General features: G+C 65.8%; 52 protein-coding genes (1 of these 52 running past the window's edge). 41 read left to right on the forward strand and 11 right to left on the reverse strand.

The genetic code is table 11. From position 1 onward, the window contains the following. Positions 1 to 274: 274 nt before the first annotated feature. The 9 genes from lepA to nagZ all read left to right on the forward strand — a co-directional run bounded on the left by lepA (position 275) and on the right by nagZ (position 8409). A complete protein-coding gene (gene lepA / locus EIP75_RS12365; RefSeq protein ID WP_125243561.1) occupies positions 275 to 2083 on the forward strand; it encodes a translation elongation factor 4 in 1809 nt (602 codons plus the stop codon). Continuing rightward, the gene (lepB, locus tag EIP75_RS12370; protein WP_125243562.1) at positions 2083 to 3054 is read left to right on the forward strand and encodes a signal peptidase I; all 972 of its coding nucleotides are present in this window, start codon (positions 2083 to 2085) and stop codon (positions 3052 to 3054) included. Before lepA ends, lepB begins: the two co-directional genes overlap by 1 nt. Positions 3055 to 3071: 17 nt before the next feature. Then, positions 3072 to 3449: a DUF4845 domain-containing protein gene (locus tag EIP75_RS12375; RefSeq protein ID WP_233584825.1), complete on the forward strand. Its 378-nt coding sequence runs from the start codon at positions 3072 to 3074 to the stop codon at positions 3447 to 3449. Between the two features lie 71 nt (positions 3450 to 3520). Next, complete coding sequence (gene rnc / locus EIP75_RS12380) at positions 3521 to 4186, forward strand: ribonuclease III (RefSeq protein ID WP_233584839.1); 666 nt, start codon at positions 3521 to 3523, stop codon at positions 4184 to 4186. Between the two features lie 71 nt (positions 4187 to 4257). After that, entirely contained in the window at positions 4258 to 5280 is a 1023-nt protein-coding gene (gene era / locus EIP75_RS12385) for a GTPase Era (protein ID WP_125243564.1), read from the forward strand. Next, entirely contained in the window at positions 5277 to 6041 is a 765-nt protein-coding gene (gene recO, locus EIP75_RS12390; RefSeq protein ID WP_125243565.1) for a DNA repair protein RecO, read from the forward strand. The genes era and recO overlap by 4 nt, the downstream gene beginning before the upstream one ends. Next, positions 6038 to 6859: a pyridoxine 5'-phosphate synthase gene (locus EIP75_RS12395; RefSeq protein WP_125243566.1), complete on the forward strand. Its 822-nt coding sequence runs from the start codon at positions 6038 to 6040 to the stop codon at positions 6857 to 6859. Before recO ends, EIP75_RS12395 begins: the two co-directional genes overlap by 4 nt. Further along, complete coding sequence (gene acpS, locus EIP75_RS12400) at positions 6856 to 7254, forward strand: holo-ACP synthase (RefSeq protein WP_125243567.1); 399 nt, start codon at positions 6856 to 6858, stop codon at positions 7252 to 7254. The genes EIP75_RS12395 and acpS overlap by 4 nt, the downstream gene beginning before the upstream one ends. A 33-nt stretch (positions 7255 to 7287) precedes the next feature. Further along, on the forward strand, positions 7288 to 8409 hold the full coding sequence (nagZ, locus tag EIP75_RS12405) for a beta-N-acetylhexosaminidase (protein ID WP_125243568.1): 1122 nt from the start codon (positions 7288 to 7290) through the stop codon (positions 8407 to 8409). On the opposite strand, the gene EIP75_RS12410 is transcribed toward nagZ, so the two are convergent. Continuing rightward, on the reverse strand, positions 8410 to 10290 hold the full coding sequence (locus tag EIP75_RS12410; RefSeq protein ID WP_125243569.1) for an AMP-dependent synthetase/ligase: 1881 nt from the start codon (positions 10288 to 10290) through the stop codon (positions 8410 to 8412). It lies immediately after the preceding gene. Positions 10291 to 10524: 234 nt separating this feature from the next. After that, entirely contained in the window at positions 10525 to 13548 is a 3024-nt protein-coding gene (locus EIP75_RS12415) for an Rne/Rng family ribonuclease (protein WP_125243570.1), read from the reverse strand. Between the two features lie 865 nt (positions 13549 to 14413). Here EIP75_RS12415 and EIP75_RS12420 point away from each other — a divergent pair. From EIP75_RS12420 to EIP75_RS12435, 4 genes are read left to right on the forward strand one after another with little or no spacing between them, the layout of a single operon-like run. Continuing rightward, the gene (locus EIP75_RS12420; protein ID WP_233584841.1) at positions 14414 to 15337 is read left to right on the forward strand and encodes an RluA family pseudouridine synthase; all 924 of its coding nucleotides are present in this window, start codon (positions 14414 to 14416) and stop codon (positions 15335 to 15337) included. Positions 15338 to 15388: 51 nt separating this feature from the next. Then, positions 15389 to 16057: an HAD-IA family hydrolase gene (locus EIP75_RS12425; RefSeq protein ID WP_125243571.1), complete on the forward strand. Its 669-nt coding sequence runs from the start codon at positions 15389 to 15391 to the stop codon at positions 16055 to 16057. After that, on the forward strand, positions 16050 to 16427 hold the full coding sequence (locus EIP75_RS12430; RefSeq protein ID WP_125243572.1) for a Rieske (2Fe-2S) protein: 378 nt from the start codon (positions 16050 to 16052) through the stop codon (positions 16425 to 16427). Before EIP75_RS12425 ends, EIP75_RS12430 begins: the two co-directional genes overlap by 8 nt. Positions 16428 to 16429: 2 nt before the next feature. After that, a complete protein-coding gene (locus EIP75_RS12435) occupies positions 16430 to 17386 on the forward strand; it encodes a S49 family peptidase (RefSeq protein ID WP_125243573.1) in 957 nt (318 codons plus the stop codon). 27 nt (positions 17387 to 17413) lie between these two features. Here EIP75_RS12435 and EIP75_RS12440 read toward each other — a convergent pair whose 3' ends face one another. After that, positions 17414 to 18256 (reverse strand): HDOD domain-containing protein, encoded by an 843-nt coding sequence (locus EIP75_RS12440; RefSeq protein ID WP_125243574.1) that lies wholly within the window; start codon positions 18254 to 18256, stop codon positions 17414 to 17416. Positions 18257 to 18359: 103 nt separating this feature from the next. After that, a complete protein-coding gene (locus EIP75_RS12445) occupies positions 18360 to 18941 on the reverse strand; it encodes a chalcone isomerase family protein (RefSeq protein WP_158622835.1) in 582 nt (193 codons plus the stop codon). A gap of 259 nt (positions 18942 to 19200) precedes the next feature. On the opposite strand from EIP75_RS12445, the gene EIP75_RS12450 reads away from it, so the two are divergent. Next, positions 19201 to 19986 carry a type III pantothenate kinase gene (locus tag EIP75_RS12450; RefSeq protein ID WP_125243576.1) on the forward strand — a complete coding sequence of 262 codons (786 nt, stop codon included), beginning with the start codon at positions 19201 to 19203 and terminating at the stop codon, positions 19984 to 19986. 12 nt (positions 19987 to 19998) lie between these two features. On the opposite strand, the gene hslU is transcribed toward EIP75_RS12450, so the two are convergent. From hslU to EIP75_RS12475, 5 genes are all read right to left on the reverse strand, one after another. After that, complete coding sequence (gene hslU, locus EIP75_RS12455; protein ID WP_125243577.1) at positions 19999 to 21330, reverse strand: ATP-dependent protease ATPase subunit HslU; 1332 nt, start codon at positions 21328 to 21330, stop codon at positions 19999 to 20001. A 136-nt stretch (positions 21331 to 21466) separates the two neighbouring features. Beyond that, a complete protein-coding gene (gene hslV, locus EIP75_RS12460; protein ID WP_125243578.1) occupies positions 21467 to 22018 on the reverse strand; it encodes an ATP-dependent protease subunit HslV in 552 nt (183 codons plus the stop codon). Between the two features lie 10 nt (positions 22019 to 22028). Beyond that, positions 22029 to 23813: an STAS domain-containing protein gene (locus EIP75_RS12465; protein WP_125243579.1), complete on the reverse strand. Its 1785-nt coding sequence runs from the start codon at positions 23811 to 23813 to the stop codon at positions 22029 to 22031. A gap of 32 nt (positions 23814 to 23845) precedes the next feature. Next, a complete protein-coding gene (dksA, locus tag EIP75_RS12470) occupies positions 23846 to 24562 on the reverse strand; it encodes an RNA polymerase-binding protein DksA (protein ID WP_125243580.1) in 717 nt (238 codons plus the stop codon). Positions 24563 to 24683: 121 nt separating this feature from the next. Then, positions 24684 to 25751 carry a CobW family GTP-binding protein gene (locus EIP75_RS12475; protein WP_125243581.1) on the reverse strand — a complete coding sequence of 356 codons (1068 nt, stop codon included), beginning with the start codon at positions 25749 to 25751 and terminating at the stop codon, positions 24684 to 24686. 84 nt (positions 25752 to 25835) lie between these two features. Here EIP75_RS12475 and EIP75_RS12480 point away from each other — a divergent pair, with 84 nt between their 5' ends. The 7 genes from EIP75_RS12480 (at position 25836) to EIP75_RS12510 (ending at position 33960) form a co-directional block, all read left to right on the forward strand. Then, complete coding sequence (locus EIP75_RS12480) at positions 25836 to 26735, forward strand: CorC family transporter (protein ID WP_233584826.1); 900 nt, start codon at positions 25836 to 25838, stop codon at positions 26733 to 26735. After that, on the forward strand, positions 26732 to 28309 hold the full coding sequence (gene lnt, locus EIP75_RS12485) for an apolipoprotein N-acyltransferase (RefSeq protein WP_233584827.1): 1578 nt from the start codon (positions 26732 to 26734) through the stop codon (positions 28307 to 28309). The genes EIP75_RS12480 and lnt overlap by 4 nt, the downstream gene beginning before the upstream one ends. A 119-nt stretch (positions 28310 to 28428) precedes the next feature. Further along, the gene (gene glyQ / locus EIP75_RS12490) at positions 28429 to 29346 is read left to right on the forward strand and encodes a glycine--tRNA ligase subunit alpha (RefSeq protein ID WP_125243583.1); all 918 of its coding nucleotides are present in this window, start codon (positions 28429 to 28431) and stop codon (positions 29344 to 29346) included. 2 nt (positions 29347 to 29348) lie between these two features. Beyond that, on the forward strand, positions 29349 to 31532 hold the full coding sequence (gene glyS, locus EIP75_RS12495; RefSeq protein WP_125243584.1) for a glycine--tRNA ligase subunit beta: 2184 nt from the start codon (positions 29349 to 29351) through the stop codon (positions 31530 to 31532). Between the two features lie 57 nt (positions 31533 to 31589). Then, the gene (gene gmhB, locus EIP75_RS12500) at positions 31590 to 32198 is read left to right on the forward strand and encodes a D-glycero-beta-D-manno-heptose 1,7-bisphosphate 7-phosphatase (RefSeq protein WP_125243585.1); all 609 of its coding nucleotides are present in this window, start codon (positions 31590 to 31592) and stop codon (positions 32196 to 32198) included. After that, positions 32195 to 33007: a lysophospholipid acyltransferase family protein gene (locus tag EIP75_RS12505; RefSeq protein WP_125243586.1), complete on the forward strand. Its 813-nt coding sequence runs from the start codon at positions 32195 to 32197 to the stop codon at positions 33005 to 33007. Before gmhB ends, EIP75_RS12505 begins: the two co-directional genes overlap by 4 nt. Next, positions 33004 to 33960, forward strand: coding sequence for a M48 family metallopeptidase (locus EIP75_RS12510; RefSeq protein WP_125243587.1), 957 nt, complete (start codon positions 33004 to 33006; stop codon positions 33958 to 33960). The genes EIP75_RS12505 and EIP75_RS12510 overlap by 4 nt, the downstream gene beginning before the upstream one ends. Here EIP75_RS12510 and EIP75_RS12515 read toward each other — a convergent pair. After that, positions 33947 to 35029, reverse strand: coding sequence for an MBL fold metallo-hydrolase (locus EIP75_RS12515; protein ID WP_125243588.1), 1083 nt, complete (start codon positions 35027 to 35029; stop codon positions 33947 to 33949). The two genes, EIP75_RS12510 and EIP75_RS12515, sit on opposite strands and share 14 nt — an antisense overlap. A 133-nt stretch (positions 35030 to 35162) precedes the next feature. Here EIP75_RS12515 and can point away from each other — a divergent pair, with 133 nt between their 5' ends. Both can and aceK read left to right on the forward strand, forming a co-directional pair. Beyond that, positions 35163 to 35837 carry a carbonate dehydratase gene (gene can, locus EIP75_RS12520; RefSeq protein ID WP_199758572.1) on the forward strand — a complete coding sequence of 225 codons (675 nt, stop codon included), beginning with the start codon at positions 35163 to 35165 and terminating at the stop codon, positions 35835 to 35837. 47 nt (positions 35838 to 35884) lie between these two features. Further along, on the forward strand, positions 35885 to 37774 hold the full coding sequence (aceK, locus tag EIP75_RS12525; protein WP_125243590.1) for a bifunctional isocitrate dehydrogenase kinase/phosphatase: 1890 nt from the start codon (positions 35885 to 35887) through the stop codon (positions 37772 to 37774). A 77-nt stretch (positions 37775 to 37851) separates the two neighbouring features. On the opposite strand, the gene EIP75_RS12530 is transcribed toward aceK, so the two are convergent. Further along, a complete protein-coding gene (locus tag EIP75_RS12530; protein ID WP_125243639.1) occupies positions 37852 to 38625 on the reverse strand; it encodes an outer membrane protein assembly factor BamD in 774 nt (257 codons plus the stop codon). Between the two features lie 128 nt (positions 38626 to 38753). Here EIP75_RS12530 and EIP75_RS12535 point away from each other — a divergent pair, with 128 nt between their 5' ends. The 18 genes from EIP75_RS12535 to EIP75_RS12620 form a co-directional block, all read left to right on the forward strand. Next, on the forward strand, positions 38754 to 39899 hold the full coding sequence (locus EIP75_RS12535) for an RluA family pseudouridine synthase (RefSeq protein WP_125243591.1): 1146 nt from the start codon (positions 38754 to 38756) through the stop codon (positions 39897 to 39899). A 267-nt stretch (positions 39900 to 40166) separates the two neighbouring features. Beyond that, positions 40167 to 40886, forward strand: coding sequence for an SMC-Scp complex subunit ScpB (gene scpB, locus EIP75_RS12540; protein WP_125243592.1), 720 nt, complete (start codon positions 40167 to 40169; stop codon positions 40884 to 40886). A gap of 38 nt (positions 40887 to 40924) precedes the next feature. Next, on the forward strand, positions 40925 to 43045 hold the full coding sequence (locus tag EIP75_RS12545; protein ID WP_233584828.1) for a pseudouridine synthase: 2121 nt from the start codon (positions 40925 to 40927) through the stop codon (positions 43043 to 43045). Between the two features lie 83 nt (positions 43046 to 43128). After that, positions 43129 to 43554: a nucleoside-diphosphate kinase gene (gene ndk / locus EIP75_RS12550; protein ID WP_125243593.1), complete on the forward strand. Its 426-nt coding sequence runs from the start codon at positions 43129 to 43131 to the stop codon at positions 43552 to 43554. Positions 43555 to 43576: 22 nt separating this feature from the next. Then, a complete protein-coding gene (gene rlmN / locus EIP75_RS12555; protein ID WP_125243594.1) occupies positions 43577 to 44704 on the forward strand; it encodes a dual-specificity RNA methyltransferase RlmN in 1128 nt (375 codons plus the stop codon). Between the two features lie 68 nt (positions 44705 to 44772). Further along, a complete protein-coding gene (pilW, locus tag EIP75_RS12560) occupies positions 44773 to 45645 on the forward strand; it encodes a type IV pilus biogenesis/stability protein PilW (RefSeq protein ID WP_125243595.1) in 873 nt (290 codons plus the stop codon). Next, entirely contained in the window at positions 45638 to 46639 is a 1002-nt protein-coding gene (locus tag EIP75_RS12565; protein WP_158622836.1) for a RodZ domain-containing protein, read from the forward strand. Before pilW ends, EIP75_RS12565 begins: the two co-directional genes overlap by 8 nt. Continuing rightward, positions 46636 to 47934: a flavodoxin-dependent (E)-4-hydroxy-3-methylbut-2-enyl-diphosphate synthase gene (ispG, locus tag EIP75_RS12570; protein ID WP_125243597.1), complete on the forward strand. Its 1299-nt coding sequence runs from the start codon at positions 46636 to 46638 to the stop codon at positions 47932 to 47934. The genes EIP75_RS12565 and ispG overlap by 4 nt, the downstream gene beginning before the upstream one ends. A gap of 111 nt (positions 47935 to 48045) precedes the next feature. After that, positions 48046 to 49341, forward strand: coding sequence for a histidine--tRNA ligase (gene hisS / locus EIP75_RS12575; RefSeq protein ID WP_125243598.1), 1296 nt, complete (start codon positions 48046 to 48048; stop codon positions 49339 to 49341). 74 nt (positions 49342 to 49415) lie between these two features. Further along, on the forward strand, positions 49416 to 50114 hold the full coding sequence (locus EIP75_RS12580; RefSeq protein ID WP_125243599.1) for a YfgM family protein: 699 nt from the start codon (positions 49416 to 49418) through the stop codon (positions 50112 to 50114). Positions 50115 to 50159: 45 nt separating this feature from the next. Beyond that, the gene (bamB, locus tag EIP75_RS12585) at positions 50160 to 51287 is read left to right on the forward strand and encodes an outer membrane protein assembly factor BamB (protein WP_233584830.1); all 1128 of its coding nucleotides are present in this window, start codon (positions 50160 to 50162) and stop codon (positions 51285 to 51287) included. Positions 51288 to 51310: 23 nt separating this feature from the next. Beyond that, positions 51311 to 52654 (forward strand): ribosome biogenesis GTPase Der, encoded by a 1344-nt coding sequence (gene der / locus EIP75_RS12590; protein ID WP_125243600.1) that lies wholly within the window; start codon positions 51311 to 51313, stop codon positions 52652 to 52654. 171 nt (positions 52655 to 52825) lie between these two features. Further along, positions 52826 to 53065 carry an RNA chaperone Hfq gene (gene hfq / locus EIP75_RS12595; protein ID WP_125243601.1) on the forward strand — a complete coding sequence of 80 codons (240 nt, stop codon included), beginning with the start codon at positions 52826 to 52828 and terminating at the stop codon, positions 53063 to 53065. Between the two features lie 63 nt (positions 53066 to 53128). Then, positions 53129 to 54439 (forward strand): GTPase HflX, encoded by a 1311-nt coding sequence (gene hflX / locus EIP75_RS12600; protein WP_476561140.1) that lies wholly within the window; start codon positions 53129 to 53131, stop codon positions 54437 to 54439. Then, complete coding sequence (gene hflK / locus EIP75_RS12605) at positions 54420 to 55817, forward strand: FtsH protease activity modulator HflK (RefSeq protein ID WP_233584832.1); 1398 nt, start codon at positions 54420 to 54422, stop codon at positions 55815 to 55817. The genes hflX and hflK overlap by 20 nt, the downstream gene beginning before the upstream one ends. An 18-nt stretch (positions 55818 to 55835) precedes the next feature. Next, complete coding sequence (gene hflC, locus EIP75_RS12610) at positions 55836 to 56714, forward strand: protease modulator HflC (protein WP_125243602.1); 879 nt, start codon at positions 55836 to 55838, stop codon at positions 56712 to 56714. A gap of 24 nt (positions 56715 to 56738) precedes the next feature. Next, positions 56739 to 56924 carry a DUF2065 domain-containing protein gene (locus EIP75_RS12615; protein ID WP_125243603.1) on the forward strand — a complete coding sequence of 62 codons (186 nt, stop codon included), beginning with the start codon at positions 56739 to 56741 and terminating at the stop codon, positions 56922 to 56924. A 60-nt stretch (positions 56925 to 56984) separates the two neighbouring features. Next, positions 56985 to 57131 carry the beginning of an ATP phosphoribosyltransferase regulatory subunit gene (locus EIP75_RS12620; protein ID WP_125243604.1) on the forward strand. The gene runs 1047 nt beyond the window's last position, so the window shows 147 of its 1194 coding nt (coding positions 1-147); it begins with the start codon at positions 56985 to 56987; the stop codon falls past the right edge of the window.

Genomic DNA, 57131 nt, shown 5'->3' on the forward strand with positions numbered 1-57131 from the left:
TTGATAAGTTGGAGCGGATGGCGAGGTGCCCGCGAAGCCGTTCCCGAGGGATTCGCTACAATCCACCCCCGACGCGAAACTTGGCCTGATTTATTCACAAAGCCCTGTGGATAAGCTGTGCAAAAATGTGCTGTGGGCGGTCGCCAACGACCCCGTGACCCCGGTCTGGAGGGGCTTGCCGGGGATGCTTTTGGCTACAATGAAAGCCCAACAAGCAGTTGCCATACGTTTTTGTTGGAAGGCGCGTCATCCGTTTCGACGTGCCTTTTTTTTTATGAATCACATCCGTAATTTCTCCATCATTGCCCACATCGATCACGGCAAATCCACCCTGGCTGATCGCATCATCCAGCGCTGTGGCGGGCTCAGTGATCGAGAGATGGAGGCCCAGGTTCTCGACTCGATGGACATCGAGCGCGAACGTGGCATCACCATCAAGGCCCAGACTGCCGCGCTGCAGTACAAGGCCAAGGATGGCCAGATCTACAACCTCAACCTGATCGACACCCCGGGGCATGTGGACTTCTCTTATGAAGTGAGCCGTTCGCTGTCCGCCTGCGAGGGCGCGCTGCTGGTGGTCGATGCCAGCCAGGGCGTCGAAGCCCAGACCGTGGCCAACTGCTACACCGCGCTGGAACTCGGCGTGGAGGTGATCCCGGTCCTCAACAAGATGGACCTGCCGCAGGCCGACCCCGAGCAGGCCAAGGCCGAGATCGAAGACGTCATCGGCATCGATGCCACCGACGCCATCCCTTGCTCCGCCAAGACCGGCATGGGCATCGACGACATTCTGGAAGCCGTGGTGGCACGCATGCCTCCGCCCCAGGGCAACCCGGATGGCCCACCCCGCGCCATGATCATCGACGCCTGGTTCGACAACTACGTCGGCGTGGTGATGCTGGTGCGCATGATCGATGGCAAGCTCAACAAGGGTGAGCGCATCCGCATGATGGCAACCAACACGGTCTACCCGATCGAGCACCTTGGCGTGTTCACGCCCAAGAATGAGAACCGCAACAGCCTGAATGCTGGCGAGGTGGGTTTCATCATCGCGGGCATCAAAGAGCTGGCTGCGGCCAAGGTGGGCGACACCGTCACCCTTGAAAAGAAGATGCCCAACAACGCGGGCCCGGCCACCGAGGCGCTGCCCGGGTTCAAGGAGATACAGCCGCAGGTGTTTGCAGGGCTGTATCCCACCGAGGCGAGCGAGTACGACCAGCTGCGCGATGCGCTGGAGAAGCTCAAGCTCAACGACAGCTCGCTACGCTATGAGCCCGAGGTGTCGCAGGCACTGGGCTTCGGCTTTCGCTGCGGCTTCCTGGGCCTGCTGCACATGGAGATCGTGCAGGAGCGCCTGGAGCGCGAGTTCGACCAGGACCTGGTGACCACCGCGCCCAGCGTGGTCTATGAGGTGGAGATGAACGACGGCGAGGTGCTGGAGGTCGAGAACCCTTCCAAGATGCCGGATGTCGGCCGCTTCCGCGAGATCCGCGAGCCCATCGTCACGGTGCACCTGTACATGCCGCAGGATTATGTGGGCGTGGTGATGACGCTGGCCAATCAGAAGCGTGGCGTGCAGCTGAACATGGCCTACCACGGCAAGCAGGTCATGCTGACCTATGAGCTGCCGCTGGCCGAGATCGTGCTCGACTTCTTCGACAAGCTCAAGTCGGTGTCGCGCGGTTATGCGTCGATGGACTACGAGTTCAAGGAGTACCGCGCGTCCGACGTGGTGAAGGTGGACATCCTGATCAACGGCGAGAAGGTCGATCCGTTGTCCATGATCGTGCACCGAGGCCAGAGCCAGTACCGTGGCCGTGCCGTGGCCGCCAAGATGCGCGAGCAGATCCCGCGTCAGATGTACGACGTGGCCATCCAGGCGGCCATCGGCGCCAACATCATCGCGCGGGAGAACATCAAGGCGCTGCGCAAGAACGTGCTGGCAAAATGCTATGGTGGCGACGTCAGCCGCAAGCGCAAGCTGCTCGAAAAACAAAAGGCCGGTAAAAAGCGCATGAAGCAGATCGGCTCGGTCGAGGTGCCTCAAGAAGCGTTCCTGGCCATCCTACAAGTGGACGATTGATGAGTTTGATCACTGGTGTGTTGTACGCGGCGCTGATCGCGTACCTGGGGGGCTGGTACCTGGGGCAATGGCAGGGCAATTTCGCCTTGCTGCTCTTCATCCTCACGATGGTGACGCTGGTGTACTGGCTGGCCGAGCGCTACAAGTTCCGCCCGGCCCGCGAGGCCGCGGCCGCCAGGCTGCTGGAGCAGGACCAGGCCCGCCGTGGCCAACTGGCCTCGCAAGGCATCTCGCAGGTCGATGGCAACGTGGAAGAAGCCCGTGCCAGGCTGCTGATGCAGCCCTGGTGGCTGGACTGGACTGCTGGGCTGTTCCCGGTGATCTGCGCCGTGTTCCTGATGCGCTCCTTCCTGTTCGAGCCTTTCAAGATCCCGTCGGGTTCGATGATCCCGACGCTGCTGGTGGGTGACCTGATTTTGGTCAACAAATTCCACTACGGCATTCGCCTGCCTGTGATCAACAAGAAGGTGGTCGACAACCACAACCCCGAGCGCGGGGATGTGATCGTGTTCCGCTTCCCGGTGAACCCGAGCATCGACTACATCAAGCGTGTGGTGGCGGTACCTGGCGATGAGGTGTCCTACATCAACAAGAAGCTCTACATCAACGGCAAGCTGATCGAGCAGATGCCGCTGGCAGAGTTCTACGATGAAGACAGCATGCGCTACACCTTGCAGTACTCCGAGAAGCTGGGCGCGGCCGAGCATCGGATCCTGGTCGACAAGGACCGTCCGGGCTACATTCCCGAGCGTGCCATCGAGCAGTTTCCTCACCGAGAGATGTGCCGTTACAGCGGGGAAGGCGTGACCTGCAAAGTGCCTCAGGGCTACTTCTACGCCATGGGCGACAACCGCGACAATTCCCAGGATTCGCGCTACTGGGGCTTCGTACCCGAAGAGAACATCGTGGGCAAGGCCTTCGTGGTCTGGATGAACTTCGGCGATTTCAAGCGCATCGGCTTCTTCAATTGAGTTTCATGGAGGCGAGGATGAAACCTGTGATTCGATCGAATGCGATGGCTCGCCGCCAGCGCGGCATCACGCTGTTCGGTCTGCTGTTCTGGGCCGTGATCGTGGGCGCCGTGGCGGTGGTGCTGATGAAGCTGTTCCCAGCCATCAATGAGTACCGGACCATCCAGAGCGTGGTCAACGCGGTGGCCAAGAGCGGTGCCAGCAGCGTGCCGGAGGTGCGTACTGCGTTCGACCAGCGCAGTTCGGTGGAGTACGGTATCGAATCGATCACGAGCCGCGACCTCGAAATCACCAAGGACAACGATCAGATCGTCATTCGTTTTGCCTACGACAAGGAGATCGAGCTGATCGATCCAGTGTTCCTGGTGATCAAGTTCAAGGGCCACTCACGGTGACAAGGCGCGGGGCCGCCGGGTCGCCGCCGTCCCCGTCACACGGTTCCGCGTCTGCCCACCCACTCAATGCACTGCAGGAGCGGCTGGGCCACCAGTTCGCCGACTCGGGCCTGCTCCGTCGTGCGCTGACGCACAAGAGCTTCGGGGCGGAGCAGAACGAGCGCCTGGAGTTTCTGGGTGATTCGGTGCTCAACCTGGCGGTGTCCGACCTGCTGTACCGCCAGTTCGCCCGCAACGACGAGGGCGATCTGACCAGAGTCCGTGCCCACCTGGTGCGCCAGGACACCCTGCACAAGTTGGCCCTGACGCTGCACCTGCCCGAGGTGCTGCGCATGAGCGAAGGCGAGGCCAAAGGCGGTGGTGCGCAGCGCCCCTCCATCCTGGCCGACGCCCTGGAGGCCATCATCGGTGCTGTCTACCTGGACAGCGGCTTCGACGCGGCCCGCGCCCTGGTGCTGCGCCTGTTCGAGCCGCTGGTGGCCGAAACCACCTCCGAGGTCTGGCGCAAGGACGCCAAGACCGCCTTGCAGGAATGGCTTCAAGGGCGCAAACTGCCTTTGCCCAGCTACCGCATCGAGGCCACCAAGGGCAAGGCCCATGCACAGGTGTTCGTGGTGGTGTGCGAGCTGACCACTCAAGGATGGTCCGTGAGCGGCGAGGGCGCCTCGCGCCGTGCGGCCGAGCAGGTGGCCGCCCAGCTCGCCCTGGATCGCCTGCTGGCCGAAGGCGCCGCCTGAGGTTTTCTGCGCATGGCCTGGCGCCAGAGCCGTTTCTGTTTTTCTTGAATTTCGCATTGCCCCCATTGCCCATGTCCACGCCTGAACACGACATCCCCGACGACACTCCTGATCTCGACGCCATGCTCGCTGGGCTGGCCCTGGCCAAGACGGGGCAGGGTGCGGGGCAGGTGCCTGCGTCGGAGCAGCGCTGTGGCCTGGTGGCCATCGTGGGGCGCCCCAATGTGGGCAAGTCCACGCTGATGAACGCGCTGGTGGGCCAGAAGGTGTCCATCACCTCGAAGAAGGCGCAGACCACGCGGCACCGCATCACCGGCATCCGCACCGACGGCGACAGCCAGTTCGTGTTCATCGACACGCCGGGTTTCCAGACGCGTCATACCGTCAAGGGCACGGCCGCACTCAACCGCAACCTCAACAAGACGGTGCAGTCCACGTTGTCGGATGTGGACGTGGTGCTGTTTTTGGTGGAGGCTGGTCGCTTCGGGCCGGACGATGCCAAGGTGCTGGCCCTGATGCCCAAGGACAAGCCCGTTTTCCTGGTGGCCAACAAGCTGGACGCAGTCAAGCAGCGGTCCGACCTGCTGCCCTGGCTGCAGCAGATGCAGACGCACCATGCCTTTGCCGAGTTCGTGCCTTTGTCGGCGCACAAGCTCGATGATGTGCGCCGCCTGGCCGGTATCGTGCGGCCCTACCTGCCGCAGCAGGCATGGTGGTACGACGAAGAGGCCCTGACCGACCGCACCGACCGCTTCCTGGCCAGCGAGATCATCCGCGAGAAGCTGTTCCGACTGACGGGTGATGAACTGCCCTACACCTCGACCGTGGTGATCGACACCTACACCGAAGAGCCGTCCGATCGGCCCGAGGGCCGGGCGCTGCTGCGCATCGCCGCGTCCATCGTCGTCGAACGCGATTCGCACAAGGGCATGGTCATCGGCGACAAGGGTGATCGCCTCAAGCGCATCGGCACCGAGGCCCGCACCGAGCTGGAGCGCCTGCTCGATACCAAGGTGTTCCTCGAGATCTGGGTGAAGGTCCGCTCTGGTTGGGCCGATGACGAGGCGCGCCTGCGCACCTACGGTTACGAGTGAAGGTTCGCGCCGCCACCGCGGCCTTCGTGCTGCACAGCCATGACTGGAGCGAGTCCAGCCTGATCCTGGACCTGTTCACGCGCGCGCATGGGCGTGTGGTGGCGGTGGCCAAGGGGGCCAAGCGGCCTTACTCGCAACTGCGGCCCGTGCTGCTGCCGTTTCAGCGGCTGTCGGTGACTTTCGGTGCCAAGCAGGGGCAGGACGTGGAGGTGTGGCTGCTGCGGCAGGCCGAGTGGGCCGGCGGGCCTGCCTGGCCTGGCGGTGCGGCCATGCTGCCGGGCTTCTACGCCAATGAGCTGCTGATGCGCCTGCTACCGCGCCATGACCACCTGCCGCGCCTGTTCGATGCTTATGCGGAGCTGTTGCCTGCGCTGACCTTACCGGGCACCCTGCACGCTGCCTTGCGTGCGTTCGAGCTGATGGTGTTGCGCCAGCTGGGCCATCTGCCGGACCTGTCTCTGCACAGCGCCAGCGGCGGGCCGGTGCATGACGACGTGCTCTACACCCTGCACCCAGAACTGGGCGTGGCCGAGGCGCAGGGCGAGGATGCTGCCTTGCCGGGCTGGCTGATGCGCCAACTTGAGTCGGTGCTGGGTCCGGCCTTCGATCCTGATTCCGACGGGCTGCCCGAGCCGCTGCTTCAGGCCTGTAGCCTGGGATCGTCCGACCTGCGCACGGTGTTGCGCGGCGTCCTTCACTATCATGTAGGGCCGCAGCCGCTGCGCACGCGGCAATTGATGATGGATCTGCAGCAGACATGAGCCTTTCACCCTTGCAATGGACCGACACCCACGCCGCGCTGCTGGGGGTCAACATCGACCATGTGGCCACGGTGCGCAATGCGCGCGGTGGGGTCTACCCCGATCCGGTGGCGCTGGCCCAGGTGGCGGTGGAGGCGGGCGCCGACATCATCACCTTCCACCTGCGTGAAGACCGCCGCCACATCCGTGACGACGATGTCGTGCGCCTGAAAGAGCACATCAAGGCGCCGCTGAACTTCGAGGCGGCCGTGACGGACGAAATGGTGGCGCTGATCGAGCGCACCCGCCCTGAGCACGTGTGCCTGGTACCAGAGCGCCGCCAGGAGATCACCACCGAAGGCGGGCTGGACGTGCGCGGCCAGCTGGCTCGGGTGAAGGACGCCTGTGGCCGCCTGGCCGCCGCGGGTAGCCGCGTGTCCCTCTTCATCGGTGCAGACCGGGATCAGATCGATGCCGCCGCGGAGGCGGGCGCGCCTTGCGTGGAACTGCACACCGGCGCCCTGGCCAATGCCTGGTGGGCCCAGGATGACGCGGCCGTGCAGGCCGAGCTGGACCGCCTGGTGCGGGGCCTGCGCCACGCCGGCTCGCTGGGGCTGCGCACGCACGCAGGCCATGGCCTGGCCTTGAGCGACACGGGCCCCGCCTTGCCGTGGCTGCCGCCTGCCGCGCGCACCAGCAGCGCCGCCCTGGTGGCGGCCCTGCCCGAGGTGCTGGAGCTGCACATCGGCCACGCCCTGATCGGTCATGCCCTGATGGTGGGCCTGCGCCAGGCCATTGGTGACTTCAAGGCCGAGATCGTGCGGAGCCGCCGGCCATGATCGTGGGCATAGGCACCGACCTGTGCGACATCCGCCGCATCCAGGCGACGCTCACCCGCAAGGGCGAGCGCTTTGCCGAGAAGGTGCTGGGCCCTGAAGAGTTGCTGGTGTACCGCCAGCGCACGGCACGGGTGCCAGCCCGCGGCCTGCGCTACCTGGCCACGCGCTTCGCCGCCAAGGAGGCGTTCTCCAAGGCCATCGGCCTGGGCATGCGCTGGCCCATGACCTGGCGCCATGTGCAGGTGCTCAACGCCGCCAGTGGCCGCCCTGAAATCTCACTGCGAGGGGACTTGCTGCCCTGGTTCGACGCCCGGGGCTGGAAGGCCCATGTCACCGTCACCGACGAGGTGGACCATGCACTGGCCTTTGTCGTCGTTGAAACGCTCGCGCCCTGAACCTCCTCCAAGAACAACACCGAACGATCACCCATGGCCAAGAAGACCCCTGCTGCTCACCTTGCTTCGACCGCGCAAGAATCCGTTTTCCACGCGCCTGTGGTGCTCGACATCGAAGGCCTCAGCCTCAATGACGACGACCGCCGTCGCTTGCGCCACCCGCTCACGGGCGGGTTGATCCTGTTCGGGCGCAACTGGCAGAGCCGGGCCCAGGTCACGGCCCTGTGCGCTGAGATCAAGTCCATCCGCCCGGATGTGCTGATCTGCGTGGACCATGAAGGCGGTCGCGTGCAGCGTTTCCGTACCGATGGTTTCACGCACCTGCCGCCCATGCGCGCCTTGGGCGAGATCTGGATGAACGATGGCAAGCAGCCCCCGGGCCATGGCGCGATGGCGGCCATGGACGCGGCCAGTGCCTGCGGCTATGTGCTGGCGGCCGAGCTGCGCGCCTGTGGCGTGGACCTGAGCTTCACGCCCGTGCTCGACCTGGACTGGGGCGGCAGCACCGTCATTGGCGACCGCGCCTTCCACGGGGATGCCCGCGTGGCCACCACCCTGGCCCGCGCCGTGATGCAGGGCCTGCTGCACGCCGGCATGGCCAATTGCGGCAAGCATTTCCCTGGCCACGGTTTCGTCCAGGCCGATTCGCACGTGGAGATCCCGGTCGACAAGCGCAGCCTCAAGGCCATCCTGGCCGATGACGCCAAGCCCTACGAATGGCTGAGCACGGTGCTGACCAGCGTGATGCCCGCCCATGTGATCTACCCCAAGGTGGACAGCCAGCCTGCGGGCTTCTCCAGCCGCTGGCTGCAGGAGATCCTGCGTGCACGCCTGGGCTTCACCGGCGCCATTTTCAGCGATGACCTGAGCATGGAAGGCGCCAGCGTGGCCGGCAGCCACACACAAGGTGCTGTTGCGGCGCTCAATGCCGGATGCGATCTGGTGCTGCTGTGCAACCAGTCGCTCAAGGGCGGTGTGGCGGTGGATGCGCTGCTGGATGGCCTGCAGGCTGCACAGGCCCAGGGCGAGTGGGCGCCCAGCCCCGACAGCGAGGCACGCCGCCTGGACCTGCTGCCCCAGACCGCCCCCATGCCCTGGGACGACCTGATGCTGCACGCGCCTTACCAGCAGGCGCTGGCCAAGCTGCCGGCCTGATCAGGCTGGCCGGTCTGCGGCGGCGCTGGCGTACAGGCCGTCGATCACGCTGGCATGGCGGTCGATCACCACCTTGCGCTTGACCTTCATGGTGGCCGTGAGTTCGCCGCCTTCGATGGTGAAGGCCTGGCGCAGCACCGCGAACTTGCGGATGTGCGCCACACGGGCCTGCTGCTCGTTGACATGGTCCACGGCCTGCTGCAGCGCCTTCAGCACCGCGGGGTGTTCGTGCAGGTCGACATTGCCAGGCAGGCCTTGCGCCTGGGCAAAGGCGCTGAGCGCGGCGTTGTCCAGCGTGATCAGAGCGGTCAGGAAGTGCCGACCATCGCCACAGGCCACGGCATGCTCCACCAGCGGCGTGTCCATCAGCGCGGCCTCGATGTTGCCGGGCGAAACGTTCTTGCCGCCCGAGGTGATGATCAGGTCCTTCTTGCGTCCGGTGATGAAGAGGTAGCCCTGGGCATCGATGTGGCCCAGGTCGCCGCTGCGCAGCCATTCGCCCTCCAGTGCCTCGCGGGTGGCCTCGGGCTGACCGCCATAGCCCTGGAAGATGTGCGGGCCGCGGATCAGCACCTCACCATCGTCGGCGATGCGGATCTGCGTGCCGGGCAGGGCCTTGCCGACCGAGCCCAGGCGGGTCTGGCCTTCCAGGCTGAGGGTGGACGGGCCGCAGGCTTCGGATTGCCCGTACAGCTCGCGCACGACCAGGTCCAGCCCGGTGAAGAAACGCAGCTTGTCGGGTGCGATGGGGGCGGCGCCTGAGATGAGCAGGCGTGCCTGATCAAAGCCCAGCGCGGTCTTGACCTTGTCGTGCACCAGGCGGCTGGCCAGGCGCTTCTGCAGCCTCAATGAGAAGCCCGGTGTATGGCCCTCCAGCACCTGCGCATGCCACTCGCGACCCACGCCCAGGGCCCAGCGTGCCATCACGGCCTTGAAGCCTGTGGCCTGCTTGAGCTTGTCCTCAATGGCGGCCTGCATCTTCTCCCACACGCGCGGCACGCCGAAGAAGATGGTCGGGTGGACCTCCTTGAGGTGGTCGCCCAGCTCTTCCATGGTGCGCGCGAAATACACCGTGAAACCGCTGCAGGCCTGGTTGTGCAGGCAGCCCAGCTGTTCGGCGATGTGGGCAAAGGGCAGGTAGGACAGCACCCTGTCATGCTCGGTGGCGGCGACGGTGTGGCGCAAGGTGGCGGCTGTCCACGACAGGTTGCCGTGCGTGAGCACCACGGCCTTCGAGGGGCCGGTGGTGCCTGAGGTGTAGATCAGCGAGCCGGTGTCTTCGGCCCGGATCGCCGCCAGACGGAGGTCGAGTTCGGCATCCAGGCTGCTGCCCTGGCCGCGGGCCATGAAGGCCTCCCAGCCAAGGGTGCCGGCGGGCGCAGGCCCTTGCAGCTTCATCAGCGCGACATGCTGCAGGCTGGGCACGCGTTCACGGCAGGCCAGGGCCTTGGTCAGCCGTTCCTCGTTGTCGACCAACAGCACGGGCGCGCCGGAGTGGCTCAGCACGTGTTCGATGTCCTTGGTGGAGCTGGTCCAGTAGATGCCGGCGGGCAGGGCGCCGATGGCCATGGCCGCAAAGGCCATCACGGCCCACTCCGGGCGGTTGAAGCCCAGGATGGCCACCGCCTGACCGGGCTGAACGCCCAGGCTCAGCAGGGCGCGGGCGGCTTGGCGCACCTCCTGGGCGTAATCCTGCCAACTGGTGGCTTGCCAGCCTTGTGCCTCGCGCACGAAGTAGGCGGGGTGCTTGCCGAGCCTTTCGGCAGTTTGCAGCAGCCGGAGCGGCGCCGGAACGAAGCCATCCGGGACCGACCGCAGTGTGCGGGCGGGAGGGGGCGATCCGGGTTCTGTTTGCGTTGTCGCGAGAGAGGGCAGCGCCATGCGGTTTCTCCTGTGCCTGTGGGCTGGGCGAAGGCACGCCGCACCAGCCTGTCATCGGGGTGGCTTCATTAGACGCATGGCTGACGTTAACGTCAACATGCTATCGCATAGGTAAAACCCTCTGGTGGAACACCGTCTGATGGGACACGGCGCATGGGCGCGGCCATGAAAAAAGCCCGGCGGTGCCGGGCTTTGCTGGGGCGGTGGCAGGGTGGTGTCACCCTGCATCGCACATCAGGCCGCGCTTTCGAACGGCAGGCGGATCTGGTTAAGATCCTTGCGGGTTTCGACCAGCACCAGCGGGCCTTCGTCCAGCATCACCGCAGGCTTGCGCTCGCGGGGCACATGCACGGGGCGTGGCTCGGCGGCGATGGCCTCGGCCACGGTGCGTATCTTGTCCGCGTCGGAGTTGACCCACTCCAGGCCGACCTGCGCCGCCAGGGCGTTCAGGTCATCGAGCGGCAGTTCATAGGCCGGCACCGCAGGGGCCGCGGGCGCCAGGGCAACAGTGGCAGGTGCTGCCACGGGGGCCAGGGCTTCAACAGGCGCCGGCGCTGCCACAGGGGCGGAGACGGTTGCCGGGGCCGCAGGCGCTTCGGCCACAGGCGTTGCGGGCGTGTCGACCGCGAGGCTGAACGGACCGGTGCCCTGGCTGCCGGCAGGCAGGGCCAGGGTCAGGGCCTCGTCGGCACGCGTGGCCTCGTCATCACGCTGTTCGCGGCGATCACGGCGGTAGCGGTCACGGCTGCGGCGCTGGCGGGTGCCTTCTTCGCCTTCGGCTTCGACACCGTTATCGCCCTGAGGCTCGCTGCTGTCCTGCACCGTCTCGGCAGGCTGGGCATCGGTCAGTGTGGCTTGCGTGCCGCGGTTGTCTTCGCCCAGGCCGGTGTCGGCACTGCCGGCGTCCTGATCGGCACCGCGGCCACGGCCACCACGGCGGCGGCGGCGGCCACCTTCGCGGCCCTCACGTGCGTCTGCGCTGGCGTCTTCAACACCGGCGGCTTCGTTGGCGGGGTTCACGGCCATGTCGGTGGTGTCGACCACCAGGCCTTCGGCGCCTTCGCGCGGCGTGCGTTCACCGCCACGGCGGCGGCGGCTGTCGCTGCGCTGGCCTTCGCCACGAGGCGCGTCACCACGATCGCCACGTTGTCCATCGCGCTGGCTGTCGCGCTCGCCCGGTGTGCCACTGATTGCCAATTCTTGAGTGGCGCGCTCTTCGCGCTGGCCGCCACGACGGTTGCCGCCACGGCCTTGACGCTCTTCGCGGGCTTCGCCCTCGCCGGCCGGCCGCTCATTGCGCTCGGCACGGTCGCCACGGCCGCGGCCGCCACGCTGGCCTTCGCCACGGTCACCGCGGTCTGCGCGTTCGCCACGTTCACCGCGTTCACCACGGCGCTGCTGGCTTCCGTCGCGGCGGTTGTTGTTGCGGCCCTGGCCCTTGCCTTCGGAGCCGGGTTCGGCCGGCGCCACAGGGGCGGTGACCGGTGCTGCGGGGGCAGGGGCAGAGAAGGGCTCGGGCGCTGCGAACAGGCGCTTGAGCCAGCCGAAGAAGCCGCCAGCAGCGGCCGGGGCGGGGGCCTGCACCGGTGCAGGGGCCGCCACCACGGCAGCGGGTGCGGGGGCCGGCTCAGGCTTGGGCGGGGCCACGGGCGCCGGCTGGTCGGGCAGCACGCCCTTGATGATGGGTTCCTGCTTGGGCTTGGTGGACTTTTCGCGGCGGGTGATGCCGACGTCTTCTTCCACCTCTTCGACCATGGCGTAGCTGGCCTGGATGTTTTCCAGGCGCGGGTCGTCATGGCGCAGGCGCTCGAGCTTGTAGTTGGGGGTCTCGAGGTGGCGGTTGGGCACCAGCAGCACGGTCACGCGCTGCTTGAGCTCGATCTTGGTGATCTCGGTGCGCTTCTCGTTCAGCAGGAAGGAGGTGACCTCCACCGGCACCTGCACGTGCACGGCGGCGGTGTTGTCCTTCATCGATTCTTCTTGAATGATGCGCAGGATCTGCAGCGCCGACGATTCGGTGTCGCGGATGTGGCCGGTGCCGTTGCAGCGCGGGCAGGTGATGTGGCTGCCTTCGGACAGGGCCGGGCGCAGGCGCTGGCGAGACATCTCCAGCAGGCCGAACTTGCTGATCGAACTGAACTGCACGCGGGCACGGTCGAAGCGCAGGGCGTCGCGCAGGCGTTGTTCCACCTCGCGGCGGTTCTTGCCTTCTTCCATGTCGATGAAGTCGACGACGATCAGCCCGCCCAGGTCCCGAAGACGCATCTGGCGAGCGATTTCATCCGCTGCTTCCAGGTTGGTGCGAAAGGCGGTTTCCTCGATGTCGCTGCCGCGGGTGGCGCGGGCCGAGTTGACGTCGACCGAGACCAGGGCCTCGGTGTGGTCGATCACGATGGCGCCGCCGGATGGCAGGTTCACGGTGCGGCTGAAGGCCGTCTCGATCTGGTGCTCGATCTGGAAGCGCGAGAACAAGGCGGCATCGTCACGGTAGCGCTTGACGCGGTTGGCCGTGTCGGGCATGACGTGCAGCATGAACTGCTTGGCCTGCTCGTAGATGTCGTCCGTGTCGATCAGGATCTCGCCGATGTCGGCGGTGAAGTAATCGCGGATGGCGCGGATGACGAGCGAGGATTCCTGGTAGATCAGGAAAGCGCCCTTGCCGCCCTGGGACGCATCGTCGATGGCCGTCCAGAGCTTGAGCATGTAGTTCAGGTCCCACTGCAGCTCGGCGGCACTGCGGCCGATGCCGGCGGTGCGCGCGATCAGGCTCATACCCTTGGGGTATTCGAGCTGGTCCATCGCCTCCTTGAGCTCTTCACGGTCGTCGCCCTCGATGCGGCGGCTCACGCCACCGCCGCGCGGGTTGTTGGGCATCAGCACCAGGTAGCGGCCGGCCAGCGAGACGAAGGTGGTCAGGGCGGCGCCCTTGTTGCCGCGCTCTTCCTTTTCGACCTGGACGAGCAGTTCCTGCCCTTCCTTGATCACGTCATGGATCTTGGCCGAGCGGACGTCGGCGCCTTCCTTGAAATACTGGCGGGAGATTTCCTTGAAGGGCAGGAAACCGTGGCGGTCTTCGCCGTAATCGACGAAACAGGCTTCGAGCGAGGGCTCGACGCGGGTGACGACGGCCTTGTAGATATTGCCCTTGCGCTGTTCGCGCCCTTCGATTTCAGTTTCGAAGTCGAGCAGTTTCTGTCCGTCGACAATGGCCAGGCGCCGCTCTTCGGGCTGCGTGGCGTTGATCAGCATGCGTTTCATGTGCACTCCAGTGACAGCGAGGCCGTTCGGGATGGTGCCGAACGAATCCCCGATGCACCCCTGGCCAGGATGGCCCGGGGCACCGCTTCATGCACGAATCAACGGGAAAGAACCGGGTAAGGAATTGCCTGGGCTGCAACCGACGCGCGTTGGTGGTGGCGCATGTGTCGGGGCAGCAAGGGCGCGTGCGTCAACGGCGCGGACACGAGGTACGTCGCCACACGAGCAGGCGGGCGCCAACATGCCGCGGCCGAAGCCGGCGCCATGGTGTGCTGTTGCTGCAAGGGGCGGGGGGTGCCATAGATGGGGAGGGCCGTCCGGGTGCGGCGCGACCGCGCCCGCTCACAGGCATTCACTTCCGTCGTGCGGACAGTGGCCAGGCGGGGGGTATCGGCGACACAAGCCTTGGTGGGCCCCATCATGTGTTTTGCTTGTTGAAGCGAGCCAGAGCGTTTTCGCCGGATATCCGTTGAAACCGCTCAAGCCCATAAACCTTGTTCGTGGGTTCGATCGTCGCTGGTTCTGACAAAGAGTGCCGACCGCAAAACCGCGCCTTGGGCGGTTCTCTCGAAGCCGGGCAGCCTTTGCTGCATCACCATCGCTTTTGGCCTTGTTCAAATCCGGGCAGAGGAGCCGAACCAATCGTCCGGGCGCTACACTCTCGCCGGGCCTTGCCTGTACTGCAATATCCAACAATCACAACACTGATTCAAACGTGGCCAAGCCCATTATAGGTGCGAAAACACCATCCCATCGGGCGAAAAATCCGCAAAAAGCGACGCAGCGGACGGCTTCTCTCGCTGGGCAGAAACTCGACACGACAGAACCGTCACCCCCACCGGCTGCCGCCGTCCAGCGGCTCACGATCGATGAGGGCAGCGAAGGCCAGCGGCTGGACAACTACCTGATCAAGATACTCAAGGGCGCGCCAAAGACGCTGGTCTACCGCATCATCCGCAGCGGCGAAGTGCGGGTGAACAAGGCGCGCGCCGCCGCGGACACGCGCCTGGCCCTGGGCGACGAGATCCGGGTACCGCCGGTGCGCCTGTCCGAATCGGCCCATGCGGACGTGGTGACGCCAGCGCGTGAGTTCCCCATCCTGTTCGAAGACGACTACCTCATCGCCCTGAACAAGCCTGCCGGCGTGGCCGTGCATGGCGGCAGCGGCGTGAGCTTCGGCGTGATCGAGCAGCTGCGCCAGGCGCGGCCCCAGGCGCGCTTTCTGGAGCTGGTGCACCGCCTGGACAAGGAAACCTCGGGCGTGCTTCTGATCGCCAAGAAGCGCAGTGCCCTGGTCACGCTGCAGGATTGTTTCCGCCATCGCACCGCGCACAAGACCTACGCCGCCCTGGTGATTGGACATTGGCCGGCCTCGCGCAAGGTGGTCGACGTGGCGCTGCACAAGTTCCTCACGGCCGAGGGTGAGCGCCGGGTCAAGGCCGTGGCCGAGGATGCGGACGAAGGGCGCCGTTCCATCACCCTCGTCCATGTGGCGAAGGTGTTCGAGCGCTTTTCCCTGCTCGATGTCACCATCAAGACGGGCCGCACCCACCAGATACGCGTGCATCTGGCGCACGAAGGCCACCCCATCGTGGGTGATGAGAAATACGGTGATTTCGCGCTCAACAAGGCCCTGGCCCGTGGATCCCTGCTGGAAGGACACAAGTTCGACCGCATGTTCCTGCATGCGCGCGACCTGCGCCTGCCGCACCCTGTCACCGGCGAGGAGATCAGCCTGAAGGCCCCCCTGCCGCCAGAGTGTCAGGACTTGGTGGATCATCTCGGCTGAGTGCCCAGGCACTTGCCCCCTTTTCAATCAGATCACCCTGCAGTCACCACCGTGGACACCAACCGACCCCGCCAGTTCGACCTCGTCGTGTTCGACTGGGATGGCACCTTGTTCGACTCGACCGCCCTGATCGCCGGCTGCATCCAGTCTGCCTGCGCGGATCTGAGCCTGCCCGTGCCCACCCGCGAGGCCGCCGCCTACGTGATCGGCCTGGGGCTGCACGATGCACTGGCCCATGTGGCCCCCACGCTGGACCCGGCCCGGGTGCCGGAGCTGGGCCTGCGCTACCGCCACCATTACTTCGCCAGCCAGCACGAGCTCAGCCTGTTCGAGGGCACGCTGGAGATGCTGTCCATGCTCAAGGCGAGGCACCACTGGCTGGCCGTGGCCACCGGCAAGAGCCGCCAGGGCCTGGACGAGGCGCTGCAGCATGTGGAGCTTCGCGATGTGTTCGACGGCACCCGCACCGCTGACGAAACCCGTTCCAAGCCGCATCCGCAGATGCTGATGGAGCTGATGCGCGAGTTCGGCGTCGAGCCCGAGCGTACGCTCATGATCGGCGACACAACGCACGATCTGCAGCTGGCCGCCAACGCTGGCGCCGCGTCGATCGCGGTGTCGTATGGGGCGCATGAGCCCGCCGCCTTCGCCAGTTTCCCGACCCGCCTGGTGGCCCATTCGACCGCCGAGCTGCACGCATGGCTGGCGGCCAATGCCTGAACTGAACCTCGAGCCGCAGCACCTGTGCGCATCGGCCGATCTGAAGGAATGCGAAGGCTCGGTCACCTTCGACGTGCTGGAGTTCGGCCGGGTGGCCTCTGCTTTCGCGGTGCGGTTCGACAACCAGGCGCTGGGCTACCTGAACCGCTGTGCCCATGTGCCGGCCGAAATGGACTGGCAACCGGGCGAGTTCTGGGACCAGGACCGCCGGTTCATCATCTGCGCCGTGCATGGCGCCCTGTACGATCCGCCCAACGGGCTGTGCGTGATGGGGCCCTGCCGTGGCAAGAAGCTCATCCCTGTTCGCCTTGAAGAAAAGGGCGGACAGGTCTATTGGTATCCTGACGATCAATTCCAACCGGTGTTCTGACCATGAGCATTGACTCCACCTCGTCGCCCCAGGGAGGGGCGCTTCAGCAACAGCTGCTGAACGACTTTGCGAGAGCCTACCTGGCCGAGCAGCGCAGCCAGCGCCGCTGGCGGTGGTTCTGGCGCATCCTGCTGACCGTGCTGCTGGTGGTGCTGATCTGGGGCTCGCTGGAAAGCATGCCTTCCAGCAAGGCGCCGACCACGCCGCACACCGCCCTGGTGGAGATCCGCGGCGAGATCGGCGTCGATGCCGATGCGAACGCCGACAACCTCAACACGGCCCTGCGCAGCGCTTTTGAAGATGAGGGCGCGCAAGCCGTGGTGTTGAGGCTGAACTCGCCAGGCGGCAGCCCCGTGCAGGCCGGCCTCATCAACGATGAGATCCGGCGCCTGAAGACCCTGCACAAGAAGAAGGTCTACGCCGTTTGCGAAGAGATGTGCGCCTCGGCCGCCTTCTACATCGCCGTGGCTGCTGACCAGATCTACGTGGACAAGGCTTCGCTGGTCGGCTCCATCGGCGTGCTGATGGACGGCTTCGGCTTCACTGGCGCGATGGAGAAGTTCGGCGTGGAGCGCCGCCTGCTCACGGCCGGCGCCAACAAGGGCATGCTCGATCCCTTCTCGCCGCGCAACCCGAACCAGGAGGTGATGGTGCAGAGCATGCTCGACCAGATCCATCAGCAGTTCATCAAGGTGGTGCGCGATGGCCGCGGCAAGCGCCTGAAGGAAACGCCCGAAACCTTCTCCGGGCTGTTCTGGAACGGTGAGGAGGCCGTCAAGCTGGGGCTGGCCGATCACCTGGGCAGCCTGGATTCGGTGGCACGCGATGTGGTCAAGACCGACAACATCATCGACTACACCGTCAAGGAGAACCTGGCCGAGCGCCTGGCCAAGCGCTTTGGCGCCTCCATCGGTGCGGGGGCGGTGCAGTCCATGCGCTCTGCGGTGTCAGTGCGCTGAGGGCCTGGGCGGCCTTGGCCGCCTGGCCTACTCGTCCAGGTCGTGCACCTTGCGGTAGGCCGCCTCTGGTGACAGCGTCAGCAGATCGGCGATGTCGGCGATATCGTCGGGCAGCGCCGCTTCGGCGTGCGGGTTGTCCCAGCCGTACTGGGTGTGCCTGGCCACGCGCACAGCCAACGTCACCGTGCGCACCTGCGGGTGGCGCGCATGGCGTTCATCAGTGCACCTGATCAACAGGTCCGGCAACTGCCACGCCCGCATCAGCGCGGGCGCCAGATCCACCAGTTGCACGCCCAGCACCTCTTTCTGGGCATCGGCCGAGCGCAAGGCCGGATCCTGCTCCAGGCGTTCGGCCAGGGTCTGGGCCAGGCGTGGCGCATGGCACCACAGCATCATGTCGGCAAAGCCATGGAGCATGGCCGCCTCGTGGATGATCACAGCGTCTTCATCCTGACGATGCAGTGCGAAGCTGTAGGCCAGGTGGGCGGCCCGCCGGCTGCGGTGAACGACCTTGTTGAGGCCCTCCAGGGCCTGCGCCCGCCCGGTGAACCAGGTCTCTGTGGTGGTCTGGGTACTGAAGGCTTTGAAGAAGGGCTCGATGCCCAGCATCAAGATGGCGCCTGTCAGTGACTCCGGCGGCTCGATGTTCAGCCGGGTGCAGTAGCGCGAGACATGCACCAGCACCTTCAACGTCATCAAGGGATCGCTGCTGATCTCCTGTGCCAGCAGGTGGGCGTCGACATTGCCCTTGGCTTCTTCCTGCTCATGCAGGGCGGCGATGTCCAGGGCAGTGCCGGGCAGCACGGGGATGTCCGCGTCTGACAGGGCGTTGATCCATGCGGACAGGTTGGGCAGCGCTTGGTCGATCATGGCGTCGGCGAAGAGAGCGACGATGCCCTGTTATCGGCAGAATTGAAAAAAGGTGCAAGGGGGCGCACCCTCGAATGCGCTTGAATTGAGGGTGCCCCGGGCATTATTGGCGCCCCAGCAGGGCGGCCTTCAGGCTGGCATCCACCGGCTTGGGGCCCAGCCAGATGCGCAGCAGGCCCTGGAAGAACTCTTCGCCAGGGATGTCGGCACCCTGCTGTTTGCCATCCAGGTAGATGCGCGTCCCGGATTGGGGCAGGTAATCGATCTTCACCACCGTGCCCTTGCGGGCCGAGCCCACCTGCTCCATCAGGCGGCTCAGCTCCTGCAGGCGGGGCAGGTAGCGATCGTACTGCTCGGCCGAATTGTTGGCCTTGAAGCCTTTGATGAGCGCCCCGACGAAGTCCTGCGCAGTGACATCGCGCAGCAACACGGTGTGCACGCTCTTGGCGCCGGGCTGGTTGAGGGCTTCTTCGGTGGTGCTGCCCTTGTGCGGCAGGTACAGGCTGGCAACGTAGACGTCGATCACCACCTTTTCACGTACCCCTGCGCCATTGAGTTGCAGCTTCTGGTTGGCCACCTCGATGGTGTCCTCGAAACGCACGCCGTCCACCTCGATGGCGGCCCAGGCCGGTGCGGACAGCCCGGCCAGGGTGGCAAGGGAGAGGGCGGTGACTAGTTTCTTCATGGTGTGGCTCCATTCCATCTAATGTGATCAGTTTAGGTGTTTACCCTTTTATTTGCTGGGCGGTGCGGCTGGGGCTTTCCGGATTTCAAAGGACTGAGCCTTCAAAAAGCCACACCATTGCGTGCCCATCGGCAAGCGACGTGCCGGTTGCAGGCAGAATCGCCCCTGACCTCGCAGCCACAAGCCGAGGCCATGGCCCCACCCGGGTGCATTCCGCCTGGTATTTGCAGGGGAGTGTGCCGGTCTACAGCACTACCCCATGACGTTTCTGGTCATCGACATTGGCAACACCCGCCTGAAATGGGGGCTGTACGAACAGGCCCATCCCGAGTCGCCTCTGCTGCACCAGGGTGCCGTGGTGCTGGAAGACATCGATGGCCTGTGGGAGTCGGCCTGGCAGCACCTGCCGCGCCCTGAGGGCATGCTGGGCTGTGTGGTGGCAGGCGAAGCCATCAAGCGGCGCGTTGAAGAACACCTGAACCGGTGGGGACTGCAGCCTCGCTGGCTGGTCGCCACGCCCCGTGCGGGCGGTGTCAACAACGGGTATGACCATCCCCACCGGCTGGGCGCAGACCGCTGGGCGGCCCTGGTCGGTGCGCGGCATGAAGCCTTGACCCAGGGTGTTGCCCGCGCCGCCGCGCTGGTGATCATGGTGGGCACGGCCGTGACCATCGATGCGCTGGACACACAAGGCAACTTCCTGGGCGGGGCGATCATGCCCGGCTTCGGCCTGATGCTGCGCGCGCTCGAAACAGGCACAGCCGGCTTGAAGGTGCCGATGGGCACGGCCACTGATTTTCCCACCAACACCAGCGATGCGCTCACCAGCGGCGGCACCGATGCGATCGCGGGCGCGGTCGATCGTGCCTACCGCCGGCTGGCCCGGCGCGAAGGCTGCGATCCCTTGCTGCTGATGTCAGGCGGTGCGGCGCCGAAGCTGCTGTCGCTGGCAGACGAGCTGCCTGTGCGCTTCGTGGACCACCTCATTTTCCTGGGCCTGCTGGTGCTGGCCGCCGAGCAGGGGCTGGGCCGCCAGACCTCGTGACCCGCCGGCCTGTCAGAGGATGAAGCGCGACAGGTCTTCGTTGCGTGCCAGCTCGCCCAGGCTGGTGTCCACCTGGGTGCCATCGATGCTGCGTGTCTGACCTGACAGGTTGGGCGCGCTGAAGCTCAGGTCTTCCAGCAGGCGCTCCATCACGGTCGACAAACGCCGTGCGCCGATGTTCTCGGTGCGCTCGTTCACTTCGAAGGCGATCTGCGCGATGCGGCGGATGGCTTCAGGGGTGAACTCCAGCGTCACACCTTCGGCCAGCAGCAGGGCCTGGTACTGCTTGATCAGGCTGGCGCTCGGCTGGGTCAGGATGGCCTCAAAATCATCCACCGACAGCGATTGCAACTCCACCCGGATGGGAAAGCGCCCTTGCAGCTCGGGGATCAGGTCGCTGGGCCGGCTGAGGTGGAAGGCGCCAGACGCGATGAACAGGATGTGGTCGGTGCGGACCATGCCGTACTTGGTGTTCACCGTGGTGCCTTCGACCAGAGGCAGCAGATCGCGCTGCACGCCCTGGCGCGACACCTCGGCGCCCTGGCCCTCGGCGCGGCTGGCCACCTTGTCGATCTCGTCGATGAAGACGATGCCGTTCTGCTCGGCTTTCTCCAGCGCACGGGCCTTGATCTCTTCTTCGTTGACCAGCTTGGCGGCTTCTTCGTCGATCAGCTGGGCGCGGGCCTCGGCCAGCTTGAGCTTGCGCAGCTTCTTGCGCTCAGGCCCCAGCTGCGAGAACATGCCGCGCAATTGCTCGGCCATGTCTTCCATGCCGGCCGGCCCCATGATCTCGACCGTGGGCTTGGCATCGGCCAGCTCCAGCTCGATCTCCTTGTCGTCCAGCGCGCCCTCGCGCAGGCGCTTGCGCATCACCTGCCGGGCGGTGCTGTCGCTGCCTTGCGTAGCGGTGAAGCCCACATCGTGGCGTGGCGGTGGCACCAGCACGTCCAGCAGGCGCTCTTCGGCGGCGTCCTCGGCGCGCATGCGCTGCAGCTTGATCTGGTGCGCGCGCTCCTGCTTGATGGCCACTTCGACCAGGTCGCGCACGATGGTGTCCACATCTTTGCCCACGTAGCCCACCTCGGTGAACTTGGTGGCCTCGACCTTCACGAACGGTGCGTCGGCCAGCTTGGCCAGGCGGCGAGCGATCTCGGTCTTGCCCACGCCGGTGGGGCCGATCATCAGGATGTTCTTGGGCGTGATCTCGCCGCGCATGGGCTGCTCGACCTGCTGGCGGCGCCAGCGGTTGCGCAGGGCGATGGCGACGGCACGCTTGGCGTTCTTCTGGCCAATGATGTGGCTGTCGAGTTCACTGACGATTTCTTGCGGGGTCATGGCGCTCATATCAGTCGTCCGTGGCATGCGCCATCAAGGCCCGCCGAAGTCGGCCGAGCCGAGCAGCATCCGGCGGCCCGGCTCTGCCGGTCGAAAGGATGCGCCCCCTTGAGGGGGCCGGCGAAGCCGGTAGGGGGTGGGCCCTTCATTCCAATGTCTCTAGGGTGTGGTGCTGGTTGGTGTAGATGCACAGGTCACCAGCGATCTCCAGTGATTTCTTGACCACCTCGGCGGCACCGAGTTCCGTGTGCTGCAGCAGTGCCCGAGCCGCGGCCTGGGCGTAGGCTCCGCCGGAGCCGATGGCGACGATGCCCATCTCGGGTTCGAGCACATCGCCATTGCCGGTGATGATGAGCGAGGTCTCGCGGTCTGCCACCGCCAGCATGGCCTCCAGGCGGCGCAGCACACGGTCGGTGCGCCAGTCGCGGGTCAGCTCGACAGCAGCGCGCGCCAGATGGCCCTGGTGCTTCTCGAGCTTGGCCTCGAAGCGTTCGAACAGGGTGAAGGCATCGGCCGTGGCGCCGGCAAAGCCTGCCAGCACCTGGTCACGGTAGAGCTTGCGCACCTTGCGGGCGCTGGCCTTGACGACGATGTGGCCCAGGGTGACCTGGCCATCGCCACCGATGGCCACCTCCCAGTTGCCGGCGGCGTTGCGGCGGCGCACGCTCACGATGGTCGTGCCGTGGTAGTTTTCCATGTCAAGCCAGTCAAACGAGTTGGAGCTTGACCTTCGCGTGCTCGGTGATGCCCATGGCGCCGAAGAACAGCGCGACCAGGCGGTGCGGGTTCACGAAGGTCACGGTGCGGTGTTCGGCGCTGCGCGCGAGCACCCAGTTCAGCAGATCGCCGGCGGCGATGAAATCCACGCGGATCAGGTGGGCGCAGTCGAGCTGCACGGCCACACTGGCACCCAGTTGCCCATCGAGCTCGGCCAGGGTGCTGCCGATGTCGCCGCTGAGCTGGCCGGACAGCTCCAGCGAGGCCATCTGGATGAACTCGATGTCGTCGTGCAGGATGGATTCGACGAAGCTGGTCGAGACCTCGCCGATGTGGCTGAGCGAGACCGTCTGCGTGCAGGTGGCGTCGCGGATGAGCTTGACCGTGCACTCGGGCGCCTCCCACGAAGGCGGCGACAGCTCATACGTGACGCAGTAGTCGATGGCGGCTTCGTCGAACTGGTCCGGGCGGTGCGCCAGGCGCAGCAGCTCCAGGCGCAGCATCCAGAGGTCGGGGTCGGCATCGCGGTTGCCCGTGGCCGACATGTCCGCCAGCACCTCGAGCAGGCGGTCCACGCCGATCCAGGTCATCTGCAGGGGCTCGCGCGCCCATTCCTTGAGCTGCTTGTGCAGCAGGCCGGAAGCCTCAGGCGTGATGGCTTCGACGCCTGCCCAGTCCATCACCCAGGGGCGGGGCAGCTGCAGCACCTCGCAGCGCAGGCGTCCCAGGGCGTCCGTGTCCATCAGGGGCGGGGCGATCCAGCCTTCCAGGGGGGCGCCGGCGGCATCCATCGCCGCGCGGGACTGGACAGGGGCGGGCTCCGCGGATGCGCTCGCCGGCGCCACCGTCTGGGTGCGGGCCGTCAGGTGGCGCGACACGCGCTCCGGCAGTGAATACCACTGCGGCGCCGACAGCCCGAACTGGTGCACGAAGGCATTGGCCAGGGTGTCGAACTTGGGCTGTTGATCGAGGGCGCGGTACAGGTCGAACAGCACCATCCAGGTGTCGGATTGCCCATGCCGGGGCCCTCCGGGCTGGATCAGCGTCATCAGGTTGCGCTCGCACTGCTCGAAATCGGCATTGGCGAAGGCGATCACGGCCTCGTCGAGTTCGGGATCGTGCGTGATCTCGTTGACGTCCACCGCGAAGGCGTTGGTGAACCCAGTGGGCGCCATGGGCGACAGCACGGGGTTGCGGGCAATGGGTGGCTCGCCAGGCATGCGCGGCAGGTCGGCGCGGGCGGCCATCAGCACGCTGTCGGGCACCGTGGTGGGGGCGTCCGGTGCCTGCATGGGCTGCGTCGGGATGTCGGTCGGGCTGAACGGACGGGTGGCCGCATAGCCATCGGCCGGCATGGCTGCGGGCTGGGTGGGCGGGGAGGTGTCGCCGTGGTGCATCGGCGCCCCGCGCCGTGGCTCGCCCGCACCCACCATCTGCTGTTCGATGGCGTCGATCTTGGCCTTGACGGTGACGTCCGACTTGGCGCTGCCGCTGTTGATCTTGGAGGATTCGGAATCCAGGTTGGACGGGCTGGTCAGGGCCAGCGCGCTGTCGTGGCTCAACCCCTCGCGCCGGATCTTGCGCAGCATGTCGAGCTCGCGTTTGCGCACGAAGTCGTTGCGCCGCTTGCGCTCGATCATGGCTTTGATCTCGGCCTTGGCGTATTCGCTCTCGCGGCTTTCAGCAGCGCTGGAGTCGAGCTCCGCCCAGTCCGTGGCCGGGTGGGACACGAACTTGACGACCTTTCGAAGAAAGTTGCTCGAGTCCTTGCTCATGGGTGAGGCCGTGACAGCGCCGGGGCTAACGCTCAGTCTCCGAACATCTTCTGCTTGAGTTCGCGGCGCTGCTGCGCCTCGAGCGACAGCGTGGCGGTGGGGCGGGCCAGCAGGCGGCCCAGGCCGATGGGCTCGCCCGTTTCATCGCAGTAGCCGTAGTCGCCTGATTCGAGGCGGGTCAGGGCCTGCGAGATCTTCTTGAGCAGCTTGCGCTCGCGGTCGCGGGTGCGCAGCTCCAGGGCATGTTCTTCCTCGATGGTGGCACGGTCGGCCGGGTCGGGGACGATGGAGGTGTCTTCGCGCAGGTGCTCGGTGGTTTCACCGGCGTTGGACAGCAGGTCGTCCTTCAGGGCTTCCAGGCGGGTGCGGAAGGCTTCCTGCTGCTTGTCGCTCATGTACTCGCTGTCCGGCATGGCCAGCAGTTCGGCGTCGGTCAGTTCGCGGCCCGATTTGGTTTTCCAGGCGTTGGCGAGTTTGGAGTCGACCTTGGTCGCTGTAGTGGGCATGTTCTGGGAAACCTTGGAAGCTGATACTGCGGATTCGGCACTTGGGGCCGAAGCTTGAGCCGCCGTGGCGGCCGGCCGGCTAGCCGGCTTGCCCGCCTTGGCGGCTGGTGCGGTGGAGGACGGATCGGTTTTTGGAGCAGCCTTGGCCGTTGCCGGTGTCTTGGCTGGGGCCTTGGTAGCGGTCTTGGCAGGCGCCTTGGGCGTGGCTGTCTTGTCGGCCGCCTTGGCTGTGGTCTTGGTCACAGGATCCTCCTTCCCGAAAAACACGTTCCATCAGCTGGTGTGCTGGTCGGTGGCGAAGGGCCTCCGACCGCTCCATCATCTCACCCCGGCACAGCCGGAGCGCGCGGCATTGTAGCCACGATCAGACCAGGCAGCCCTCCAGACCTGCCCTGAGCAGATCCTGAGGCAGGTCCAGGCCGATGAAAACCATCTTGCTGATCTTGGTCTCGCCAGGGGCCCACTTGGGCCCGACGTCGCTGCCCATCATCTGGTGCACGCCCTGGAACACGACCTTGCGGTCCATGCCCATCACGTTGAGCACGCCCTTGTAGCGCAGCATGCGCGGGCCGTAGATCTGCACCACCGAGCCCAGGAAATCCTCGAGCTTGGTCGGGTTGAAGGGGCGGTTGGATTTGAAGACGAAAGACTTGACGTCGTCGTCATGGCGGTGGTGGTGCGGGTGGTCGCAGTGCTCGCCGTGTTCGTGGTCGCCATGGTCATGGCCGCAATCGGGGCCGTGCTCATGGTGATGGTGGTCATGGCCGTGGCTGTCGTCCTTGAGGAAATCGGGGTCGATCTCCAGCTTGGCGTTCAGGTTGAAGCCACGCAGGTCGAACACCTCGTTGATCGACACCTCGCCGAAATGCGCGCGCTTTTGCGGGGCGCGCGGGTTCATGTGCTTGATGCGATGGGCGAGGGCGTCGACTTCGGCGGCGGGCACCAGGTCGGTCTTGCTGATGAAGACCTGGTCGGCGAAACCGATCTGGCGGCGCACTTCCTGGCGGGTGTCCAACTGGCTTTCGGCGTGCTTGGCATCGACCAGGGTGACGATGGCGTCCAGCAGGTACTGGTCGGCGATCTCGTCGTCCATGAAGAAGGTCTGCGCCACGGGGCCGGGGTCGGCCAGGCCGGTGGTTTCGATCACGACACGCTCGAAAGACAGCTCGCCGGCGCGCTTCTTGGCGGCCAGGTCGGTCAGCGTGGTGCGCAGGTCTTCGCGGATGGTGCAACAGACACAGCCGTTGTTCATCTGGATGATCTGCTCCTGCGTGTCGGACACGAGGATGTCGTTGTCGATGTTTTCTTCGCCGAACTCGTTTTCGATGACGGCGATCTTCTGGCCATGCGCTTCAGTGAGGATGCGCTTGAGCAACGTGGTCTTGCCACTGCCCAGGAAGCCGGTAAGGATGGTGACGGGAATCAGGCTCATAACACAAGTGTAGCCGTGCTGGTGAGCCCGTGTGGCCACAGGGTTGCGCTATTCTTGCTGTGTCTCAACCACGACACCCCCTCTGTGTCCGAACCTTCCCCCAGTCGACCGCCCCGCGCCGACAAGCCTGGCCGCCCCGGCAGCCACAAAGACCGCCGCACGCTTTTCGAGCGCGTGGTCGAATTCATCTCGCCTGGCCCGGATTCCACCGATGAGCTGATCGAATCTTTGGCCGAGGCCGAGCAGCGTGAGCTGATCGAGCCGCAATCGCGCGTGATGCTGGAGGGCGTGATCCGGATGGCGGACATGACGGCCGGCGATGTGATGGTGGCCGTGCGGCGCATGGACATGCTGGACATCCAGTCGTCCTACGACGATCTGTTGCATTTCATCATCGACACGGCCCACTCGCGTTTCCCCGTGTACGAGGACGGGCGTGACAACATCATTGGCATCCTGCTGGCCAAGGACCTGCTCAAGCTGCAGCGCGCACCTGAGCTGAACCTGCGCACCCTGCTGCGCACCCCCATGTTCGTGCCCGAATCCAAGGGGCTCAACGAACTGCTGCGCGATTTCCGCACCAACCGCAGCCACCTGGCCATCGTGATCGACGAGTTCGGCCGCACGGCCGGCCTGATCACCATCGAGGACGTGCTTGAAGAGATCGTCGGCGAGATCGAGGACGAGTTCGACGAAGAAGAAAGCGACACCAGCATCTTCACCCTGGCCGATGGCAGCCAGCGCGTGGCCGGCGACACCCTGATTTCTTCGGTCAACGAGGTGTTCGAGGCCGAGCTGCCGGAGGGCGATTTCGACACCATCGGCGGCTTGGTGGCGCACGAACTGGGCCATGTGCCGCGGCGCGGCGAAGTGATCCGCATCGGGGGGCTCAAGCTCACGGTGATGCTGGCGCGCGGCGGCGCTGTTCGCTGGTTCAAGGTGATCCGGCAGCACGCCGACCCTGAAACGGCGGACGAAGCGTGAGCCGCCCGACCAAGACGACGCGGCGCGGCGTGAAAGGCCTGCGCTGGCTGGGTGCGGGTGCCGCCGCCGGCGTGCTGCAAGCCCTGGCGTTCTCGCCCGAGATGACCCGGCTGACGCCTTCCGCCCCTTTCGTGGCCACATTGCTGGCCCTGGGGGCGCTGGTCCTGCTGCTGCACAGCGTCGAGCGGCCTTCGCAGGGCGCCTGGGCCGGCTGGGGCTTCGGCACGGTCTGGCTGGTGGGCGGCACGGGCTGGATGTATGTCAGCCTGCACCGCTTTGGCGGCTTACCCTCATGGCTGGCGGGGGGCTCGGTGTTGTTGCTTTGCGCAGCCCTGTCCTTGTACCTGGCGCTGGCCTGTGCCGCCTGGGTGCGCTGGCGCCGGCGCCGCTGGCTGCCCGACGCGGTGTTGCTGGGCGCCTTGTGGCTGCTGGCCGAGGCGGCCCGCGCCCTGATCTTCACCGGCTTTCCTTGGGCGGCCAGCGGCTATGCACTGGTTGATTCACCCCTGGTGGCGCTGGCGCCCTGGCTGGGTGTCTACGGCATGGGGCAGGTGCTGATCACGGTGGTGGCCGCCGTGGTGCTGGTGTTCTCGTACCAGGTCAGCGTGCGGACCCGTGCGGGGCTGCTCGCCGGCACGGTGGCGTTGCTGTGGGCGGCACAGGCCTGGTTGGCACCCGTGAGCTTCGTGCGGGCTCACGGCCGGCCGCTGGACGTGACCCTGCTGCAGGGCAATGTGCCGCAAAGTGAAAAATTCGAACCGCAGCACCAGGGCGAAGCCCTGTTGTGGCATGCGAAACAGCTGGTGGCGGCCAAGGGCGACCTGGTCGTGGCACCGGAAACCGCCATCCCCTTGCTGCCGTCCGACCTGCCGCCCGACTTCTGGGCAGCCTTGCTCAAGCCCTTCCACCAGGGCGGCCGCTCAGCCTTGATCGGCGTGCCGCTGGGCAGCTTCGAGCACGGCTATACCAACTCGGTGATCGGCGTGTCCAAAGACACCCGCGGGCTGGAAGGTGGGTACTACCGCTACAACAAGCACCACCTGGTGCCTTTCGGCGAGTTCATTCCTTGGGGCTTTCGCTGGTTCGTGGACATGATGAACATGCCGCTGGGCGATTTCACCCGGGGGCCGCGCAATGCGCCGTCGTTCGAGGTGGCGGGGCAGTGGGTGGCGCCCAACATCTGCTACGAAGACTTGTTCGGCGAGGAACTGGCGGCCCGTTTTGTGGGGGTGCTGTCGCCGGCGCCAACCATCCTGGCCAATGTGAGCAACCTGGCCTGGTTCGGCGAAGAGGTGGCCATCCACCAGCACCTGCAGATCGCCCGCCTGCGCTCGCTGGAGTTCCAGCGGCCGACGATCCGCTCCACCAACACCGGTGCCACGGTGGTGATCGACCACCTCGGCGTGGTGACCGATGCCCTCACGACCAACACCGAGGGGGTGCTGCGGGCACAGGTGCAGGGCACGAGCGGCCTGACACCATTTGCCCGCTGGGCTGGCCCCTGGGGTCTGTGGCCGCTGATCGGCCTGGCGGTGGCGTTGGTGCTCGCGGTCATCCGGCGTCCGGCTTCCTGAGCGGGGTTGCAGGGCGGGCGGCCATTCCCGGCCGTGGCGCCTCTGCCAGCCCCTTAAAATGACGTGTTCGGCCCGCGGCAACCGCCGCCGGCCCTTTGAATCTTTCCAAGGCCATCGACATGCTGAGCTTCCAGCAACTGATCCTGCGTCTGCAAAGCTACTGGGACGCCCAGGGCTGCGCCCTGCTGCAACCCTACGACATGGAAGTGGGGGCAGGCACCAGCCACACGGCCACCTTCCTGCGCGCCCTGGGCCCCGAGCCCTGGAAGGCCGCCTACGTGCAGCCCAGCCGCCGCCCCAAGGACGGCCGCTACGGCGAGAACCCCAACCGCCTGCAGCACTACTACCAGTACCAGGTGGTGCTCAAGCCCGCCCCCAGCAACATCCTCGAGCTTTATCTCGGCTCGCTCGAGGCCCTGGGCTTCGACCTCAAGAAGAACGACATCCGCTTCGTCGAGGACGACTGGGAGAACCCCACCCTGGGCGCCTGGGGCCTGGGCTGGGAGGTGTGGCTCAATGGCATGGAGGTGACGCAGTTCACCTACTTCCAGCAGGTGGGCGGCATCGACTGCAAGCCCATCACCGGCGAGATCACCTACGGCCTGGAGCGCCTGGCCATGTACCTGCAGGGTGTCGAGAGCGTGTACGACCTGGTCTACGCGCCGGGCGTGAAGTACGGCGATGTGTTCCACCAGAACGAGGTCGAGCAGTCCACCTACAACTTCGAGCACAGCAACGTCGAGTTCCTGCTCGGGGCCTTCACCAACTACGAAACCCAGGCCAAGTACCTGATGGAGCAGCAACTGGCACTGCCCGCCTACGAGCAGGTGCTCAAGGCCGCGCACACCTTCAACCTGCTGGATGCCCGTGGCGCCATCTCGGTGACCGAGCGCGCGGCCTACATCGGCCGCATCCGCAACCTGGCCCGCGCCGTGGCGGCCAGCTACCTCGACAGCCGGGCCCGCCTGGGCTTCCCGATGGCCCCCAAGGCCTGGGCCGACGAGGTGATCGAACAACTGAACAAGAAGGCGGCCTGAGCATGACGTCCGTGGATCAAAAGGCCAACCTGCTGGTTGAACTGTTCGTCGAAGAACTGCCGCCCAAGGCGCTCAAGAAGCTGGGCGAGTCCTTCGCCCAGGTGCTGGCCGACAGCCTCAAGGCCCAGGGGCTGGCCGCTGCCGACGCGGCGGTGACCTCGTTCGCCTCGCCGCGCCGCCTGGCCGTGCACGTGGCTGCCGTGGCCGACAAGGCCGCCGACCAGGCCGTGCAACAGAAGCTGATGCCGGTGAGCGTGGCCCTGGATGCCTCGGGTAACGCGACCCCGGCCCTGCTCAAGAAGCTGGCCGCGCTGGGCGCAGGCCCGGATGCGGTGGCCGGACTCAAGCGCGCGCCCGACGGCAAGGCCGAAGCGCTGTTCTACGACAGCGTAAAGGCCGGCGCCACGCTGGCCGATGGCCTGCAGAAGGCCCTGGACGAAAGCCTGGCCAAGCTGCCCATCCCCAAGGTGATGACCTACCAGCTGCAGGAAGGCGAGGGCGCCAATTTCCAGCCCGGCTGGACCAGCGTCAACTTCGTGCGCCCGGCCCATGGCCTGGTCGCCCTGCATGGCAGCACGGTGGTGCCCATCTCCACGCTGGGCCTGAAGGCTGGCAACAGCACGCAGGGCCACCGATTCGAAGCCAAGGTCAGCCCCGTGGTGCTTCGCGATGCCGACAGCTACGCCTCGCAACTGCGTGACGAGGGCGCCGTGATCGCCAGCTTTGCCGAGCGCCGCGCCGAGATCGTGCGCCAGCTGCAGGCCGCTGCCGCCAAGGCCGGCACGGATCTCAAGCCCATCGACGACGATGCCCTGCTGGACGAGGTCACCGCGCTGGTCGAGCGCCCGAACGTGCTCACTGGCCGCTTCGAGCAGGCCTTCCTGGAAGTGCCCCAGGAATGCCTGATCCTGACCATGAAGGCCAACCAGAAGTACTTCCCGCTGCTGGATGCGCACGACAAGCTGACCCACCAGTTCCTGATCGTCAGCAACATCAGCCCTGAAGATGCCAGCTTCGTGATCGGTGGCAATGAGCGCGTGGTGCGCCCGCGCCTGGCCGATGCCAAGTTCTTCTTCGATCAAGACCGCAAGAAGACGCTGGAATCCCGCGTGGCCGGCCTGGCCAAGGTGGTCTACCACGGCAAGCTGGGCACCCAGGGTGAGCGTGCCGAGCGCGTGCGTGCCATCGCCCATGAGATCGTGAAGCAATGGAGCCTGGGCACCGTGCCGATCACGGTGGACGACCAGGATCACTTCGCCGTGCTCGACAGCAAGGCGCAAGAGGCCGCCCGCCTGGCCAAGACCGACCTGCTGACCGACATGGTCGGCGAGTTCCCCGAGCTGCAGGGCATCATGGGCGGCTACTACGCCCGCCATGAAGGCCTGCGCGACGGCGTGGCCATCGCCATCGAGGACCACTACAAGCCCCGTTTCGCCGGTGACAGCCTGCCGCGCAACCACACGGGCACCGTGGTCGCCCTGGCCGACAAGCTGGAAACCCTGATCGGCTTGTTCGGCATTGGCCAGTTGCCCACGGGCGACAAGGATCCGTTCGCGCTGCGCCGTCATGCGCTGGGCGTGATCCGCATCCTGGTCGAAAAGAACCTGCCGCTGGAGCTGCCTGCCGTGATCGCCGCCGGCGTTTCAGCGTTCGGTGAGTTGATCCAGAACCCGTCCGAGGCGCTGCTCGGCTTCTTCGCGGACCGCCTTGCCGTGTCCCTGCGCGAGCAGGGCTACACCGCGCAAGAGGTCGATGCCGTGCTGGCGTTGAAGCCGGCCCGCCTGGGCGACGTGCCCCGTCGCCTGGAGGCCGTGCGCGCCTTTGCCGCACTGCCCGAGGCCCAGGCCCTGGCCGCTGCCAACAAGCGCGTCGGCAACATCCTCAAGAAGGCCGAAGGCCAGACCGAGGCCCGTGTGGACGCCGCCTTGCTGAAGGAGCCGGCCGAAGCCGCGCTGTACGAGTCGCTGCAGTCCGTGGCGCCTCAGGCCGAACAAGCGTTCGAGGCGGGCGACTATACCGGCGCGCTCAAGGCTCTGGCGGTGCTCAAGGCCCCGGTCGATGCCTTCTTCGACAGCGTCATGGTCAATGCGGACGATGCCGCGCTCAAGGCCAACCGCCTGGGGCTGCTGGCCACCTTGCACGGCGCCATGAACCGCGTGGCAGACCTGTCCCGCTTGGCGGCCTGAACCTGGTGAACGGGGCCCTGTGTACGACCGGGCCCCTCTGCGTCATACTTTGCAGCCATGAAGCTGGTCATCCTGGATCGCGACGGCACGATCAACCACGAGCGTGACGACTACATCAAGTCGCCCGAGGAGTGGGTGCCGTTGCCTGGCGCCATCGAGGCGATTGCGCGGCTCAACCACGCGGGCTGGCACGTGGTGGTGGCCACCAACCAGTCCGGCATCGGGCGAGGGCTGTTCGACATGGCGGCCATGAACGCCATGCACGCCAAGATGCACCAGATGCTGGCGCGCCATGGCGGCCGGGTCGATGCCGTGTTCTTTTGCCCGCACACCCCTGAAGACCTGTGCACCTGCCGCAAGCCGCAGCCCGGGCTGTTCAAGATGATCGGTGAGCGGTTCGGCGTCTCGCTGGACGAGGTGCCCATGGTGGGCGATCTGCCGCGTGATGTGCTGGCGGCCCAGTCCGTGGGCTGCGAGCCCCACCTGGTGCGCACCGGCCAGGCTGCGGCCATGACCGATGTCGAGCTGGTGGACCTGCGTCGCCAGGTGCCTGACCTGACCATCCATCCGGATCTGTCCGCCTTTGCCGACTTCCTGATCCTGCGTGACCGCAAGGCCCACGGAGAAGACGGTCCGGTGTCGACCCACATGGGTGAATTTTCATGAACCGGCCAGCGGCCACAGTGGTGTTGCGCTCCTGGGCCTTTGCAGTTTGGCTGGCCGTCACCGTGATCCCGTATGCCCTCTTGCTGGTGCTGGCCTCCGTGTTCGTGCGGGGTGCCAGGCTGTACTGGTTCGCCACGGGCTGGAACCGCCTGGTCATCTGGGGTGCGCGGGCCATCTGCGGCATCGAGCATCGTGTCCAGGGCTGGCACCATGTGGAGGCGGCGCACGCGGCCGGACAACCGCTGGTGATCTGCCCAAAGCACCAGTCGGCCTGGGAAACGTTTTTCGTCAGCGTCACGATGCCCCGGCCGCTGTCCTACGTCTTCAAGCGCGAGTTGCTGATGATCCCGTTCTTCGGCTGGTCCCTGGCCCGTCTGGACATGATCCACATCGACCGCTTGCGCCGCACCGAGGCCGCCCGCAAGATCGCGCAGCAAGGGCGCAAGCTGCTGGACCGCGGCAACTGGATCATCCTGTTCCCCGAAGGGACGCGGGCGCCGCGCGGCCAGCATCTGCCCTACAAGCTGGGTGCTGCCCGGCTGGCGGTAGACACCGGTGCCGCCGTGCTGCCGATCGCGGTCACGTCCGGGCGTTGCTGGGCCCCCTCGGGCTGGCTGCTCAAACCCGGCGTCATCGAGGTGTCGGTCGGTGCACCCATCCCGGTGGCCGGCCGCACGCCGCAGCAGGTCATGGCAGAGGTCGAAGCCTGGATCGAGGCGGAGATGTGTCGGCTGGATCCGCAGGCTTATGCGCCTCAGTCACATGCGTCCGGGGCTTATGAGGTCGAAGCAGGGGAATCGCACGCATGAGCGAGCAGCAGCTCACGCTGCCCTGGTGGGCTGATGAGGTGCCGGATGCGGTGCCATCTGCCGAGTCCGTGCCTTCGCCTGCGTCCAGTCCTCGTCGGGGCGGTCGTGCGCCGACGCCCCTGACGCCGGACGCTGGTCGATTCATGGCGGTGCCAGCGTCATCGGTGCCTCTGGTGGAGGCCGAGTCGGTGGACAGCCTGCCGGTGTTCCGGCACCCGCGTGCCCATCATGAGATCCGCCTGGGCCATGCCCTGGTGGCTTTCGAACTCAAGCGTGTCCGGCGCCGCAGCATCGGCATGGTCGTGGGGGTCGAGGGCCTGAGCGTGCGCGCTCCGCGCTGGGTTGGCTGGACCGAGATCGAGACGGCGCTCACGGAAAAATCCCGCTGGATCTGCACCAAACTGGCGGAGCAGCGGACACGGGAGCGCCAGCAGGCCGAAGCGCGCATCGAGTGGCGTGAAGGGGCAGCGGTGCCTGTGCTGGGTGAATCCGTGATCCTGGTGCTGGACGCCCGCCATCCAGGCGCCCGCCTGCACGACGATGCCCAGGCCCTGCCGGGCGTGCCCCGCAAGACCTTGCACCTCGGTTTGCCGCAGAGTGCCACGGCCGAGCAGATCCGTGATGCCGTCAATGCCTGGCTGCAACGCCATGCCCTGGCGCATTTCGAGCAGCGTGTTCGGCACTTCGCGGCCCAACTGGGCGTGACGGTCTCCAAGCTGCGCCTGTCATCGGCGCGAACACGCTGGGGCAGCGCCAGTGTGGATGGCTCCATCCGCCTGCATTGGCGCCTGGTGCACTTCGGGCCGGCGATCGTGGACTACGTGGTGGCGCACGAACTGGCGCACCTCAAGGAAATGAACCACAGCCCCCGCTTCTGGGGCGTGGTGCGCTCGGTGCTGCCCGAGTACGACCAGGCCCGCGAGCAGTTGCGGCACGCCGTCATCCCGGACTGAAGCGCCACACGCCCTGGGCATCGGCCTGGCGGCGCAGCTCGCCGCGGTGCCACAGGTAGTTCAGGTGGGCGACAGATTCGCCCATCGCGAAGGTGGTCTGGTGCATGTCCAGTGTGCGCTTGAACAGCACGGGCAGCAGGTCGGCCGCGGTGGCGGGGCGCTGCGCGCAGAACTGCCGGATGTCCTCGAGCCGCTCTTCATGGTGTGCACGCAAGGCGTCCACCCGCGCGTGGATGCCAATGAAAGGGTGGCCGTGCGAGGGCAGCACCAGCGTGTCGGCGGGCAGTTCTTCGTAACGGCTGAGCGAGTCCAGGAACAGGCCCAGCGAGTCCGCCTCGGGCTCGGTGTCCGTCACGCTGACGTTGGTCGAAATCTTGGGCAGCAGCATGTCGCCCGAGATCAGCACGCCCTGTGCCGCGCTGTACAGGGCGACGTGTTCAGGCGAATGCCCGAACCCCGAGATGCAGCGCCAGTCCTGGCCCCCGATGCGCACCACCATGCCTTCACGCAGGCGGCGGTAGCTCTCGGGCATCTTCGGCACCATCGACGAGAAATACCCGCCACGCTGGCGGATCATCACCAGGCCCTCGCCATCGTCCAGGCCGTGCGAGGCGAAGTAATCGGCCGCGCGGTCACCGCCATAGCCCGTGGTGGCCTTGCAGGCGATGGTGGCGGCCAGGTAGTCGGTGGCGCTCATCCACAGGCGGGCAGGGCGCCCGGGCGCGCTGAACTGCTCGATCAGCCAGTGCGCATTGCCTATGTGGTCCGGGTGCATGTGGGTCACCAGCATGCGGCCCAGCGGCTGCGAGGCCATGGGGCCAGCCCACAGGGTACGCCAGGCCTCATGGATGGCGTCGATGGACACGCCTGCGTCGACCACGGTCCAGCAGGGCTGCCCGTCCAGTTCATCGTCCAGCACCCACAGGTTGATGTGGTTCAGGGCGAAGGGCAGGGGCATGCGCACCCAGTGCAGGCCTGGGCGCACGGTGATCCACTCGCCGACGGTCGGCTGCAGGCTGTCCCAGGGGTACTGCAGGGCGGGAGGCTGCGGGACGGAAGGCGACGTCATGTGGCAGGCACGAATGCTGAATGGCAACCGGACGATTGTGCCTGCCGCGGCGCTGTCGATGTGCATGCCGGGCTTTGCCGGCCGTTCGGACACGGGGTCTGCGCGGAACTTGTCTACACTTGGATGCATGAAAATGGACCACCTTTTCGAAAGCAACCGCGCCTGGGCCCGAGACATCGAGCAGCGCACGCCCGGGTTTTTCACGCGCCTGCAGCAGCAGCAATCGCCGCAGTACCTCTGGATCGGGTGCAGCGACAGCCGCGTGCCGGCCAACGAGATCGTCGGCCTGCTGCCGGGCGAGCTGTTCGTGCACCGCAATGTGGCCAACGTGGTGGTGCACTCTGACCTGAACTGCCTGTCCGTCATGGAGTTCGCCATCGATTCGCTCAAGGTCAAGCACGTGATCGTGGTGGGGCATTACGGCTGCAGCGGCGTCAACGCGGCCATGAAAAACCTGCGTGTGGGCCTGGCCGACAACTGGCTGCGCCATGTGCAGGACGTGCGCAACGACCACCAGGCCTGGCTGAACGCCTTGCCTGACGGCCCGGTGCGCCTGGATGCCCTGTGCGAGCTCAACGTGCTGGAGCAGGCGCTCAACGTCTGCCACACCACCGTGGTGCAGAGCGCCTGGGACAAGGGCCAGGAAGTGGCCGTCCATGGGTGGGTCTACGGCTTGCATAACGGTTTGATCAAGGACCTGCGCATGACCACCTCGAAGGCCGAGGATGTGCCTGAGGCCTATGCCAAGGCCCTTGAAGCGCTGCGAGCGCGTTACGCCGGCCACCTGCCGGCCGCGGACCAGGGCTGATCGACCTGACGCAGTCAGGCTTCACTTCACATTCACACAGGCGCAGCATGTTTCCCCAGCAACTCACCGACACCCGTGTCTTCGAGATCGCCCAGGCCTTGCTCGATGGCTTCGACAAGCACTACAAGATCTTCCGCGCCACCAGCGCCAAGGCCAAGCAGCGCTTCGAGCAGGCCGACTGGCACGCCCAGCAGGATGCGCAGCGCGCGCGCATCGAGTTCTACGACCTGCGGGTGGACGAGACCGTGGCCAGCCTGGAGGCTGACTACGCCGCCAGCCAGCTGCCCATGGAGGTGTGGCAGCAGATCAAGCTGTTCTACATCGGCCTGCTGACGGGCCACCGCCAGCCCGAACTGGCCGAGACCTTTTTCAACTCGGCCACCATCCAGATCCTGCACCGCAAGTACTACCGCAACGACTTCATCTTCGTGCGCCCGGCTGTGTCCACCGAGTACATCGATGATGACGATGCGGACGGCATGCCGAGTTTCCGCGCCTATTACCCCACGCGCGACAACCTGCGGGAAACGCTCAAGAGGGTGGTGCAGAGCTACGGCCTGGACGTGCCCTTCGAAGACCTGGACCGTGACATCGGCTTCGTCTTCGAGGCCCTGCAGGAGCAGGTGGGCAATGTGCGCCTGCGCACCAATTTCCAGATCCAGGTGCTCTCATCCCTGTTCTACCGGAACAAGGGCGCCTACGTGGTCGGCAAGGTGATCAACGGCTTCCGCAGCCTGCCCTTTGCCATCCCCATCCTGCACAACTCCAAGAAGCGTCTGTACATCGACGCGGCCCTGTTCGGCGAGGATGACCTGCTGGCGCTGTTCAGCTTCGCACGGGCCTACTTCATGGTCGACATGCTGGTGCCCTCGGCCTACGTGCAGTTCCTGCGGACCTTGATGCCTCGCAAGCCGCGCGCCGAGCTCTACAGCGCCCTGGGCCTGCAGAAGCACGGCAAGAACCTGTTCTACCGGGACTTCCTGTTCCACCTGCGCCATTCCACCGACAAGTTCCGCATCGCGCCCGGCATCAAGGGCATGGTCATGCTGGTGTTCGACCTGCCGTCCTACCCCTTCGTGTTCAAGGTGATCAAGGACTACTACCCGCCGCAGAAGGAAACCACGCGCGAGCTCATCATGAGCAAGTACCTGCTGGTCAAGCAGCACGACCGCGTGGGCCGCATGGCCGACTCGCTCGAGTTCACCAACGTGGCCTTCCCGCGCCACCGCTTCGACGACGAGCTGATCGAAGAGCTGAAGAAGTTCTCGCCCAGCCTGATGGAAGAAGAGGGCGATGTGCTGGTGCTCAAGCACCTGTACATCGAGCGCCGCATGGTGCCGCTCAACATCTACATCCAGGAGGCCGAGGGCGAGAGCCTGGAGCACGCCGTCATCGAGTACGGCAACGCCATCAAGGACCTGGTGGCCGCCAACATCTTCCCGGGCGACATGCTCTGGAAAAACTTCGGCGTCACGCGCAACGGCAAGGTCGTGTTCTACGACTACGACGAGATCGAATACATCACCGACTGCAACTTCCGCAAGGTGCCTGAGCCGCGCAACGAGGAAGAAGAGATGTCCGGCGAGATCTGGTACAGCGTGGGCAAGCACGATGTCTTCCCGGAGACCTTCGGCCCCTTCCTGCTGGGCGATCCGCGCGTGCGCAAGATCTTCATGCAACACCACGGTGACCTGCTGGAAGCGGACTACTGGCAGACCCACAAGGAGCGCATCCAGGCCGGCTACGTCCACGACGTGTTCCCGTACGACCGCTCCAAGCGCTTCAAGAACCTCAAGGGGCTGGACACAGGGCATGACCGCGAGGGCGATGAGCTCGCGCCCGTGGACGAGCCTGTGGATGTGCAGCCCATGGGCGCCGAGGTGCATGACCAGGGGCGCCTTACGGGCTTCACCACCGGCGGCACTGAAGGCGATTGACCTCAGGGCATTGCTGCGAGCCCATGAAAAACGGCCCCTAGGGGCCGTTTTGCTGGCAAGTGGTCAATGCCGAGGCATCACCACAGCTTCCACCACTTCTTGTCGATGGTGGCGTCGCCCTGCGTCAGGTAGGCGCTCTGAGGGAAGCTGGTCTTGAGCACACGGACCGCGTCATCGCGCAGTTGCGGCAGCTCCAGCCGGTCATAGCTGCGCGCCATGATGAACAGCGCTTCTTCCACGGCTGGCGAGCTGCGGTATTCGCTCACGGCGGTCTGGGCGCGGTTCGCAGCGGCCAGGTAGGCGCCGCGGCGGTAGTAGAAGCGCGCCACGTGCACCTCGCCGGCGGCCAGCGAGTTCACGACGTGGTTCATGCGCAGCCGCGCATCGGGCGCATAGCGGGAGTTCGGAAAGCGCTCGACCAACTGCTTGAACGACTCGTAGGCGTCTCGCGAAGCCTGCTGGTCACGCTCGCTCAGGTCCTGCTTGGACAGCCAGCCGAACAGCCCCAGATCATCATTGAAGTTGATCAGGCCTTGCAGGTAATAGGCGTAGTCCAGCGCCGGGCTGGTGGGGTGCAGCCGCACGAAACGCTCGATCTTGGCCAGGGCCTGGGCGCGCTCGCCGGTCTTGTAGTAGGCGTACGCCAGCTCGAGCTGGGCCTGCTGCGCCATCAGTGTGCCGGAGGCCCGGGCCTCGACCTTTTCGTAGCGTTTGATGGCGCTCTCGTAGTTGCCTTCGGAGGCCTCTTCCCGGGCGTCCGCATACAATTGATCGACGCTGGTGCCGGAGAACTCGTCCTCGGGCGTGGAGCCGCAGCCAGACAGGCCGGCCACCAGCACAGCGGTCGCCATGCCGGCCCACAGGCTCTTGCTCAGCACCTGGGTCAGGCTGCTCAGGGGATGCTTGAAAACTTTCACTTGAATCGTATGCGGGGGCCCGCCAGAAGTGCGAAACACCCCGCAGTATAGAAGCCCTGCACATGCCCAAGCGGTCCGACCGTCAGAACCGTTCACGAATCGAGTCGCCAGATGTCCCCGACACCCCCGCCGAGTGGGGTGAAGACGAGGATCTGATCGATCTGCCCGATGTCCCCGCCGCCTCTCCGGCGTCGGTGTCCTCCGGGGCGTCGGCTGCCGGCTGGGTGCCGCCGCGCACCGAGATCCTGAACGGCACCGTCTCCAGCGACAGCCACGGAAGGCGCCTCGACCAGTGGCTGGCCGCACAGGCCTCCACGTTTTCCCGCAACCACCTGCAGCAACTGGTGGAGCAGGGCTGTGTCACGGTGGATGGCAAGCTGGTGACGACGCCTTCCCGCAAGCTTCAGGTCGGGCAGGTCGTGGTGGCGGAGCTGCGCCCCACGGCACAGAGCCAGGCCTTCGTGGCCGAGTCCATGGACTTGGCCCTGGTGTTCGAGGACGAGCACCTGCTGGTGGTCGACAAGCCCGTGGGCCTGGTAGTGCACCCCGCAGCTGGGCACTGGCAAGGCACCTTGATGAACGGCCTGCTGGCCCATCACCCCGGGGCGGTGCTGCTGCCACGCGCGGGCATCGTTCATCGCCTGGACAAGGACACGAGCGGCCTGATGGTGGTGGGCAAGACCCTGCAGGCCTGCACGGCCCTGACGCGCGCCATCGCCGCCCGCGAGGTGCACCGCCAGTACCGCGCCCTGGTATGGGGCGAGCCTCCCGAATCGCTGCGCATCGACGCGCCCATCGGGCGCGACCCGGTCTCGCGTGTGCGCATGGGCGTTCAAGCCTCCGGCAAGCCGGCGACGACGGATCTGCGGCGCCTGGGCAGCCTCGAACTGGTCTCTTTTCCTGGCGCGGACGGTGCCGGCGCCCACGCCGCGAACAGCGGCACCGTCAGTGCCGTCGAATGCACCCTGCACACTGGACGCACACACCAGATCCGGGTGCACCTGGCCTCACGCGGCTGGCCATTGCTGGCCGACACTCTCTACGGGGGGGCGCCTGCGCTGGGCATGGCTCGCCAGGCCTTGCATGCGGCCCGCCTGCGTCTGGCGCACCCTGTGCTGGGGCATGCGCTGGAATTCGAGGCTTCTTTGCCTTCGGATATGGACACCGCCTGGTCACAAGTCGTGCATAATGGGGCTTCAAGCGTGTGACACGCTTTTGGCGGCAGCCGATCCAGCCCGTTGTTCATCGAGGGAGATGGCCGGGACGGAACGCTCAACCGCCGGGTATCGAAGCATCTGCCCGTACGCTTTCGCGCGGCCAGCGGCTTCGACAGGGACGGGGGCCCTCACCAATGCCTCCAAATGATCCGACAGATGCTGCCTTTTTGCCGGGCCCGGCGCACGCCAGGCTGATTCGCCAGACCGGACGACAGTTCGGCTGAGGCGCAAGGGTTCCGGCTCGAAGTGACTGGAGAGATGGACATTCTCGATCGCCAGGATGCGCAGTGCATCCTTGAAGCGGCGCTGTTGTGCGCCCACCAACCCATGACCATCCGCGAGTTGCGGGTGTTGTTCGACGATGCCTTGCCGGCCGATGAGGTCAAGGCCTTGTTGCACGAGCTCACCGACCGGTGGCAAGGCCGGGGGGCAGAGCTGCGCGAAACCGCTTCGGGCTGGCGCTTTCAGACGCGCGCCGAAGTCCAGGAGTTCCTTGACCGCCTTCACCCTGAAAAACCGCCCAAGTACTCCCGCGCCACGATGGAAACACTGGCCATCATCGCCTACCGCCAACCCGTGACGCGCGGCGACATTGAGGACATCCGAGGTGTCACCGTGAGCACCCAGATCGTCAAGCAACTTGAAGACCGGGGCTGGATCGAAGTGATCGGCCACCGCGATGCGCCCGGTCGCCCGGGGCTCTATGCCACCACGAGGCAGTTCCTGGACGACATGGGACTGAGTTCCCTGGAGCAACTGCCCGAGCTGGACCACATGGGCGCCGCCCAGGCCTTGTTGCCGCTCGAGTCGGACCAGGCCGAGCAGGATCAGGCCCAACCCGATCTGCCGGATTTCGAGGCATCTGCTGCCCAGCCTGCCGAAGAGGGGCCGCCAGCCTCGCCAGACTCTTCCACGCAAGCCGAAGACGGCTTCGACCCAGACACCCGCCAGAACGCCTCTGAGGCGCCGGCCCCCTGAACATATTCATTTCCTGTCCGACGATGACCGACACGCCCATGCAAGAGCCCAATGACCTGATCCCTCCGCCGGATGGCGGCGCCGAGGCAGGAGATGTCAAGCCCAAGCGCACCCGCCGAGCCAAGGCTCCGGAAGCCGAGGCTGCCGCAGCGCCTGCTGACGTGGCCGCAGAGGCCTCTGGTGATGCCCCCGTGGCTCGCAAGACGCCTCGTCGCCGGGCGACCAAGGCGGTCGATGAGGCCAACACGGGTGCGCAGGCTGAAGCCGTCGCCGCAGATGCCGTGCCTGAGTCGGCCGCTGCTGGGACTGTCGATGAGCTGGCGCCCGCCAAGCCCAAGCGCGCGCCGCGCCGCAAGGCAGTGGCGCCGGAGCAGGGTGATCTGCTGGCCGACAGCGGCGAGGTGTCTGTGCCCGTGCTCGCCACCCCGGTCGAGGATGCTGCTGTAGTCCGCGAGGCGGCTGGCGACGGTTTCCTGCAACTCGGTCCGGTAGAGAACTCGTCGGAAGGCAGCGAGGCGGCTGGTGCCGCTGAAGGCGCTGCCGGTGAGCCTCGCGAAGGCCAGGACCGTCCCCGCCGGGATCGTCACGACCGCCAGGAGCGGCGTGAGCGCCGCGAGACGCGCCAGGCTGAAGCCGGTGCAGAAGATGGCGAAGCACCTGCCGAAGAAGAGGCGCGGCCTTCCCGCCGCGCCCACATGGCGGCCGAGCAGGCCACTGCCGTGTTCGCTGGTGTGCTGACCGGGGATTTCGACAAGCTGCACGAAGAAGAAGTCGAAGCCGAAGAGTCGGGCGATGAGTCGGCCCAGGCCAAGCGCGTGCTGCGCCCGGAGCCCGATGCACCCAAGCTGCAGAAAGTGCTGGCTCAGTCCGGCGTCGGTTCGCGCCGTGACATCGAGCAGATGATCGAAGACGGTCGCATCTCCGTGAACGGCGAAGTGGCCCACATCGGCCAGCGCGTGTCCTTCGGCGACAAGATCGCCGTGGGCGGCAAGCCCATCCGCGTGCGCATCTCGCCACCGCCGGCCCGCATCCTGGCCTACCACAAGCCCGTGGGCGAGGTCGTCACCCATGACGACCCGCAAGACCGTCCGACCGTGTTCCGCCGCCTGCCGCGCCTGCAGCATGGCAAGTGGCAGTCGGTGGGCCGCCTCGACCTCAACACCGAAGGCCTGCTGCTGTTCACCAACTCGGGCGATCTGGCCAACCAGCTGATGCATCCGCGCTTCGGTGTGGAGCGCGAGTACGCGGTGCGTGTGCTTGGCACCCTCACGGCTCCTCAAAAGGCCAAGCTGCTGGAAGGCGTGGAGATCGAAGGTCAGGCGGCCTCGTTCAAGTCCATCGAAGAAGGCGGTGGCGAAGGCCTCAACCGCTGGTACCGCGTGGTGATCACCGAAGGCCGCAACCGCGAAGTGCGCAAGCTCTTTGACGCCGTGGGCCTGACCGTCAGTCGCCTGATCCGCGTGCGCTATGGCTCCATCGTGCTGCCGCACGGCCTCAAGCGCGGCGTGTGGGCTGAGCTGGGTGAATCCGACGTGCGCGCCGTCAAGTACCTGGCCGGTGGCGATCGCCAGGATCAGGGTCAAGGGCAGGGCGGCCAGCAAGGCCAGGGCCGGCGCAATGACCGCAACGACCGGGATGACCGCCAGAACCGCAACGGGCAAGGCAACAACGGCAACAACAACCAGCGCGGTGGCCAGCAAGGCAAGTTCGGCAAGGACAAGTTCGGCCAGAACAATGGCCAAAATGGCCAGAACCAGCCGCGCGGCCAAGGCCCCCGTGGCAACAACAACGGCAACAACCAGGGCGGCCGTGGCCCGGATCGCCCGCAGCAGGCGCGCCCACCGCGGGATGACCGTCCGCCGATGGACCGCCGCCCGGAGGGTGATGACGACCACGACCACGTCGGGCCGATCCCCAACCCGCTGGAGCAGACCTTCGACCGTCGCTTCGCCAAGGGTTCCAAGCGGATCACGTCCGGCTTCGGGCGGCCTGACCAGCACGACCAGGGCCAGCGTGGTGGCAAAAAGACCGGCGGCGGGCCCCGTGAGCCGGATCCCTTGCAGACCTCGGTCGGCTACATCGGTGCTGACGCCTTCTTTGGCAACAAGGGCGGCGGCGGTGGTGGCGGTAACCGGGGCGGTGGTGGCCGTCGCCGCTGATTTCCTGCTTTCACCAACCTGATACTTACCCGCAGTACAATGCTGGGTTCTGTCCAAATAACCGAATTTCGGAGCAAATTTCCATGGCTATCGAACGCACTCTCTCGATCATCAAGCCCGACGCCGTCGCCAAGAACGTGATCGGTCAGATCGTCGCCCGTTTTGAAGGCGCCGGCCTGAAGATCGCCGCTGCCAAGCTGGTGCAACTGTCTCGCCAGGAAGCCGAGACCTTCTACGGCGTGCACAAGGAGCGTGGCTTCTTCAAGGACCTGGTCGACTTCATGGTCTCCGGCCCCGTGTTCGTGCAAGTGCTCGAAGGCGAAGGCGCCATCGCCAAGAACCGCGACCTGATGGGCGCCACCGACCCGAAGAAGGCCGAAAAGGGCACCATCCGTGCCGATTTCGCCGACAGCATCGACGCCAACGCCGTGCACGGCTCTGACGCCGCCGAGACCGCTGCTCAGGAAATCGCCTTCTTCTTCCCCGGCCTGAACGTCTACAGCCGCTGATCGCGGTCTGGAGCCATGTGCCATGAGTGCCGTCAACCTGCTCGACTTCGATCTTGAAGGGTTGGCGGCCTTTTGCGAACAACTGGGCGAAAAGCGCTTCCGCGCCGTCCAGCTGTTCCGCTGGATTCATCAAAAAGGCGCCACCGACTTCGACCAGATGTCGGATCTGGCCAAATCCCTGCGCGGCAAGCTGCAGGGCGTGGCCACGCTGGAGCGCCTGAAAGTCATCAGCGAACATGTGTCCGCCGATGGCACCATCAAATGGCTGTTTGACGTGGGCGGCGGCAATGCCGTCGAGAGCGTCTACATCCCAGAGGATGACCGCGCCACGCTGTGCATCTCCTCGCAGGCCGGCTGTGCCGTCGGCTGCCGGTTCTGCTCAACAGGGCATCAGGGCTTTTCTCGCAACCTGAGCACCGGCGAAATCATCGCCCAGCTCTGGCATGCCGAGCACACACTGCGCCAGCGTTTCAAGCGCGACGACCGCATCGTCAGCAACGTGGTGATGATGGGCATGGGTGAGCCGCTCCAGAACTACAACGCGCTGGTGCCCGCATTGCGCACCATGCTCGATGACCACGGTTATGGCCTGTCGCGCCGCCGTGTCACGGTGTCCACCTCAGGGGTGGTGCCGATGATCGAACGCCTCATGAAGGATTGCCCGGTGGCCCTGGCCGTGTCGCTGCACGCGCCGAACGATCCGCTGCGCGATGAACTCGTGCCGCTCAACCGCAAGTACCCCATCGCCGAACTGATGGCCACGTGCGTCGATTACCTCAGTGCCGCGCCACGTGATTTCATCACCTTCGAATACTGCATGCTCGACGGCGTCAACGACACCGACGAGCACGCGCGGGAACTCATTGCCCTGGTGCGCCACAAAGTGCCATGCAAGTTCAATCTGATCCCGTTCAACCCGTTTCCCCAGTCCGGGCTCAAGCGCTCGAACAACCCGCGCGTGCAGGCCTTCGCCCGCATCCTGGCTGACGCTGGTATCGTGACCACTGTTCGCAAGACGCGTGGCGATGACATCGATGCCGCATGTGGCCAGTTGGCCGGTGAGGTCCAGGACCGCACCCGCGCCAGCGAGCGCATGCTGCGCCAGCCCATCATGATCCAGGCCGCCGCCGTGGCGGACCGCAAGGCCTGATGCCGGGTGCCTCGTGCGCCTGTGCCGCGCGCTTCATCTTCAACGTCGAGTTCTAAGGAGTGCTTGGGATGCGGTATACCCCGTGGATGCAGGGGGGCTGGGCCCGGTTGGCGTGGGCCATCGCCGGGTTGATGACCCTGCTCGTGGTGGCGGGTTGCGCCGGTACGGGGGCGGGTGTTGGGCAAGCGCAGAGCCCGAGCACGCGTCAGGACATGACCAGCAGTGCTGCGGGACGTGACATCGTCACCTCGTCCGATGAAACCGAAGTGCGGCGTCGTGCACGCATTCGTCTTGAACTGGCTGGGGCCTATTTCGGCCGAGGCCAGCTCACCACTGCGCTGGATGAGGTCAAGCAGGCCATTGCACTGGATTCAAGCATGGGTGATGCCTACGAACTTCGCGGGCTGATTTACGATGCCATGAACGAACCCGGGCTCGCCGAGGAAAGCTATCGTCGGGCCATCCAGTTGGATGCGCGCAACGGCAGCGTGCTTCACAACTACGCATGGTTTCTCTGTCAGCGCCAGCAGTATGCCGACGCCGATGCCTACTTCGCTCGTGCGGCAGCGCTGCCCATGAGCGTGGCCCTGCCCAGGACGCTGATGGCCCGAGGGGTTTGCCAGATGCAGGCGGGCTTGCTGCCTCAGGCCCAGGAATCGCTCAAGCGCTCGTATGAACTCGAGCCTGGCAACCCTGTCACGGCGTTCAACCTGGCCTTGCTGTTGTACCGGACAGGTGATTATGACCGGGCGCGCTTTTACATCCGCCGCGTCAACAACCTGGCTGAGAGGGCCAACGCCGAGTCGCTGTGGCTGGGCATCCGCATCGAGCACAAGCTGGGCAATCTGTCTGCCCAGGACGATCTGGCAACCCAGTTGCGCAGCCGCTTCCCGAATGCCCGCGAAACCACGGCCTTGGATCTGGGACGTTTCGATGACTGACAACACACCGGCTTCTGGTGGCTCCGCGCCGGACAGCCCTACTACCCCTCCGTTTTCCTCCTTGAGGCAGGCGCGTCTTGACCGCGGGCTGACCCTGGAGGGCATGGCCTCGATGATCAAGGTCACGCCGGCCAAGCTGGAGGCCCTCGAGTCAGGGCGCTATCAGGATCTGCCTGATGCGGCTTTCACGCGTGCGTTGGCCATGGCGGTGTGCCGTGTATTGCGGATTGATCCCGCGCCGGTGCTGGCTGGCCTACCAGCCGCTCACCCCATCAGTTTGGCGGCCAGTGCCGCCAAACCCGTGCCCTTCGATGCGTCGCGCGCCAGCCTCAAGCTCAACCTGGACATGGCCCATCCCGGCATCCGCTGGTCGGCGATCCTGGCCCCTCGTTTCCTGGTCCCTCTGGGGGTGTTGCTGGCGGCGGCACTGCTGTACGTGTTTCCGTCTGATGTCGACTGGTCGGCCCTGTGGCCCAAGCATGAGGCCACGCCCGTGAGCGCAGAGCAGGGCGGGCACGCTGAAGCCGTGGCGCTGGGGGCTTCCCAGATCGTGGCTGAAGAGGTGGTGCCCAGTGTGGCGATCGTTGCTTCGGGCGCTTCTGCCGCCGAGGCCGTCGCGTCTCAGCCCTTGGGTACGCCGCTGGTCGCCACGGTCGATCCGGCTGCTTCAACCCCCATCGCAGCTGCAGAAGCCGCTTCCATGCCCGTGCTCACTGTTGAGCGCCGGCAGCCGGGCTCCATGCGTTCGGGCAGTGCGCTGGTCATGGTGTCCTTTGCCGACTCCTGGGTCGAGGTGCGCAACGGCAAGGGCGAGCGCCTCCTGTCACGCACCGTGGCCTCGGGCGAAACGGTCGGCATCGATGGCGACCCTCCTCTGTACGTCAAGATCGGCAATGCCTCGGGCATCCAGGTCAGCTACCTGGGTCATGCCATCGGCCTGGATCCCTACACCCGCAACAATGTGGCCCGGCTGGAGTTGAAGTCAACGCCATGAGCGACACATCCACCTCCATCTTTCCGTGTGCCGGGCAGCCCATTGAGGTCGCCCGCCCCGCGCCACGCCGCAGCCGCCAGGCCCGTGTGGTGTGGGGCTCTCGCATCGTCACCGTCGGTGGCGATGCGCCAGTGCGCCTGCAGTCCATGACCAACACGGACACGGTCGATGTCATCGGCACCGCCATCCAGGTCAAGGAGCTGGCCCTGGCCGGCTCCGAGATGGTGCGCATCACCGTCAACACGCCCGACGCGGCTCAGGCCGTTCCGCACATCCGCGAGCAGCTCGATCGCATGGGCATCGACGTGCCGCTGGTGGGTGATTTCCACTACAACGGCCACCGTCTGCTCACCGACTATCCGGAGTGCGCCAGGACCCTGTCCAAGTACCGCATCAATCCCGGCAACGTGGGCAAGGGCGACAAGAAGGACAAGCAGTTCGGCCAGATGATCGAAGCCGCGCTCAAGTACGACAAGGTCGTGCGCATCGGCGTCAACTGGGGCAGCCTCGACCAGGAACTGATGGCCCAGTTGATGGACGAGAACAGCCGTCGCGCCCAGCCCTGGGAGGCCCGTCAGGTCATGTACGAAGCCCTGGTCAGCTCGGCCCTGCAGTCGGCCAGCCTGGCGCAGCAGATGGGCATGGCGCCCGAGCAGATCATCCTGTCGTGCAAGGTCAGTGGCGTGCAGGATCTGATCAGCGTCTACCGAGCCCTGGCGCAGCGCTGCGACTACCCGCTGCACCTGGGCCTGACCGAGGCCGGCATGGGCACCAAGGGCACGGTGGCATCAAGCGCGGCCCTGGCCATCCTGCTGCAGGAAGGCATCGGCGACACCATCCGCGTCTCGCTCACGCCGCAGCCCGGCGAAGCCCGCACGCAAGAAGTTGTCGTGGCGGCCGAGATCGTGCAGGCCCTGGGCCTGCGCGTGTTCGTGCCCAGCGTCACTGCCTGTCCTGGCTGTGGCCGCACCACCAGCACCACCTTCCAGGAGCTGGCCAAGCAGATCGACGATTTCCTGCGTGCGCAGATGCCTGTCTGGCGTGCCAAATACCCTGGTGTCGAGGGCATGAAGGTGGCCGTGATGGGCTGCATCGTCAATGGTCCGGGCGAAAGCAAGCATGCCGACATCGGCATCAGCCTGCCGGGCAACGGCGAAGCGCCCTCCGCGCCGGTGTTCATCGATGGCGAGAAGGCCATGACGCTGCGCGGTGAGGGCATCGCGCAGGAGTTCCAGCAGATCGTCGAAAGCTACATCGCCAGGCGCTTCGGCACCGAAACCGTGAGCCAGCCGTGAATGACGCAGGCTGACGCGCCGAGAGCTGCCAAGCCTGAGACAATCACGGACCAACACAGAACCCGATCGAGCCGGCGCCGCCCTGAGGTGCCGGCCATTTTCTTTGACTCCATGGCCGAACAGCTCAAAGCCATCAAAGGCATGAACGACATCCTCCCGCCCCATTCGGCGCGGTGGGAGTGGCTGGAAGACACCGTGCGTGCGCTGATGCGCCGCTACGGCTACCAGAACGTGCGCGTCCCCATCGTCGAGCCCACCGCCCTGTTCGTGCGCGGCCTGGGCGAGGTGACCGACATCGTCGAGAAGGAGATGTACTCCTTCGAAGACAGCCTCAACGGCGACAAGCTCACGCTGCGGCCCGAGGGCACCGCTGGCGTGGTGCGCGCCATCAACGAACACAGCTTCCTGTACGAAGGCGGCAAGCGCCTGTACTACATCGGGCCGATGTTTCGGCACGAGCGCCCGCAAAAGGGCCGCTACCGCCAGTTCCACCAGGTTGGTGCCGAGGTGTTGGGCTTTGCCGGCCCCGATGTCGATGCCGAGACCATCCTGATGAGCGCTGCGCTGTGGCGTGACCTGGGCCTGGCTGTGGGCGATGACGTGCGCCTGGAGATCAACAGCCTGGGCCAGCCCGAAGAGCGCCGCGCCCACCGCGAAGCCCTGATCACCTACCTTCAGTCGCATGAAGCCCTGCTGGACGACGAGGCCCGTCGCCGCCTGCACACCAACCCGCTGCGCATCCTGGACACCAAGAACCCGGCCTTGCAAGCGGTGGTGGAGGGTGCCCCCCGCCTGATCGACTTCCTGGGCGAGGCTTCGTTGGCCCACTTCGATGCTGTCAAGCAGGCCCTGGATGCCGCAGGCATCGCCTACCGCGTCAACCCGCGTCTGGTGCGCGGCATGGATTACTACAACCTCACCGTGTTCGAGTGGGTCACCGAGCGGCTGGGTTCGCAAGGCACGGTCTGTGGCGGTGGCCGTTACGATGGCCTGATCGAGCAGCTCGGCGGCAAACCCGCCCCGGCCGTGGGTTGGGGCCTGGGCATGGAACGCCTGCTGCTGCTGCTCGAAGAGGTCGGCAAGGTGCCCGCACCCGTGGTGCCCGATGCCTTCGCCGTGGTGCTGGCAGGCACGCCGCTGCCTCAGGTGCTGGCCACGCTGGAAGCCTTGCGCGCGCAAGGCGTGTCGGTGTTGCTGAATCCGGCTGGCAAGGATGGCCCCGCGAGCCCGAAATCGCAGTTCAAGAAGGCCGATGCCAGTGGTGCCCGCTTCGCGCTGGTCTTCGGACCGGACGAGTTCTCTCGCGGCGAGGTGGCGATCAAGCCCTTGCGCGACGGGGGTGAACAGCGCCTGGCACCGCTGGCCGATGTGGCCGGCTGGGGCCCGGGCCTGCGCGCAGCAGGCTGAGCCGCCAGCGCAGCGATAATCCCTCCATTCATCACGCACTTCCAACCAATCTCGCACCGGAGACAGAGGATTCGATGGCCACCTACAACCTCGAACAACAAGAGCAGCTCGATCAGGCCAAGCACCTGTGGAAGAAGTACGGCAACCTCGTCACCTGGGTGCTGGTGATCGCGCTGGGCAGCTATGCCGCCTGGACGGGCTATCTCTACTGGCAGAACGACAAGGCTGCTAAGGCCGGTGGCCTGTACGAAGAGCTGGACCGGGCCGTGCTCGCAGGTGATGCCGACAAGGTCACCCGGGTCTTCAACGACCTGAAGGACAAGCACGCTGGCGCCACGTTCACGGAGCAGGGCGCCTTGCTGGCGGCCCGCGCCCAGACCGACGCAGGCAAGGCCGAACAGGCCCAGGCCAGCCTGCAATGGCTGGTGGACCATGGCAAGAACGACGATCTGGTGGCCGTGGCGCGCCTGCGCCTGGCCGGCCTGTTGCTCGACGCCAAGAAGTACGATGAGGCCCTCAAGCTGGTCGATGCCAAGCTGCCCGAAGAGTTCAAGCCCCTGGCCGACGACCGCCGCGGCGACATCTTGTCAGCCCAAGGCAAGAAGGCCGAGGCGCTGCAAGCCTACAAGGCCGCCTGGAAAGCCATGGACCCCAAGGTCGAATACCGCCGCTTCACCGAAGGCAAGCTCACCGCCCTGGGTGAGCCCCCTGAGGCTTCCGTGGTGCAGGGTGGTGGCAAGACGCTGCCCCCGGGTATCGCGCCCACACGCTGAGCGGGCCGCCCAGGCCCTTTCCTTTCACGAATTCACACCCTGATCATGACGAGACTGACAATGACATGGCGTGCCGGCGCTGTCCTGGTGGCCGCCGCCGTGCTGGCGGGCTGCGGTAGCTCTTCGAAGCCCACGCCCGCCTCACTGGAGTCCTTCACGCCCAGCCAGACCGTGCGCACCCTCTGGAGCGTGCGCGTGGGCAAGGCAGAAGGCCCCATGTCGATGGCTGTGAGCGCGGGTGCCGTGGCGGTGGCCAGCACCGACGGCCAGGTCGTCTCCATCGATCCGGCCACGGGCCGTGAGCGCTGGAAAGCCGACGTGGGCGCCAAGCTCAGCGCGGGCGTCGGCAGCGACGGGCGCTATGCCGCCGTCGTCACGGCCGACAACGAACTCGTCGTGCTCGATGGTGGCAAGCCCCTGTGGCGCGACCGCCTGCCGGGGCGCGTGATCACCGCGCCGCTGGTGGCCGGCGAGCGCGTGTTCGTGCAGTCGGTGGACCGCAGCGTGCGGGCCTACGATGCACAGGATGGCCGCTGGCTCTGGAACTTCCAGCGCCCCGGCACGGATCCGCTGGCCCTGGCCCAGTCCGGCGTGCTGGCCGCTTTCCGCGACACCCTAGTGGTGGGCGTCGGTTCGCGCCTGATCGGGCTGGACCCGCTGCGGGGCACGGTGCGCTCTGAAGCCAGCCTGGGCCTGCCCCGTGGCACCAACGAAGTCGAGCGCCTGTCTGATCTGGTCGGCCCGCCCGTGCGCAGCGACGATGACCTGTGCGTGCGCGCCTTCCAGTTGTCCGTGGGTTGCGTTGACATGAACCGCGGCGCGCTGCGGTGGTCACGCCCGCAGGCGGGTTACCAAGGCCTGGCCGCCGATGACCGCATCGTGGTGGGTGCCGACAGTGCAGACCGCCTGACCGCCTGGCGTGCCGAATCCGGTGAGGTCATCTGGCGCATCGACCGCTTCCAGCACCGTGCCTTGAGCACGCCCGTGCTGTGGGGCGGCCTGATCGCCGTGGGCGACTACGACGGCCAGCTGCATGTTCTCTCGTCCAGTGATGGCCGCACCGTGGCCCGTGTGTCACTGGATGGCGCCCTCAGTGGCGCTCCCAAGGTCGTGGATGGCACCCTGCTGGTGCCTACCCGCGATGGAACCCTATACGCGCTGCGGGCTCAATAAGCCCGGCAGCCTGATCCCACCGAATGAAACCCGTCATCGCGCTGGTCGGCCGCCCCAACGTCGGCAAATCAACGCTGTTCAACCGCCTCACCAAGAGCCGTGACGCCATCGTGGCGGACTACGCCGGCCTCACACGCGATCGCCACTACGGCGAGGGACGCCAGGGCGCGCGCGAGTACATCGTCATCGACACTGGCGGCTTTGAGCCCGACTGCACGGAGGGCATCTTCAAGGAGATGGCCAAGCAGACGCGCCAGGCCGTGGCCGAAGCCGATGCAGTCATCTTCGTGGTCGATGTGCGCGGCGGCCTGTCCGCTCAGGATCACGACATCGCCAACTACCTGCGCACCGCCAACAAGACGGTGCTGCTGGCGGCCAACAAGGCCGAAGGCATGCAGGATGCGCCCCAGCTCGCCGAGTTCTATGAGCTCGGCATTGGCGAGCCCATTCCCATTTCATCGGCGCACGGGCAGGGCATCCGCAGTCTGCTCGACATGGCGCTGGACACGTTCTTCGGCACCGAAGACGATGACGAAGAGCTGATCGAGGACGACACCGACCGCCCGGTGCGCCTGGCCGTGGCCGGCCGTCCCAACGTCGGCAAGTCCACGCTGATCAACACCTGGCTGGGTGAAGAGCGCCTGGTGGCCTTCGACATGCCCGGTACCACGCGGGACGCCATCAAGGTGCCTTTTGAGCGCCAGGGCCAGCGTTTCGAGCTGATCGACACCGCCGGCCTGCGCCGCAAGGGCAAGGTCTTCGAAGCCATCGAGAAATTCTCGGTCGTCAAGACGCTGCAGGCCATCGCCGATGCCAATGTGGTGCTGCTGCTGATCGACGCCACGCAGGGTGTGACCGATCAGGACGCCCATATCGCCGGCTTCGTGCTCGAATCGGGCCGCGCCGTGGTGGTGGCCATCAACAAGTGGGACGCGGTGGATTCCTACCAGCGCGAGATGCTGCAACGCTCCATTGAAACGCGCCTGGCTTTCCTGAAGTTCGCGCCCGTGCTGCACATCTCGGCCATCAAGCGCCAAGGCCTGGGCCCGCTGTGGAAGGCCATTGCCGATGCCTGGGCCTCGGCCAGCTGCAAGATGTCCACGCCGGTGCTGACCCGCCTGCTGCAAGAGGCCGTGCAGTTCCAGCAGCCCCAGCGCGGCGGCATGTCCCGCCCCAAGCTGCGCTACGCCCACCAGGGCGGCCAGAACCCGCCGATCATCGTCATCCACGGCAACGCGCTGGAGCATGTCTCCGAGAGCTACAAGCGCTATCTTGAGGGCCGCTTCAGGGCGCACTTCAAGCTCACGGGCACCCCCTTGCGGATCGAGATGAAGCTCTCGTCAAACCCCTTTACCGAGAAAGAATGAGTCGGTCATTCGGGGTTTTCTCTTAAACCGTGCGCAATAGGCTACATTTGACCCACGCCGGGCGAATTCGAGTCAGGCGTCGCCTCAGGATCGGGCCAAGACCCTGCCGCAAATGCGGATGCAGCCTGTGCTAAGGTGTCTTTTCTCAAACTTCTTATCACGGAGCATATCGTGAGCAATAAAGGGCAACTTTTACAAGACCCGTTTCTGAACCTTCTGCGCAGAGAGCACGTGCCAGTGTCCATTTATTTGGTCAACGGCATCAAGCTGCAGGGGCAGATCGAATCTTTCGATCAATACGTCGTCCTGCTGCGCAATACCGTGACCCAGATGGTCTACAAGCACGCCATTTCCACGGTGGTGCCGGGCCGCTCGGTCAACTTCCACGCTGCTGAAGACGGCGACGCCTGAGCGTTGCGTCAGACGCCAATTGGTTTTTCCAATCCACCAGATCAGACCCAAGCCCGATACGCTTTGACATCTTCAGTGCCGTTCGAGCATGCCCCCGGCGGCCCTCCCAGGGTCGTGCTGGTGGGGGTCGATCTGGGCAAGGGGTCATCCTTTGATCCCACCCTCGATGAACTTGCCTTGCTGGCCGAATCGGCTGGCGATGCGCCGGTGGCGCGCGTCATTGCACGCCGCAAGGCCCCCGATGCCGCGTTCTTCGTAGGCTCGGGCAAGGCCGACGAGATCAAGCACCTGGTGGCTGATCAAGGGGCGCAGGCGGTCATTTTCGATCAGGCCCTGTCGCCTGCGCAGCAGCGCAACTTGGAGCGCCATCTGGGCGTCGAAGTGCTCGACCGCACCTCCCTGATCCTTGAGATCTTCGGTGACCGCGCCCGCAGCCACGAAGGCAAACTCCAGGTCGAACTGGCCCGTCTGGGCTACCTGGCGACCCGGCTCGTGCGCCGTTGGTCCCACCTTGAGCGCCAACGCGGCGGGGTGGGGCATCGCGGTGGCCCTGGCGAAACGCAGATCGAGCTGGACCGCCGCATGATCGACCAGCGCATCAAGTCGCTCAAGCAGCAACTGATCAAGGTCAAGCGCCAGCGCAACACGCAGCGCCGTGGCCGTGAGCGCACCGGCACCTTCCGCATCTCGCTGGTGGGCTACACCAACGCGGGCAAGTCCACGCTGTTCAATGCCCTGACCAAGGCCGGCACCTACGCGGCTGACCAGCTCTTCGCCACGCTGGACACCACCGTGCGCCAGCTCTATCTGGCGCAGGCCGAGCGCANCACCGTGCGCCAGCTCTATCTGGCGCAGGCCGAGCGCAGCGTCACCATTTCCGACACCGTGGGGTTCATCCGCGATCTGCCGCACACGCTGGTCGAGGCCTTCGAGGCCACCCTGCAGGAGGCTACCGAGGCCGATGTGCTGTTGCATGTTGTCGACGCCGCCAGCCCCGTGCTGCTCGAGCAGATGGCAGAAGTTCAGCGCGTATTGAACTCCATCGGTGCCGCAGGGATCCCACAGGTGCTGGTGTTCAACAAGTGCGACGCGCTGCCCGAGCATCAGCACCCCCGCCATGACCGCGACATTTTCGAGATGCCCGACGGCACCCACGCGTTGCGCGTGTTTGTCAGTGCCCTGACGGGCGAGGGGCTCGATGTGTTGCGCGAAGTGCTCTCGCAGTCGGCCATTTCCGGCCTGGGCGATGCAGAAGCAGGCTTTTCAGCCGACTTCTCACCGATCGCCATGCACAATCATGAACTCGAGGCCCCGTCGGAGGATGACGCGGCCCATCACCAAGAATCGTTCGAAAATGGACATGCACAACGCTGAGACAAGCCCAGCCCAGGCGGCACCGCGCACCGGCCTTCGTGTCGTGGCGTCGGCCGCGGCGCTGGCGGCGGGTTTCCTGACCGGGGTGGTCACGCGCCTGGTGTGGCGCTCGACGCACCGCCTGTACCGCGTGCTGCCCGGCGTGGCCGGTGCCAGCACCAGCGAGAACCGCCGGGACGAAGGCCCGCCTGATCTCGACGAACTCTGGCGCGATTTCAACCGCAAGCTCAGTGGCCTGTTCTCGGGCCGCGGTGGTGATGGCGGCAACAACAACGGCAGCAGCAACGGCCCCGGCGGCAGCATGTCGCCGGATCCGACCGGTGCCGGCATCGGCATCGGCCTGGTGGCCGGTCTGGTGGTGCTGGTCTGGCTGGGCAGTGGTTTCTTCATCGTGCAGGAAGGCCAGCAGGCCGTGGTGATGTCCTTCGGGCGCTACAGCCACACCTCCGATGCCGGCTTCCAGTGGCGCGGCCCTTACCCGTTCCAGAGCCACGAGATCGTCAACGTCACGCAGCTGCGCTCGCTCGATGTCGGCAGTGCCACGGTAGAGCAGGGCACAGGCCTGCGCGATTCGTCCATGCTCACGCGCGACGAGAACATCATCGATATCCAGTTCACGGTGCAGTACCGCCTGGCCGACGCCAAGCAGTACCTGTTCGAGAACCGCAACTCCGATGAGGCCGTCAAGCAGGCCGCCGAATCGGCCGTGCGCGAGATCGTCGGCACCAGCACGATGGACTCGGTGCTCTACGAGAAGCGCGACGCCATTTCCATCGATCTGTCCAAGTCCGTGCAGGCCCAGCTCAACAAGATCAAGGCTGGCGTGACGGTGGTCAACATCAATGTGCGCAGCGTGCAGGCCCCCGAGCAGGTGCAGGCCTCGTTCGACGACGCGGTCAAGGCGGGCGCCGACCGTGAGCGCCTGAAGAACGAAGGCCAGGCCTACGCCAACGACGTGATCCCCAAGGCCCAGGGCACGGCGGCGCGCCTGCGTGAAGAAGCTGCCGGTTATGCCGCCCGCGTGGTGTCGCAGGCCGATGGTGATGCGCAACGCTTTCGCTCGGTGCTGGCCGAGTACCAGAAGGCCCCGGGCGTGACCCGCGACCGTCTCTACATCGACAGCATGCAGCAGGTCTACAGCAATGTGACCAAGGTTCTGGTTGATTCGCGCCAGGGCTCGAACCTGCTGTACCTGCCGCTCGACAAGCTGTTGCAGGCCAGTGGTGCGAATCCCCCGGCTGGCAGCGCCCAGTCCCCTGCCGCCGGTACGGCCGCGGTGCCGGAGTCGACCACGACCGTGCCGTCATCCAGCCCGGCCGCGGCTGTTGACCCCCGCTCGCGCGAGAACCTGCGCAGCCGTGACCGCGACGCCCGCTGAGCCCCAAGGAAACCCGACATGCACCGCATTGGCATCATCGTGGTCGGCATCCTGCTGGCCCTCATCATCCTCGCATCCACCCTGTTCGTGGTGGATCAGCGGCAGTTCGCCGTCGTCTATGCCCTGGGCGAGATCAAGGACGTGGTCAGCGAGCCTGGCCTGAAGTTCAAGCTCCCGGCGCCGCTTCAGAACGTCGTCGTGCTCGACCGCCGCACTCAGACGCTCGACAGCCCCGAGTCCAAGCCCATCTTCACGGCCGAGAAGAAGAGCCTGGTGATCGACTGGCTGCTGAAGTGGCGCATCACCGACCCCAAGCTCTTCATCCGCAACCTCGGCACCGACATGCGCAATGCCGAGAACCGGCTGAGCCCGATCGTGCAGGCCGCGCTCAACGAAGAGGTCACGCGCCGCACCGTGGGGGCCGTGCTGTCCACCGAGCGCGAGAAGGTCATGCAGGGCATCATTTCCCGCCTGTCCGACGACGCCAAATCCTTTGGCATCGAGATCGTCGACGTGCGCATCAAGCGCGTGGACTTCTCCGTCAACATCACCGATGCGGTGTACCGCCGCATGCAGTCCGAGCGCCAGCGCGTGGCCAACGAGCTGCGTTCGCAAGGCACGGCCGAGGGTGAAAAGATCCGCGCCGATGCCGACCGCCAACGCGAAATCATCGTGGCCGAAGCCTACCGCGATGCGCAGAAGCTCAAGGGTGATGGCGATGCTAAGGCATCGGCCCTGTACTCCGATGCGTTCGGTCGTGATCCGCAGTTCGCCCAGTTCTACCGCAGCCTCGAGGCTTACCGCAGCACCTTCCGCAGCAAGTCGGATGTGATGGTGGTGGACCCGAGCAGCGACTTCTTCAAGGCCATGCGCGGCGCCGGCACCGGCGGCAAGTAAGCGCTTCAGTTCGGTTCTGCTGCCATGGCCGATGCCTTCTGGCTGGCCCTGGCCCTCGTCCTGGTGATCGAGGGCCTGCTGCCCATGATCAATCCCGCCGCGTGGCGCAGGGTCTTTGAACAGGCCCTGCAACTCGACGACGCGCAACTCCGTCTGGTGGGCATCAGCAGCGTCTTGTGCGGACTGCTGCTCATCTGGTTGCTGGGGTGAGGGTGGTCGGATACCCTGAACCCCGGTAGAATCCCGCTTTTAACCCCCACTCGATTTTTTATGTCGTCTGCTTGGCTGTTGCCAGAGCACATTGCTGACGTCTTGCCTGCGCAAGCCCGTCGCGTGGAAGAACTGCGCCGTGTCTGGCTGGACGCGGCGCGTGGCTACGGCTACGAGCTGGTGATGCCGCCGCTGCTGGAGCATCTC

It is taken from the genome of Aquabacterium soli (assembly GCF_003933735.1).
GTDB lineage: Bacteria > Pseudomonadota > Gammaproteobacteria > Burkholderiales > Burkholderiaceae_C > Aquabacterium > Aquabacterium soli.

What these genes read in the sequence shown, in the direction of transcription:
- EIP75_RS12580 (WP_125243599.1), top strand. Translation starts at nt 49,416, where the DNA reads ATGGCCACCTACAACCTCGAACAACAAGAGCAGCTCGATCAGGCCAAG.
- EIP75_RS12435 (WP_125243573.1), top strand. Translation starts at nt 16,430, where the DNA reads ATGAGCATTGACTCCACCTCGTCGCCCCAGGGAGGGGCGCTTCAGCAA.
- ispG (WP_125243597.1), top strand. Translation starts at nt 46,636, where the DNA reads ATGAGCGACACATCCACCTCCATCTTTCCGTGTGCCGGGCAGCCCATT.
- nagZ (WP_125243568.1), top strand. Translation starts at nt 7,288, where the DNA reads ATGGCCAAGAAGACCCCTGCTGCTCACCTTGCTTCGACCGCGCAAGAA.
- EIP75_RS12515 (WP_125243588.1), bottom strand. Translation starts at nt 35,029, where the DNA reads ATGACGTCGCCTTCCGTCCCGCAGCCTCCCGCCCTGCAGTACCCCTGG.
- aceK (WP_125243590.1), top strand. Translation starts at nt 35,885, where the DNA reads ATGTTTCCCCAGCAACTCACCGACACCCGTGTCTTCGAGATCGCCCAG.
- EIP75_RS12430 (WP_125243572.1), top strand. Translation starts at nt 16,050, where the DNA reads ATGCCTGAACTGAACCTCGAGCCGCAGCACCTGTGCGCATCGGCCGAT.
- EIP75_RS12545 (WP_233584828.1), top strand. Translation starts at nt 40,925, where the DNA reads ATGCAAGAGCCCAATGACCTGATCCCTCCGCCGGATGGCGGCGCCGAG.
- EIP75_RS12505 (WP_125243586.1), top strand. Translation starts at nt 32,195, where the DNA reads ATGAACCGGCCAGCGGCCACAGTGGTGTTGCGCTCCTGGGCCTTTGCA.
- bamB (WP_233584830.1), top strand. Translation starts at nt 50,160, where the DNA reads ATGACGAGACTGACAATGACATGGCGTGCCGGCGCTGTCCTGGTGGCC.
- EIP75_RS12565 (WP_158622836.1), top strand. Translation starts at nt 45,638, where the DNA reads ATGACTGACAACACACCGGCTTCTGGTGGCTCCGCGCCGGACAGCCCT.
- lepB (WP_125243562.1), top strand. Translation starts at nt 2,083, where the DNA reads ATGAGTTTGATCACTGGTGTGTTGTACGCGGCGCTGATCGCGTACCTG.
- EIP75_RS12440 (WP_125243574.1), bottom strand. Translation starts at nt 18,256, where the DNA reads ATGATCGACCAAGCGCTGCCCAACCTGTCCGCATGGATCAACGCCCTG.
- der (WP_125243600.1), top strand. Translation starts at nt 51,311, where the DNA reads ATGAAACCCGTCATCGCGCTGGTCGGCCGCCCCAACGTCGGCAAATCA.
- hslV (WP_125243578.1), bottom strand. Translation starts at nt 22,018, where the DNA reads ATGGAAAACTACCACGGCACGACCATCGTGAGCGTGCGCCGCCGCAAC.
- glyQ (WP_125243583.1), top strand. Translation starts at nt 28,429, where the DNA reads ATGCTGAGCTTCCAGCAACTGATCCTGCGTCTGCAAAGCTACTGGGAC.
- can (WP_199758572.1), top strand. Translation starts at nt 35,163, where the DNA reads ATGGACCACCTTTTCGAAAGCAACCGCGCCTGGGCCCGAGACATCGAG.
- hflK (WP_233584832.1), top strand. Translation starts at nt 54,420, where the DNA reads ATGGACATGCACAACGCTGAGACAAGCCCAGCCCAGGCGGCACCGCGC.
- EIP75_RS12395 (WP_125243566.1), top strand. Translation starts at nt 6,038, where the DNA reads ATGAGCCTTTCACCCTTGCAATGGACCGACACCCACGCCGCGCTGCTG.
- EIP75_RS12450 (WP_125243576.1), top strand. Translation starts at nt 19,201, where the DNA reads ATGACGTTTCTGGTCATCGACATTGGCAACACCCGCCTGAAATGGGGG.
- EIP75_RS12530 (WP_125243639.1), bottom strand. Translation starts at nt 38,625, where the DNA reads ATGGCGACCGCTGTGCTGGTGGCCGGCCTGTCTGGCTGCGGCTCCACG.
- EIP75_RS12510 (WP_125243587.1), top strand. Translation starts at nt 33,004, where the DNA reads ATGAGCGAGCAGCAGCTCACGCTGCCCTGGTGGGCTGATGAGGTGCCG.
- pilW (WP_125243595.1), top strand. Translation starts at nt 44,773, where the DNA reads ATGCGGTATACCCCGTGGATGCAGGGGGGCTGGGCCCGGTTGGCGTGG.
- EIP75_RS12445 (WP_158622835.1), bottom strand. Translation starts at nt 18,941, where the DNA reads ATGAAGAAACTAGTCACCGCCCTCTCCCTTGCCACCCTGGCCGGGCTG.
- EIP75_RS12415 (WP_125243570.1), bottom strand. Translation starts at nt 13,548, where the DNA reads ATGAAACGCATGCTGATCAACGCCACGCAGCCCGAAGAGCGGCGCCTG.
- lepA (WP_125243561.1), top strand. Translation starts at nt 275, where the DNA reads ATGAATCACATCCGTAATTTCTCCATCATTGCCCACATCGATCACGGC.
- EIP75_RS12475 (WP_125243581.1), bottom strand. Translation starts at nt 25,751, where the DNA reads ATGAGCCTGATTCCCGTCACCATCCTTACCGGCTTCCTGGGCAGTGGC.
- scpB (WP_125243592.1), top strand. Translation starts at nt 40,167, where the DNA reads ATGGACATTCTCGATCGCCAGGATGCGCAGTGCATCCTTGAAGCGGCG.
- EIP75_RS12410 (WP_125243569.1), bottom strand. Translation starts at nt 10,290, where the DNA reads ATGGCGCTGCCCTCTCTCGCGACAACGCAAACAGAACCCGGATCGCCC.
- hslU (WP_125243577.1), bottom strand. Translation starts at nt 21,330, where the DNA reads ATGAGCGCCATGACCCCGCAAGAAATCGTCAGTGAACTCGACAGCCAC.
- hisS (WP_125243598.1), top strand. Translation starts at nt 48,046, where the DNA reads ATGGCCGAACAGCTCAAAGCCATCAAAGGCATGAACGACATCCTCCCG.
- hflC (WP_125243602.1), top strand. Translation starts at nt 55,836, where the DNA reads ATGCACCGCATTGGCATCATCGTGGTCGGCATCCTGCTGGCCCTCATC.
- EIP75_RS12375 (WP_233584825.1), top strand. Translation starts at nt 3,072, where the DNA reads ATGAAACCTGTGATTCGATCGAATGCGATGGCTCGCCGCCAGCGCGGC.
- rlmN (WP_125243594.1), top strand. Translation starts at nt 43,577, where the DNA reads ATGAGTGCCGTCAACCTGCTCGACTTCGATCTTGAAGGGTTGGCGGCC.
- EIP75_RS12465 (WP_125243579.1), bottom strand. Translation starts at nt 23,813, where the DNA reads ATGAGCAAGGACTCGAGCAACTTTCTTCGAAAGGTCGTCAAGTTCGTG.
- EIP75_RS12615 (WP_125243603.1), top strand. Translation starts at nt 56,739, where the DNA reads ATGGCCGATGCCTTCTGGCTGGCCCTGGCCCTCGTCCTGGTGATCGAG.
- EIP75_RS12535 (WP_125243591.1), top strand. Translation starts at nt 38,754, where the DNA reads ATGCCCAAGCGGTCCGACCGTCAGAACCGTTCACGAATCGAGTCGCCA.
- gmhB (WP_125243585.1), top strand. Translation starts at nt 31,590, where the DNA reads ATGAAGCTGGTCATCCTGGATCGCGACGGCACGATCAACCACGAGCGT.
- acpS (WP_125243567.1), top strand. Translation starts at nt 6,856, where the DNA reads ATGATCGTGGGCATAGGCACCGACCTGTGCGACATCCGCCGCATCCAG.
- glyS (WP_125243584.1), top strand. Translation starts at nt 29,349, where the DNA reads ATGACGTCCGTGGATCAAAAGGCCAACCTGCTGGTTGAACTGTTCGTC.
- ndk (WP_125243593.1), top strand. Translation starts at nt 43,129, where the DNA reads ATGGCTATCGAACGCACTCTCTCGATCATCAAGCCCGACGCCGTCGCC.
- era (WP_125243564.1), top strand. Translation starts at nt 4,258, where the DNA reads ATGTCCACGCCTGAACACGACATCCCCGACGACACTCCTGATCTCGAC.